The 55,350-nt window shown below is 63.1% G+C and carries 45 protein-coding genes and 1 tRNA gene; 29 read left to right on the top strand and 17 right to left on the bottom strand.

Translation table 11 applies throughout. From position 1 onward, the window contains the following. From ACK1U9_RS08760 to ACK1U9_RS08785, 6 genes are all read right to left on the bottom strand, one after another. The coding region (locus tag ACK1U9_RS08760) for an ABC transporter permease (protein WP_449109833.1) at window positions 1-785 on the bottom strand (785 nt) is incomplete at its 3' end. Window positions 786-796: 11 nt separating this feature from the next. Continuing rightward, a complete protein-coding gene (locus tag ACK1U9_RS08765; protein WP_013970602.1) occupies window positions 797-2,044 on the bottom strand; it encodes an ABC transporter permease in 1,248 nt (415 codons plus the stop codon). Between the two features lie 313 nt (window positions 2,045-2,357). After that, entirely contained in the window at window positions 2,358-3,392 is a 1,035-nt protein-coding gene (locus ACK1U9_RS08770) for an extracellular solute-binding protein (RefSeq protein ID WP_153671261.1), read from the bottom strand. A gap of 40 nt (window positions 3,393-3,432) precedes the next feature. Beyond that, a complete protein-coding gene (locus tag ACK1U9_RS08775; protein ID WP_012270208.1) occupies window positions 3,433-4,557 on the bottom strand; it encodes an ABC transporter ATP-binding protein in 1,125 nt (374 codons plus the stop codon). A gap of 294 nt (window positions 4,558-4,851) precedes the next feature. Next, window positions 4,852-5,484 (bottom strand): response regulator, encoded by a 633-nt coding sequence (locus ACK1U9_RS08780; RefSeq protein WP_178081771.1) that lies wholly within the window; start codon window positions 5,482-5,484, stop codon window positions 4,852-4,854. A 7-nt stretch (window positions 5,485-5,491) separates the two neighbouring features. Continuing rightward, on the bottom strand, window positions 5,492-7,879 hold the full coding sequence (locus tag ACK1U9_RS08785; protein WP_108481026.1) for a PAS domain-containing sensor histidine kinase: 2,388 nt from the start codon (window positions 7,877-7,879) through the stop codon (window positions 5,492-5,494). Window positions 7,880-7,973: 94 nt separating this feature from the next. Between ACK1U9_RS08785 and ACK1U9_RS08790 the strand changes: the two genes are divergently transcribed. Next, on the top strand, window positions 7,974-8,969 hold the full coding sequence (locus ACK1U9_RS08790) for an alpha/beta hydrolase family protein (protein ID WP_046614412.1): 996 nt from the start codon (window positions 7,974-7,976) through the stop codon (window positions 8,967-8,969). A 107-nt stretch (window positions 8,970-9,076) separates the two neighbouring features. Here the strand turns inward: ACK1U9_RS08790 and ACK1U9_RS08795 are convergent, their stop codons facing one another. Genes ACK1U9_RS08795 through ACK1U9_RS08805 form a run of 3 tightly spaced genes read right to left on the bottom strand, consistent with a single transcriptional unit; the run spans window position 9,077 to window position 11,533 of the window. Beyond that, the gene (locus ACK1U9_RS08795; protein ID WP_046614413.1) at window positions 9,077-9,844 is read right to left on the bottom strand and encodes a TerB family tellurite resistance protein; all 768 of its coding nucleotides are present in this window, start codon (window positions 9,842-9,844) and stop codon (window positions 9,077-9,079) included. 1 nt (window position 9,845) lies between these two features. Beyond that, window positions 9,846-10,517: an N-acetylmuramate alpha-1-phosphate uridylyltransferase MurU gene (murU, locus tag ACK1U9_RS08800; protein WP_046614414.1), complete on the bottom strand. Its 672-nt coding sequence runs from the start codon at window positions 10,515-10,517 to the stop codon at window positions 9,846-9,848. After that, a complete protein-coding gene (locus ACK1U9_RS08805; RefSeq protein ID WP_085600118.1) occupies window positions 10,514-11,533 on the bottom strand; it encodes an aminoglycoside phosphotransferase family protein in 1,020 nt (339 codons plus the stop codon). The genes murU and ACK1U9_RS08805 overlap by 4 nt, the downstream gene beginning before the upstream one ends. Before the next feature lie 130 nt (window positions 11,534-11,663). Here ACK1U9_RS08805 and ACK1U9_RS08810 point away from each other — a divergent pair, with 130 nt between their 5' ends. The 11 genes from ACK1U9_RS08810 (at window position 11,664) to ACK1U9_RS08860 (ending at window position 25,686) form a co-directional block, all read left to right on the top strand. Next, complete coding sequence (locus ACK1U9_RS08810; protein ID WP_108481025.1) at window positions 11,664-14,465, top strand: LPS-assembly protein LptD; 2,802 nt, start codon at window positions 11,664-11,666, stop codon at window positions 14,463-14,465. Continuing rightward, window positions 14,446-15,765, top strand: a complete 1,320-nt coding sequence (locus ACK1U9_RS08815) for a peptidylprolyl isomerase (protein ID WP_015268722.1) — start codon at window positions 14,446-14,448, stop codon at window positions 15,763-15,765. Before ACK1U9_RS08810 ends, ACK1U9_RS08815 begins: the two co-directional genes overlap by 20 nt. Beyond that, the gene (gene pdxA / locus ACK1U9_RS08820; RefSeq protein WP_108481024.1) at window positions 15,762-16,751 is read left to right on the top strand and encodes a 4-hydroxythreonine-4-phosphate dehydrogenase PdxA; all 990 of its coding nucleotides are present in this window, start codon (window positions 15,762-15,764) and stop codon (window positions 16,749-16,751) included. The genes ACK1U9_RS08815 and pdxA overlap by 4 nt, the downstream gene beginning before the upstream one ends. Continuing rightward, a complete protein-coding gene (gene rsmA, locus ACK1U9_RS08825) occupies window positions 16,748-17,551 on the top strand; it encodes a 16S rRNA (adenine(1518)-N(6)/adenine(1519)-N(6))-dimethyltransferase RsmA (RefSeq protein WP_108481023.1) in 804 nt (267 codons plus the stop codon). Before pdxA ends, rsmA begins: the two co-directional genes overlap by 4 nt. Before the next feature lie 205 nt (window positions 17,552-17,756). Then, complete coding sequence (gene apaG / locus ACK1U9_RS08830; protein ID WP_012270198.1) at window positions 17,757-18,137, top strand: Co2+/Mg2+ efflux protein ApaG; 381 nt, start codon at window positions 17,757-17,759, stop codon at window positions 18,135-18,137. Beyond that, window positions 18,137-19,012: a symmetrical bis(5'-nucleosyl)-tetraphosphatase gene (locus ACK1U9_RS08835; RefSeq protein ID WP_085600110.1), complete on the top strand. Its 876-nt coding sequence runs from the start codon at window positions 18,137-18,139 to the stop codon at window positions 19,010-19,012. The genes apaG and ACK1U9_RS08835 overlap by 1 nt, the downstream gene beginning before the upstream one ends. A 5-nt stretch (window positions 19,013-19,017) precedes the next feature. Next, window positions 19,018-19,350: a thiosulfate sulfurtransferase GlpE gene (gene glpE, locus ACK1U9_RS08840; protein WP_046614420.1), complete on the top strand. Its 333-nt coding sequence runs from the start codon at window positions 19,018-19,020 to the stop codon at window positions 19,348-19,350. Window positions 19,351-19,633: 283 nt separating this feature from the next. After that, window positions 19,634-21,556: a PrkA family serine protein kinase gene (locus ACK1U9_RS08845; RefSeq protein WP_046614421.1), complete on the top strand. Its 1,923-nt coding sequence runs from the start codon at window positions 19,634-19,636 to the stop codon at window positions 21,554-21,556. A gap of 128 nt (window positions 21,557-21,684) precedes the next feature. Beyond that, entirely contained in the window at window positions 21,685-22,959 is a 1,275-nt protein-coding gene (locus ACK1U9_RS08850; RefSeq protein ID WP_046614422.1) for a YeaH/YhbH family protein, read from the top strand. Continuing rightward, window positions 22,956-24,524, top strand: coding sequence for a SpoVR family protein (locus tag ACK1U9_RS08855; RefSeq protein ID WP_025337455.1), 1,569 nt, complete (start codon window positions 22,956-22,958; stop codon window positions 24,522-24,524). The genes ACK1U9_RS08850 and ACK1U9_RS08855 overlap by 4 nt, the downstream gene beginning before the upstream one ends. 55 nt (window positions 24,525-24,579) lie before the next feature. After that, window positions 24,580-25,686: a multifunctional CCA addition/repair protein gene (locus ACK1U9_RS08860; protein ID WP_108480292.1), complete on the top strand. Its 1,107-nt coding sequence runs from the start codon at window positions 24,580-24,582 to the stop codon at window positions 25,684-25,686. A 163-nt stretch (window positions 25,687-25,849) separates the two neighbouring features. Here the strand turns inward: ACK1U9_RS08860 and folK are convergent, their stop codons facing one another. Together folK and folB are read right to left on the bottom strand one after the other, a co-directional pair. Beyond that, window positions 25,850-26,359 carry a 2-amino-4-hydroxy-6-hydroxymethyldihydropteridine diphosphokinase gene (gene folK / locus ACK1U9_RS08865; RefSeq protein ID WP_108480293.1) on the bottom strand — a complete coding sequence of 170 codons (510 nt, stop codon included), beginning with the start codon at window positions 26,357-26,359 and terminating at the stop codon, window positions 25,850-25,852. Then, window positions 26,350-26,706: a dihydroneopterin aldolase gene (gene folB / locus ACK1U9_RS08870; protein ID WP_004375185.1), complete on the bottom strand. Its 357-nt coding sequence runs from the start codon at window positions 26,704-26,706 to the stop codon at window positions 26,350-26,352. Before folB ends, folK begins: the two co-directional genes overlap by 10 nt. A gap of 74 nt (window positions 26,707-26,780) precedes the next feature. On the opposite strand from folB, the gene plsY reads away from it, so the two are divergent. Further along, window positions 26,781-27,350, top strand: coding sequence for a glycerol-3-phosphate 1-O-acyltransferase PlsY (gene plsY / locus ACK1U9_RS08875; protein WP_013970581.1), 570 nt, complete (start codon window positions 26,781-26,783; stop codon window positions 27,348-27,350). A 3-nt stretch (window positions 27,351-27,353) separates the two neighbouring features. On the opposite strand, the gene tsaD is transcribed toward plsY, so the two are convergent. Continuing rightward, on the bottom strand, window positions 27,354-28,379 hold the full coding sequence (gene tsaD / locus ACK1U9_RS08880) for a tRNA (adenosine(37)-N6)-threonylcarbamoyltransferase complex transferase subunit TsaD (protein ID WP_025337452.1): 1,026 nt from the start codon (window positions 28,377-28,379) through the stop codon (window positions 27,354-27,356). Between the two features lie 204 nt (window positions 28,380-28,583). Here tsaD and rpsU point away from each other — a divergent pair, with 204 nt between their 5' ends. The 6 genes from rpsU (at window position 28,584) to ACK1U9_RS08910 (ending at window position 37,822) form a co-directional block, all read left to right on the top strand. Continuing rightward, entirely contained in the window at window positions 28,584-28,799 is a 216-nt protein-coding gene (rpsU, locus tag ACK1U9_RS08885) for a 30S ribosomal protein S21 (RefSeq protein WP_003255575.1), read from the top strand. A 302-nt stretch (window positions 28,800-29,101) separates the two neighbouring features. Next, complete coding sequence (gene dnaG / locus ACK1U9_RS08890; RefSeq protein WP_046614425.1) at window positions 29,102-31,084, top strand: DNA primase; 1,983 nt, start codon at window positions 29,102-29,104, stop codon at window positions 31,082-31,084. 67 nt (window positions 31,085-31,151) lie between these two features. Further along, complete coding sequence (gene rpoD / locus ACK1U9_RS08895; RefSeq protein ID WP_046614426.1) at window positions 31,152-33,002, top strand: RNA polymerase sigma factor RpoD; 1,851 nt, start codon at window positions 31,152-31,154, stop codon at window positions 33,000-33,002. 313 nt (window positions 33,003-33,315) lie between these two features. Further along, window positions 33,316-37,059 carry a bifunctional diguanylate cyclase/phosphodiesterase gene (locus ACK1U9_RS08900; protein ID WP_108480294.1) on the top strand — a complete coding sequence of 1,248 codons (3,744 nt, stop codon included), beginning with the start codon at window positions 33,316-33,318 and terminating at the stop codon, window positions 37,057-37,059. A gap of 16 nt (window positions 37,060-37,075) precedes the next feature. After that, window positions 37,076-37,152: transfer RNA gene (locus ACK1U9_RS08905), tRNA-Ile, on the top strand. Window positions 37,153-37,360: 208 nt separating this feature from the next. After that, complete coding sequence (locus ACK1U9_RS08910) at window positions 37,361-37,822, top strand: Lrp/AsnC family transcriptional regulator (protein WP_015268712.1); 462 nt, start codon at window positions 37,361-37,363, stop codon at window positions 37,820-37,822. A gap of 13 nt (window positions 37,823-37,835) precedes the next feature. On the opposite strand, the gene ACK1U9_RS08915 is transcribed toward ACK1U9_RS08910, so the two are convergent. Beyond that, window positions 37,836-38,126: a hypothetical protein gene (locus tag ACK1U9_RS08915; protein ID WP_108480295.1), complete on the bottom strand. Its 291-nt coding sequence runs from the start codon at window positions 38,124-38,126 to the stop codon at window positions 37,836-37,838. 612 nt (window positions 38,127-38,738) lie between these two features. Here ACK1U9_RS08915 and ACK1U9_RS08920 point away from each other — a divergent pair. From ACK1U9_RS08920 to ACK1U9_RS08960, 9 genes are all read left to right on the top strand, one after another. Then, the gene (locus tag ACK1U9_RS08920) at window positions 38,739-40,421 is read left to right on the top strand and encodes a flavin monoamine oxidase family protein (RefSeq protein ID WP_108480297.1); all 1,683 of its coding nucleotides are present in this window, start codon (window positions 38,739-38,741) and stop codon (window positions 40,419-40,421) included. 14 nt (window positions 40,422-40,435) lie between these two features. Next, on the top strand, window positions 40,436-41,230 hold the full coding sequence (locus tag ACK1U9_RS08925) for a carbon-nitrogen hydrolase family protein (protein ID WP_085600086.1): 795 nt from the start codon (window positions 40,436-40,438) through the stop codon (window positions 41,228-41,230). A gap of 144 nt (window positions 41,231-41,374) precedes the next feature. Then, window positions 41,375-43,675, top strand: coding sequence for a pyrroloquinoline quinone biosynthesis protein PqqF (gene pqqF / locus ACK1U9_RS08930; protein ID WP_108480298.1), 2,301 nt, complete (start codon window positions 41,375-41,377; stop codon window positions 43,673-43,675). A gap of 157 nt (window positions 43,676-43,832) precedes the next feature. Next, entirely contained in the window at window positions 43,833-43,904 is a 72-nt protein-coding gene (gene pqqA, locus ACK1U9_RS08935) for a pyrroloquinoline quinone precursor peptide PqqA (RefSeq protein WP_003243383.1), read from the top strand. A gap of 78 nt (window positions 43,905-43,982) precedes the next feature. Beyond that, a complete protein-coding gene (pqqB, locus tag ACK1U9_RS08940; RefSeq protein WP_046614432.1) occupies window positions 43,983-44,894 on the top strand; it encodes a pyrroloquinoline quinone biosynthesis protein PqqB in 912 nt (303 codons plus the stop codon). Between the two features lie 156 nt (window positions 44,895-45,050). Continuing rightward, a complete protein-coding gene (gene pqqC / locus ACK1U9_RS08945) occupies window positions 45,051-45,806 on the top strand; it encodes a pyrroloquinoline-quinone synthase PqqC (RefSeq protein ID WP_003255592.1) in 756 nt (251 codons plus the stop codon). Further along, window positions 45,803-46,078 carry a pyrroloquinoline quinone biosynthesis peptide chaperone PqqD gene (gene pqqD / locus ACK1U9_RS08950; RefSeq protein ID WP_085600078.1) on the top strand — a complete coding sequence of 92 codons (276 nt, stop codon included), beginning with the start codon at window positions 45,803-45,805 and terminating at the stop codon, window positions 46,076-46,078. Before pqqC ends, pqqD begins: the two co-directional genes overlap by 4 nt. Then, complete coding sequence (gene pqqE / locus ACK1U9_RS08955) at window positions 46,050-47,210, top strand: pyrroloquinoline quinone biosynthesis protein PqqE (RefSeq protein ID WP_108480299.1); 1,161 nt, start codon at window positions 46,050-46,052, stop codon at window positions 47,208-47,210. Before pqqD ends, pqqE begins: the two co-directional genes overlap by 29 nt. Continuing rightward, window positions 47,176-48,996: a S9 family peptidase gene (locus ACK1U9_RS08960; protein WP_108480300.1), complete on the top strand. Its 1,821-nt coding sequence runs from the start codon at window positions 47,176-47,178 to the stop codon at window positions 48,994-48,996. The genes pqqE and ACK1U9_RS08960 overlap by 35 nt, the downstream gene beginning before the upstream one ends. Before the next feature lie 32 nt (window positions 48,997-49,028). Here ACK1U9_RS08960 and ACK1U9_RS08965 read toward each other — a convergent pair whose 3' ends face one another. Together ACK1U9_RS08965 and ACK1U9_RS08970 are read right to left on the bottom strand one after the other, a co-directional pair. Continuing rightward, window positions 49,029-49,187 carry a YqaE/Pmp3 family membrane protein gene (locus tag ACK1U9_RS08965; protein ID WP_009681539.1) on the bottom strand — a complete coding sequence of 53 codons (159 nt, stop codon included), beginning with the start codon at window positions 49,185-49,187 and terminating at the stop codon, window positions 49,029-49,031. 152 nt (window positions 49,188-49,339) lie between these two features. Then, window positions 49,340-50,620, bottom strand: a complete 1,281-nt coding sequence (locus tag ACK1U9_RS08970; RefSeq protein WP_046614436.1) for an aspartate aminotransferase family protein — start codon at window positions 50,618-50,620, stop codon at window positions 49,340-49,342. A gap of 209 nt (window positions 50,621-50,829) precedes the next feature. Between ACK1U9_RS08970 and ACK1U9_RS08975 the strand changes: the two genes are divergently transcribed. Further along, complete coding sequence (locus tag ACK1U9_RS08975; protein ID WP_046614437.1) at window positions 50,830-51,753, top strand: LysR family transcriptional regulator; 924 nt, start codon at window positions 50,830-50,832, stop codon at window positions 51,751-51,753. 253 nt (window positions 51,754-52,006) lie between these two features. On the opposite strand, the gene ACK1U9_RS08980 is transcribed toward ACK1U9_RS08975, so the two are convergent. After that, on the bottom strand, window positions 52,007-53,785 hold the full coding sequence (locus ACK1U9_RS08980; protein WP_046614438.1) for an acyl-CoA dehydrogenase C-terminal domain-containing protein: 1,779 nt from the start codon (window positions 53,783-53,785) through the stop codon (window positions 52,007-52,009). Between the two features lie 123 nt (window positions 53,786-53,908). Then, the gene (locus tag ACK1U9_RS08985) at window positions 53,909-55,192 is read right to left on the bottom strand and encodes a GGDEF domain-containing protein (RefSeq protein ID WP_046614439.1); all 1,284 of its coding nucleotides are present in this window, start codon (window positions 55,190-55,192) and stop codon (window positions 53,909-53,911) included. Window positions 55,193-55,350: the final 158 nt, after the last annotated feature.

Consider the following 55,350-nt stretch of genomic DNA (forward strand, 5'->3'; position numbering starts at 1 on the left):
AACCACTCCAGGGTAAGCAGCAACACCACCGAGAAAGCAATCAGCAAGGTCGCCGCCGCGGCAATGGTCGGGCTCAGGTTCTCGCGAATACCACTGAACATCTGTCGCGGCAGGGTCGCCTGCTCCGGGCCGGCCAGGAACAGGGTCACCACTACTTCGTCAAACGACGTCGCAAAGGCGAACAACGCCCCCGAAATCACCCCGGGCGCGATCAGCGGCAGGGTCACCCGGCGGAAAGTCAGCAGCGGCGAGGCGCCCAGGCTGGCTGCCGCGCGCACCAGGTTGTAGTTGAAGCCCTGCAAGGTTGCCGACACGGTAATGATGACGAACGGAACGCCCAGTACCGCATGCACCAGAATCAGCGAGGTGAAGCTGTTGCCCATGCCCAGCGGGGCGAAGAACAGGTAGCTGGCAACACCGATGATCACCACCGGCACCACCATCGGCGAAATCACAAGCGCCATCACCAGCGACTTGCCCGGAAAGTCGCCACGGGTCAGGCCGATGGCCGCCAGGGTGCCGAACACCATGGCCAGCACTGTGGCCGCCGGCGCGACGATGATGCTGTTCTTCAAGGCCCGCATCCACTCGGCCGAGCCGAAGAAGTCCTGGTACCACTGCAGCGAGAAGCCCTGCAGCGGGTACACCAGAAAACTGCCACTGTTGAACGACAGCGGCACGATCACCAGTACCGGCAGTATCAGGAACAGCAGGATCAAGCCGCATAGAATGCGCAGGCTGTAGAACCACACCCGCTCCACGGGCGACATGTAAGGGCTCAGCATGACAAGGCTCCTCAGCTCAGGCGCAGGCGGCTGGCGCCGACCAGCCAGCTATAGATCAGGTACAACAGCACGGTCGCCAGCAGCAACAGCCCGCCCAGCGCGGTGGCCATGCCCCAGTTGATGCTGGTGTTGGTGTAGAAGGCCACGAAGTAGCTGACCATCTGGTCATTCGGGCTGCCCAGCAGTGCCGGGGTGATGTAGTAGCCGATGGCCAGGATGAACACCAGCAGGCAACCAGCGCCAACTCCGGCGTACGTCTGCGGGAAGTAGACCCGCCAGAAACTGGCGAACGGGTGGCAGCCCAGCGAGATCGCCGCACGCATGTAGCTTGGCGAAATGCCCTTCATCACGCTGTACAGCGGCAGGATCATGAACGGCAGCAGGATGTGCACCATCGAGATGTACACGCCGGTGCGGTTGAACACCAGTTCCAGCGGCTGGTCGATGATGCCCATGGCCATCAGCGCGCTGTTGATCAGGCCACCCGACTGCAGCAGCACGATCCACGCCGCCACCCGCACCAGGATCGAGGTCCAGAACGGCAGCAGCACCAGGATCATCAGCAGGTTGCTCTGCCGGGTCGGCAGGTTGGCCAGCAGGTAGGCCAGCGGGTAGGCCAGCACCAGGCAGATGGCGGTAATCACCACACCCATCCACAGGGTACGGGCGAAGATATCCAGGTAGATGGCCTGGTCCGGGGTGGCCTTGGCCAGTTCGCCAAGGTCATCGATACGATGGTCGAGCGAAGCCAGCAGGTAGAACGAGGTGACCGTACTGGTGTTGCGGCGGATCGCCTGCCAGTAGGCCGGGTCGCCCCAACGCTCGTCGAGGGCCTGCAAGGCATCTTTATAGGAAGCGGGTTCGCTCTTGAACGGCAGCGCTCGCGCGGTCTTGGCCAACAGGCTGCGGTAACCGGCAAGCTCCATGTTCAGGCGCTTGGACAGATCGCCCAGGGTCTGGTTCTTGCGCGACTCGGCCAGGTCCTGGCTCAACGCCTTGTACACGTCCTCGCCCGGCAGGCTCTTGCCATCCCACTGGGTGATGACGCCCACGGTGCGTGGCAGGCCGCCTACCACTTCCGGGTTGCCGACGCTCTTGTACAGCAGCGCCGCGATCGGCACCAGGAACACCAGCAGGAGAAACAGCGCCAGCGGCGCGATCAACGCCTGCGCCTTCCAGCGGTTGACCCGCTCGGCGTGCTTGAGGCGCTGCTTGAGACTTGGACCTGCGCCTTCTTTGAGGGGCACTGCAATGGCCATGGCGAACTCCGCGATACGAACTGAAAATGGGGCTGCTGCGCAGCCCATCGCCGGCAAGCCAGCTCCCAGAGGTACTGCACTGGCTTCGAGGCTTCTGATCCCTGTGGGAGCTACCTCCTACAGATACTGCACTGGCTTCGGGGCTTGTGATCCCTGTGAGAGCTTTCCCCACAGGTACTGCACTGGCCTCGGGGCTTCTGATCCCTGTGGGAGCTGCCCCTACAGGTACTGCGCTGATCTCGGGGATAGCGCGGCCCCTGTGGGAGCTGGCTTGCCGGCGATGGGCCGCAAAGCGGCCCCCTACGCTGGTCGTTTACTTCTTCGCCGCCCAGGCGTTGAAGCGTTGCTCCAGCTGCTCGCTGTTGTCAGCCCAGAAGGCCACGTCGATCTGCACCTGGTTGGCGATGTTTTCAGGCGTGGTCGGCATGTCCTTCTTCACCGCGTCCGACAGCAGGCTCACGGCCTTGGAATTGGCCGGGCCGTAGGCGATGTTCTCGGAGTAGGTCTTCTGCTGCTCGGGCTGCACGCTGAAGGCGATGAATTTCTTCGCTTCCTCGACATCCTTGGCGCCTTTCGGGATGGCCCAGGCGTCGAAGTCGTAGATGCCGCCGTTCCACACCACTTTCAGGTTGCTCTCTTTCTGCACCGCAGCAATGCGGCCGTTGTAGGCAGAGCTCATGACTACGTCACCCGAGGCCAGATACTGCGGCGGCTGGGCGCCGGCTTCCCACCACTGGATGCTTGGCTTGAGTTCGTCGAGTTTCTTGAAGGCGCGGTCCACGCCCTCTTTGGTGCCCAGCACCTGGTACACGTCCTTCGGCGCCACACCGTCGGCCATCAGGGCGAATTCCAGGGTGTACTTGGCGCCCTTGCGCAGGCCGCGCTTGCCGGGGAATTTCTTGGTGTCCCAGAAATCGGCCCAGCTGGTCGGTGCGGTCTTCAGCTTGTCGGCGTTGTAGGCCAGCACCGTGGACCATACGAAGAAGCCCACACCGCAAGGCTGGATGGCGCCCGGCACGTAGTCACTCTCGTTGCCGAACAGCGCCGGGTCGAGCTCTTCGAACATGCCCTCGTCACAACCGCGGGCCAGCTCGGGTGACTCCACTTCCACCAGGTTCCACGACACGCTCTTGGTGTCGACCATGGCTTTGACCTTGGCCATTTCGCCGTTGTACTCGCCAGCGACGATCTTGCCCTTGCCGGCCTTCTCCCAGGGCTCGTAGAACGCCTTGACCTGGGCCGCCTTGTTGGCACCGCCGAACGAAACCACGGTGAGGTCTGCGGCCATGGCCTGGCCAGCGGCGAACAGCCCCAGGGCCAGGGCGGTCAGTTTCAACTGCTTGCGCATTATTATTCTCTCCACAGTACAGGGTTGGTGAAGCTATCCATCAATGGGCTTCGGCAATCGGATCGAGCGCGCGGGCGTGCTCCACCTCCCAGCCCAGCGGTACCACATCGCCCACGGCCAGCGCCGGGTCGAGCTCGGCAATCGGCTGCTTCACGAAGAAGTCGCCCTTGCCGCAAACTTCCAGGCGCACCCGCACGTGGTCGCCCAGGTAAATGAATTCGGCCACCCGGCCCGAGAAGCGGTTCACGCAGCTTTCGCTGTGACCGTTCAGGCGCACGCGCTCCGGGCGGATGGACAGGGTCACCGGCTCGCCGGCCTGGCCGACATTTACCGCCAGCGCCTCGACCCGCTCGCCACGCGGCAACTGCACTTGGCAGCGTTTGCCATCGCTGGCGAGCAAGGTGCCGTTGATGCGGTTGTTCTCGCCGATGAAGTTGGCGACGAAGGTGTTGCAGGGTTCTTCGTACAGCGTGCGCGGGTCGGCGATCTGCTGGATTTCGCCCTGGTGGAATACGGCTACCCGGTCTGACATGGTCAGCGCTTCACCCTGGTCGTGGGTCACGTACACCACGGTCACGCCCAGGCGCTGGTGGATGTGCTTGATCTCCATCTGCATGTGCTCGCGCAGCTGCTTGTCCAGCGCGCCCAGCGGTTCGTCCATCAGCACCAGCTGCGGCTCGAACACCAGCGCGCGGGCCAGGGCCACACGCTGCTGCTGGCCTCCGGACAGCTGGCCGGGGTAACGCTTGGCGAAGGCATCGAGCTGGACCATGTTCAGCACCCGCTTGACCCGCTCGCTGATGTCGGTCTTGCTCAGGTTGCGCACGGTCAGCGGGAAGGCCAGGTTCTCGGCCACGGTCATGTGAGGGAACAGCGCGTAGTTCTGGAACACCATGCCGATGTCGCGCTTGTGCGGCGGCACGTTGTTGATCGAGCGCCCGGCCAGCTGGATTTCACCGGCGGTGGGGGTTTCGAAGCCGGCCAGCATCATCAGGCTGGTGGTCTTGCCCGAGCCGGATGGGCCAAGCAGGGTGAGGAACTCGCCCTTGCGAATATCCAGGTTGAGGTCTTTGACGATCAGCGACTCGCCGTCGTAGCTCTTCTGCACACCACGGAAGCTGACCAGCGTTTCGCTGGTTGCAGCGTTCGACTTCGCCTCGCTCATGCCTGCACCTTCTTGTTGGATGACTGCGTAGGCAAAGACTAGACAAGCGGCAAGCGCCGGAAAATCGGGGGTGGTGAGAGAATGCCATCATCCGGATGGAAGATTTGCTGTAGGGATTCCCCTACAAAGATGGCGGGTTTGGAATGCTCATCCGAGCCACCAGCCAAACCTGTGGGAGCGGGCATGCCCGCGAAGGAGCCGGTTCAGCCATAGAGATCGGCAGGTCAGGCCCTTTCGCGGGCACGCCCGCTCCCACAGGGATCTCGGCAAGTTCCGAGAACAGGCATGTCGCATTCAGAGCAACTTGTGCTCCATTGCGTACTTCACCAGCTCAGCCAGCGAGTTCACTTTCAGCTTCTGCATCAGGCGTGCCTTGTGCGTGCTGATGGTCTTGCTCGACAGCGCCAGTTGCTGGGCGATGTCGTTGACGTTGGCGCCCTGTGCCAGCCGTTCGAATACCGAAAACTCCCGCTCCGACAGCAGCGTGTGCAACGGCCGCGACTCGGTCAGGCCCACTTCGAAGACCATGCGGTCGGCCAGCGCCGGGTCGATATAGCGCCCGCCAGCGGCAACCCGGCGAATCGCGGTCAGCAACAGCGCCGGGTCGCTGTCCTTGGTGGCATAGCCCGCCGCCCCGGCCTTCAGCGCCCGAGCCGCCATTTGCGCTTCATCGTGCATCGACAGCATCAGGATCGCCGGGGCGTCGTGCAACGCTCGGATCCGCGGAATCGCCTCCAGGCCATTCACACCCGGCATCGAGATATCCAGCAGTACCACCTCGCACGGCGTGTGGCGCAGGGTTTCCAGCAACTGCTCACCGTTACCGGCCTCCCCCGCCACCTGCATGTCCTTGGCCAGGCCGATCAACTGCTTGATGCCTTCACGGACAATGGTGTGGTCTTCGGCCACCAGCACTCGAATCACGATCGCTCTCCTACTCCAACGGTATGGCCACGCTCAGGCTGGTGCCTTCGCCCGGTTCACTGTCCAGTGCCATGCTGCCGCCCAGCATCAGCACCCGCTCACGCACCCCTACCAGGCCGAACGAGGTGGGCCGTGGCTGGTCGCGGCAAAAGCCCTGGCCGTCATCGCTGACAGTCATGCGCAATTGCCCGTGCTCACGCACCAGTTCGATCTCCACGCTGTGCGCCTGGGCATGGCGCATCACGTTGGTCAGCGCCTCCTGGAGGATACGGAACAGCCCGATGGCCTTGGCATCGCTCAATGCTGGCAGATTATCCGGTACTTGCACCAGGCAGGGGATTTGCGTGCGTGCTTCAAAGCGCCGCGCCTGCCATTCGATGGCCGAGGCGATGCCGGCATCGAGAATCGGCGGGCGCAAGGCGGTGGCCACGTCACGCACCAGCTGGAACAGTTGGGCGATCAGGCGCTTCATGGTGGTCAGGCGCTCGTTAAGGCCCGGGTCCAGCTCGGCGAAGGCCAGCTCGCACATCGACACCTCCAGCTTGAGCACGGTCAGCATCTGCCCCAGTTCATCATGCACTTCCCGGGCAATGCGGGCCTTTTCTTCCTCACGCACGCTTTCCAGATGGGCCGACAGTTCGCGCAGCTGCTCCTGGGACCTGGCCAGCGCCAACTCTGCCCGCTTGCCCTGGGTGATGTCCCACACCACGCCGTCCCACACCACCTGGCCGTTGCCAAGGCGTCGGGTGCTGGCCTTGATGTCGGCCCAGCGCTGCTCACCCTGCCGGGTGAGGATGCGCCCCTGCCAGGACCAATCCTGGTCGCTGGCCAGGGCCAGGTCCTGCACTCGGTGGTAGTCGGCGCGGTCCTCGGGATGTACCAGGTTGCGCAGGCCCATCTGCGGGTGCTGGATCTCGCTGGGCGAATAGCCCACCAAGGCCTCACTGCCCTCGCTGATGTAGGGGAATTCCAAGTCACCCTCGGCCGGGTCTCGCTCCAGGCGGAACACCAACCCCGGCACGTTGCCGGCGATGCCCTTGAGGCGCGCCTCGCTTTCGCGCAGAGCCGCCAGGGCGCGGTGGCGCTCGGTGACATCGGCGAGGTACACCACCAGGTACTCGGAGTCACGAAAACGCAGAAAACTCAGCGACAGCTCGACCGGCAGCAGGCTGTGGTCTGCCCGCCGGCACTGCGTCTCGAACTGGCCGACACCGCCCGCACCGGTGCGCGCGCCCTTCCAAAGCTCCAGCCAGCGGTCCATGGTCAGGCTGGGTTCAAAGTCGCTCAGCGGCCGCTCCAGCAGCGCGCCTTCGCCATAGCCCAGCATGCGCTCGGCGGCATGGTTGGCGTAGCGTACGTGGCTGTCCCAGTTGACCCAGAGGATGCCCACTGTGCTCTGGTCGATGGCGAACTGACTCAGGCGCAATGCTTCTTCACGCACTTGCCGCTCCACCAGGCTTTCTCGGGTGGCCAGCAGGCTACGCTCCAGCTGACGCTGCTGCCGACGCTGCCACACCAGAGTAGCCAGCGCGCACAACAGCAGCATGCCGGACAACAAGGCCAGGTTCTGCCAGAAACCCGTCGATTCACTCAGACGAGGGTACTTTGGCTGCAGCCAACGCTGGTGCAGTTGCTCCAGTTCCTTGGCCGGCAACGCCTGCAGGCCACGCTCGAGCACATCGGCCAGCAGCGGCCAGTCGCGCCGCGAACCGATGCGCAACAGTTGCGGCAGGCCGATATCGCCGACCACGGCCAACTCACCGAACTCGCTTTCGCGCGACAGGCGGCTGAGCTGGGCTTCGTCCAGCACTGCGAAACTGGCCTGGCCACCCACCACCAGTTGCAGGGCCTCGCGCTCGTTGGGCACCCCTTGCAGGTTGAGGTTGCTGTAATTGCCACGCAGGTAGTCCGCCAGCTGGCTGGGCATGCGCACCGCCACCCGCTGCTCGGCCTCGAGCGTTTCCAGTTCCACGGCCATGGTCCCGGTACGCGGCCCCACCACCAGTTGCGGCACGCGCATGTAAGGGTCGCTGAACAGCCACAGACGCAGGCTGGCGGGGGTCTGGGTAAGCCCCGGGGCAAAGTCGATTTCGCCGGCCTGAAGGGCATGCTCGAGGCTGGCCTGGTCGGCGAAGTTGCGCCAGGTAAGGTCCAGCCGCAGGGCCTGTGCCAGGCTGCTCACCAGTTCCACGTTGGCTCCGTACAGTTGCTGCAGGCGCCGGTCGAACTGAGCGTAGGGCGCCTGCAACACCAGGCCGACACGCAGGCTGCGGTGTGTATCCAGCCATTGCTGCTGGGCCGGTTCCAAGGCAACCGTGGGCACCGTCTCGGGCCTGGCCAATGCAATCAAGGGCAGCCACAAGCAGCCGATAACAAACAGGCGACGCACTCGCTTCATCTACACGCTCGTCTTGGCAAGGCAGCCATGCAGCATGGCCGTCACGGGCAAATACTATTAGGCTGCCGGTATCATTCTGGCCCTGGGTTGACTCATGTCCACACTTTATCGCACGACGCTGGCAATGTGCTGCCTAGCCTCGCTCCTTCCACTCGGCGCCCTGGCCGCCGATGCCGAAAAACCATCCACTACCGAAGCACCCGCTGCCCAAGCCCCTCGCCCGCCGCTGCTGGAACGCAGCCAGGAGGACGCCCAGGCGCTCGAGCGGCTGGTACCCAAGGCCGAACAGCAGACCCTGCAGGCTGGTGCCGACAGCTTCCTGGCCCTGTGGAAACCAGCCAACGACAGCGACCCGGAGGGAGCGGTCATCATCGTCCCGGGGGCTGGCGAAACGGCTGACTGGCCGAATGCGGTCGGCCCGCTGCGGCAGAAGTTCCCCGATATCGGCTGGCACAGCCTTAGCATCAGCCTGCCCGATCTGCTCGCCGACAGCCCACAGGCGCGGGTCGAGGCCAAGCCGGCTGCCGAGCCGCAGCCAGAAAAGGGCGAAAGCGCCCCGGCCAAGGACGTGCCGGACGATGCCAATGCCAACGTCGCCCAGGCGACCGCAGCCGATGCCGACACCGCGGAAAGCACCGACGCCAAACAGGCCAGCGAGCAAACAGACCCGGCCGATGCCGAGCGCATTTTCGCCCGCCTGGATGCTGCGGTGGCCTTTGCCCAGCAGCACAACGCCCGCAGCATCGTGCTGATCGGCCATGGCAGCGGTGCGTATTGGGCGGCCCGCTACCTGAGCGAGAAACAGCCACCGCAGGTGCAGAAACTGGTGATGGTTGCCGCTCAGACACCGGCGCGGGTAGAGCATGACCTGGAAAGCCTGGCGCCAACCTTGAAAGTGCCGACTGCCGACATCTACTACGTCACCCGCAGCGGTGACCGCAATGCAGCCGCGCAGCGCCTGCAGGCCAGCAAGCGGCAGAAGGACAGCCAGTATCGGCAGTTGTCGCTGATTGCCATGCCGGGGAACAAGGTGGCCGAGCAGGAGCAACTGTTCCGCCGGGTGCGGGGGTGGATGAACCCGCAGGGGTAAGGTTCGCCATAATGGCCCATCGCCGGCAAGCCGGCTCCCACAGGTACCCCACAGAGTTAAGGGTCAGTGCAATACCAGTGGGAGCTGGCTTGCCGGCGATAGGGCCATCAAAGGCCCCGCCGCTTACGGATCATTGCATAGGCCTGATGCAACTCCCGGGTACGCTCGGTCGCTTCACGCACCTGCGCCTCACTGGCACCAGTGCCCGCCAGCTTGTCCGGGTGGTGCCGACTGACCAGCCGACGATACGCCTGCTTGACCTTGTCGCCATCGGTATCCGCCTCGACCGCCAGCAAGCGCAATGCCGCCGCGTAGGTCATGGCGATCCCTTCCGGCCCCGCCGCCTTGCGTGGTTCGTACTCCAGCGACATGGCCTGCACCTGCCGCCGGCTCAGGCCCAGTTTCTGCCCCCAGTCCAGCAGCAGCTCACGCTCCTTGTTGCCCATCTTGCCGTCGGCCCAGACCATGCGCCAACAGGCACGCAGGGTGCCTTCGGCCGCATGCGGCTGCTGGCGAATGCGGCGCAGGTGCCCACCCAGCCGGTCCTTGCCCGCCTTGCCACGGTTGAACGCGGCAATCGCGCGCAGTCGGGCAGCTTCGGCCAGGTCCAGACGCACCATCTCCTGGCGCGCCTGCTGGATATGCTGTTCGACCACCCGGCCATCGCACTTGGCCAGGCGCCCGAGCATCACGAACAGCAACTCGTCGTCCTGCAAGGCTGGGCGCCCCCCCAGGCGTTCGCGCATGTCCTCCCAACCTTGCAAACGCAGGCGGCGGTCCATGGCCTGGCCGAGCAACGCGCCGAGCAAGGCCCCGGGGATGCTGGCAACGGCAAAGCCGGCACCGGCACCAATCACCGTGCTTGGCCACCACATGTCAGGCGCGCTCGCCAATCAGGCGCTCGGCCTCGGCCAAGCGTTCGAGCGTGCCGACATCCACCCAGTGCCCACGGTAGTGCTCGCCACTGACCTGGCCGGCAGCCATGGCCTGGCGAAGCAACGGCGCCAGCTTGAAGGCGCCAGGCTGGCAGCCTTCGAACAGCGCCGGGTGCAGCACCGAAAGGCCGCTGAAAGTCAGCGTGCCAGGCGCATCGTCACCATCGACCACCCGCTCGCCCACCAGGCGGAAGTCGCCGCGGCCGTGATGGCCAGGGTTATCGACCAGCACCAGGTGGGCCAGGCCTTGCAGGGGAGCCTGCAGGCGCGCGAAGTCGTAGTCGGTCCAGACATCGCCGTTTACCAGCAAGAACGGCGCGTCACCCAGCAATGGCAGGGCTTTGTAGATACCACCGCCGGTTTCCAGCGGCTCGCCTTCGGGCGAATAGCGGATGCTCAGGCCGAAACGGCTGCCGTCACCCAGGTGGTCCTCGATCTGCTGGCCGAGCCAGGCATGGTTGATCACCACCTCGGTGACGCCCGCCGCAGCCAGGGCCCGCAGGTGGTATTCGATCAGTGGCTGGCCGGCGACCGGGACCAGCGGTTTGGGGGTGTGCAGGGTCAGCGGGCGCATGCGCTCGCCTTTGCCCGCTGCCAGGATCATTGCCTTCATGCACGCGCTCCGGCCTGCAACTCGGCAATCAGCTCGCCCAACTCCGCCAATTCGGGTCGGCGGCTGATCACTTCTTCTATATAGGCGAAGAAGCGCGGCACGTCGCCCAGGTAACGAGGCTTGCCGTCGCGGTGGCAGATTCGGGCGAAGATGCCGATTACCTTCAGGTGGCGCTGCACACCCATAAGGTCGCTGGCACGCTGGAATGCCTCGAACTCGGCCTGCACCGGGATGCCGGCAGCCTGCGCCTTCTGCCAGTAGTCGCGCAGCCACCCTTCGACCCGCGCCTGCGGCCAGCTGAGGAAGGCGTCCTTGAACAGACAGGTGATGTCGTAGGTGACCGGACCGTATACGGCATCCTGGAAGTCCAGCACGCCGGGGTTGGGCGTGCTCTGCATCAGGTTGCGCGGCATGTAGTCGCGGTGCACCAGCACCTTGGGCTGGGCCAGCGCGCTGTCGATCAGCAGTTGGCTGATACGCTGCCAGATGGTTTTCTGGGCATCGCTGAAGGCCAGGCCAAGCTCACGGCCCACGTACCACTCCGGGAACAGTTCGACTTCACGGCGCAGCAGTGCGTCGTCGTAGCTGGGCAACGGCGCATCCATCGGCAGGCGCTGGAACGCCAGCAGCGCGTCGATGGCATCGGCGAACAGGCCGTCGGCGTTGTCCGCATCAATGATATCAAGGTATGTCTGGTGGCCCAGGTCACCCAGCAGCAGGAAGCCACGCTCCAGGTCCTGGGCATGGATCAGCGGCACGTGTACGCCGGCGCTGGCAAGCAGGTGGTCGATGGCGACGAACGGTCGGCAGTTCTCCTGGGGCGGTGGTGCATCCATGATCACGAAGCTGTGACCAGCGCCCTGCCAGCGGAAGTAACGACGGAAGCTGGCGTCGCTGCTGGCCGCGGTCAGGCTGCCTGCGGGCACATCGCCCCAGGCGTTTTTCCGGAAAAGATCATTGAGCTGCTCATCGAGCCAGACCGTCAGTTGTTGCAGGCGTACATCGTGTTCAGGCATTACAAGGGTCTCCGACGGCCCTAGCCGTCAAGCGGGTCATGCTTTATTATCCAGCATCTTTTTCAGACCATCGAGAGGCGTGCGGCCCCACACGCGGGCAGATGGCACGCAGGAAGCCCGGACTAATAAGATGGCATTGAAATCCCCCGCGTTTCGTAGAAAGTTTCCGTTGCTGGTAACCGGCGGTCTGCTGGCCCTGCAACCTCTGGCCACGTCTTACGTGGTGGCAGCCGAACAATTCGACTGCCAAGTGTCCGCCTCCGGTGGTTGGGACTGCAAGCCCAAGACCCCAGCCAACAACCTGCCACCGCGCCCGGTGCACGAGGGTGCTGCCGTCAGCACCGGCACCGAAGCCGCGAGCGAAGGCGAAACCGCGGACCGGCCGATGCTGGTCACCGAGGCCAAGGGCCGTGGCCTGAAGTCGCGTAGCGAAGACTACAGCCACCTGGACTGGGTTCCGCGTGAAAAGCTCACTGCCGCACAGCTGGCCGAAACCGGCCCGTACTGCGGTGGCGCCTACATCGAGCCAACCCGCCCGGGCATGGCCGACACCACGCCGAAGGACGAGTCGCCGACCTACATCAACGCCAAGGTATCCAAGTACCAGCAGGAGCAGCAGATCGCTACCCTCGCCGGTGACGTGGTGATGCGCCAGGGCAGCATGCAGGCCGAGGCCGACGAGGCCAACCTCTACCAGACCGAAAACCGTGGCGAGCTCAAGGGCAACGTCAAGATCCGTGACAACGGTTCGCTGGTGGTCGGTGACGAGGCACAGATCCAGCTCGACACGGGCGAAGCCCAGGTCGACAACGCCGAATACGTGATGCACAAGTCGCACATTCGCGGCAGTGCCCTGTACGCCAAGCGTGGCGAGAACGCCATCATCCGCCTCAAGGACGGTACGTACACCACCTGCGAACCGGGCAGCAACGCCTGGCAGCTGAAGGGCAACAACATCACCCTGAACCCGGCCACCGGTTTCGGTACCGCGACCAACGTTACGCTGCGGGTCAAGGATTTCCCGGTGTTCTACACACCGTACATCTACTTCCCGATCGACGACCGTCGCCAGTCCGGCTTCCTGCCGCCATCGTTCAGCAGCACCAGCGACACCGGCTTCATGCTGGTCACGCCGTACTACTTCAACCTGGCGCCGAACTACGACGCCACGTTGTACCCGCGCTACATGACCAAGCGCGGCCTGCTGATGGAAGGCGAGTTCCGCTACCTGACGCCTTCCAGCGAAGGCCAGTTCGGTGGCGCGTACCTCAACGACAAGAACGACGACCGCAAAGACCAGACTGACTACAAAGAGCAGCGCTGGATGGTCAACTGGCAGCACAAGGGCGGGCTGGACGAGCGCCTGATGACCGAGGTGGACTACACCGACATCAGCGACCCGTTCTACTTCCAGGACCTGGAATCCGACCAGATCGGTATTGAAACCCAGGACCTGCTGAACCAGCAGGGGGCACTGACCTACCGTGGCGACAGCTACACCGCGCGGTTGAATGTGCATGCCTACGAGATGGCGACCATCTCGAAGATCACTCCGTACGATCGTCTGCCGCAGATTACCTTCAATGGCAAGCTGCCATACGAGCCGGGCGGGTTCAACATTGCCTACGAAACCGAGGCAGTCCGTTTCGATCGTGACCTGAAAGACGACTTCGTATTGAACGAAGATGGCCTTCCCGACACTTCGGCGGGTGCGCCTGGTCGCCGCCTGGACCAGAACGTCAGCGGCATCGCTCGTGCCAACGGCAACCGTTTCAACGTTGCACCATCGATCAGCCTGCCGATGGAAGCCAGTTACGGCTTCCTGACCCCCAAGCTGAAGTACGCATACACCCACTACGATCTGGACTTGGACAGCCAGGGTAAAACCCAGGCTATCGCGCAATCGGCCAACCCGGCCTACGGCAGCTACAACAGCTCGCTGAACCGCGACGTACCGATCTTCAGCGTGGACAGCGGCCTGTACTTCGACCGCAAAACATCGCTGTTCGGCACCAACTACAAACAAACCCTCGAACCGCGTATGTACTACCTCTACGTCCCATACAAGGACCAGAAGGACATCCCGCTGTTCGACTCCGGTGAAACCCTGTTCAGCTACGATTCGCTATTCCGCGACAATCGCTTCAGCGGCACCGACCGTATCGGTGACGAGAACAAGCTGTCGCTGGGCGTGACCACCCGCTGGATCGAAGAAAACGGCTTCGAACGCCAGAACTTCAGCATCGGTCAGGCCTTCTACTTCAAGGACCGCAAAGTTCAGCTCCCTGGTATCGATTACCGTACCCGCAGCGACTCGCAGTCCGATGTGTCGCCATACGCATTGGTGTACAACTACTACTTCAACCGCGACTGGCGCTTCAATTCGGACTTCAACTGGGACCCGGACAGCCGCAGCACCCGCTCGGGCAGCGCGATGTTCCACTACCAGCCTGAAGACAACCCGAACAAAGTGGTCAACCTCGGTTATCGCTACCGTAACGACACCATCTCCTACGACTCCACGACCGGTACCTGGAAAGTGGGCGGTGGCGACTACGGCGTCCCAGGCAGCGAGAACTACATCAAGGACTACTACAAGATCCAGCAGCATGACTTCTCGGTCATCTGGCCGATCGTTCCGCAGTGGAGCGTCATCGCTCGCTGGCAGCATGACTACAACCGCAACCGCACCCTGGAAGCCATGGGCGGTTTCGAGTACGACAACTGCTGCTGGAAGCTGCGCCTGATCAACCGTTACTGGATCGATTACGACGACTTCAGCCAAGCCCTCCCGGCGAACGAAAAAGGCGACCACGGCATCTTCCTTCAGATCGTCCTGAAAGGCCTCGGTGGTGTAGTCGGCAACAAGGTCGAGTCTTTCCTCGACGAAGGCATTCAAGGTTATCGTGAACGTGAAGACCAAGCTTATTGATCGACTGCGCCCGGCGTTGCTGGGCGTTGCATTGCTGAGTGGCGCGGTGCATGCCGCGGTGCAACCTCTTGATCGCGTGGTGGCCATCGTCGACAACGACGTGGTCATGCAAAGCCAGCTGGACCAACGTGTCCGCGAGGTACAGCAAACCATCGCCAAGCGCGGCGGCGGCATGCCGCCTGCCGGTGCGCTGGACCAGCAGGTACTGGAGCGCCTGATCGTCGAAAATCTGCAGTTGCAGATCGGCGAACGCTCCGGCATCCGCATCACCGACGAAGAGCTGAACCAGGCCATGGGCACCATTGCCCAGCGCAACGGCATGTCGCTTGACCAGTTCCGCGCCGCTCTGGCTCGTGACGGCATGTCGTTCGACGACGCCCGCGAGCAGGTCAAGCGCGAGATGATCATCAGCCGCGTGCGCCAGCGCCGCGTGGCCGAGCGCATCCAGGTGTCCGAGCAGGAGGTGAAGAACTTCCTCAACTCCGACCTTGGCAAGATGCAGATGTCGGAAGAGTACCGCCTGGCCAACATCCTGATCCCGACCCCGGAAGCGGCCAACTCTGAAGCCATCCAGGCCGCCGCGCGCCAGGTTGGCGATGTGTACCAGCAGCTCAAGCAGGGTGCGGACTTCGGCCAGATGGCCATTGCCCGCTCCGCCAGCGAAAACGCCCTGGAAGGCGGCGAAATGGGCTGGCGTAAAGCCGGCCAGCTGCCACCGGACTTCGCCAAGATGCTCAGCAGCATGCCGGTTGGTGAAATTACCCAGCCTATCCGCATCCCCAACGGTTTCATCATCCTCAAACTCGAGGAGAAGCGTGGCGGCAGCGAGAACGTGCTGCGTGACGAAGTGCACGTTCGCCACATCCTGATCAAGCCTAGCGAGATCCGCAGCGAGGCTGCCACCGAGCAACTGGCCGAGCGCCTGTACGAGCGCATCAAGAACGGCGAAGACTTCGGCGAACTGGCCAAGAGCTTCTCGGAAGACCCGGGTTCGGCGCTTAACGGCGGCGACCTCAACTGGGTTGACCCGAACAGCCTGGTACCGGAGTTCCGCGAGCAGATGGCCAACGCCGCCCAAGGCGAAGTCACCCGTCCGTTCAAGACCCAGTACGGCTGGCATGTCCTGGAAGTGCTGGGCCGTCGCGCCACCGACAGCACCGAACAGGCTCGTGAGCAACAGGCCATGAACGTACTGCGCAACCGCAAGTACGACGAAGAGCTGCAGACCTGGCTGCGCCAGATCCGCGACGAGGCCTACGTTGAAATCAAGCTGCCTGGCGCTGACCAGGCCGCCCAGTGAAGCCCCTGCGCTTCGCCGTCACCCCCGGCGAGCCGGCCGGCATAGGCCCCGACCTGTGCCTGCTGCTCGCCGCAGACGCCCAGCCCCACCCCCTGATCGCCATCACCAGCCGTGACCTGCTCGCCGAGCGGGCCACGCAGCTGGGGCTGGCCGTCAACCTGCTGCCGGTAGCGCCGGGCCTATGGCCCGAGCAGCCGGCACCAGCGGGTAGCCTGTACGTCTGGGATACCCCCCTGCCAGCCCCGGTAGTACCGGGCCAGCTCGACAAGGCGAATGCCGCGTTCGTGCTGGAAACCCTGACCCGTGCCGGGCAAGGCTGCCTGGACGGGCACTTCGCCGGGATGATCACCGCCCCTGTACATAAGGGCGTGATCAACGAAAGCGGTATCGCCTTCTCCGGGCATACCGAATTCCTTGCCGAGCTGACCCACACCGCGCAAGTGGTGATGATGCTGGCCACCCATGGCTTGCGCGTGGCCCTGGTGACCACGCACCTGCCGCTGCGCGACATTGCCGACGCCATCACTGCCGAGCGCGTCGAGCGTGTAACCCGTATCCTGCATGCCGACATGCGCGACAAGTTCGGCATTGCCAACCCGCGCATCCTGGTATGCGGCCTCAACCCGCACGCGGGCGAGGGCGGCCACCTGGGCCGCGAGGAAATCGACATCATCGAGCCGACCCTGGCCCGCCTGCGCACCGAAGGCATGGACCTGCGCGGACCGCTGCCGGCCGATACCCTGTTTACCCCCAAATATCTGGAGCACTGCGATGCGGTGCTGGCGATGTACCACGACCAGGGCCTGCCCGTACTCAAGTACAAAGGCTTCGGCGCTGCAGTCAACGTGACTTTGGGCCTGCCGATCATCCGCACGTCGGTCGACCACGGCACCGCCCTGGACCTGGCCGGCACCGGCAAGGTCGACACCGGCAGCCTGCGGGTCGCGCTGGAAACCGCCTACCAGATGGCCGAGAACCGACCATGAACGAGCAATACCAACACCGGGCGCGCAAGCGCTTCGGCCAGAACTTCCTGCACGACGCCGGCATCATCGACCGCATCCTGCGTGCCATCAACGCCAAGGCCGGCGAACATCTGCTGGAAATCGGCCCCGGCCAGGGCGCCCTGACCGAAGGCCTGCTGGGCAGCGGAGCACAGCTGGACGTGGTGGAACTGGACAAGGACCTGGTGCCGATCCTGCAGCACAAGTTCGCCGGCCGCAGCAATTTCCGCCTGCACCAGGGCGACGCCCTGAAGTTCGACTTCAACCAGCTGGGCGTGCCACCGCGCAGCCTCAAGGTGGTGGGCAACCTGCCCTACAACATCTCCACCCCACTGATCTTCCACCTGCTCAGCCATGCCGGGCTGATCCGCGACATGCATTTCATGTTGCAGAAGGAAGTGGTCGAGCGCATGGCCGCCGGCCCTGGCGGTGGTGACTGGGGGCGTCTGTCGATCATGGTGCAGTACCACTGCCGGGTCGAGCACCTGTTCAACGTTGGCCCTGGCGCCTTCAACCCGCCGCCGAAAGTGGACTCGGCCATCGTCCGCCTGGTGCCGCACGAAGTGCTGCCGTACCCAGCCAAGGACGCAAAGCTGCTGGAGCAGGTGGTACGCGAAGCGTTCAACCAGCGCCGCAAGACCCTGCGCAACACCATGAAAGGCCTGCTCGACAGCGCCGCCATCGAAGCTGCCGGCGTGGACGGCAGCCTGCGCCCTGAACAGCTGGACCTGGCCGCCTTCGTGCGCCTGGCTGACCAGTTGGCCGATCAGCCCAAAGCCTGACTCAACCTGATCCGGCCTCTTCGCGGGCACGCCCGCTCCCACAGGTAAATCACCTCCTTCAAATAGGGTGAGATCCTGTGGGAGCGGGTTTACCCGCGAAAGGGCCGGGACAGGCAACACAAATCCCCAAGCCCCTCACCGCTGGCCCTCCCCCCTCCCAATGGCCTAGACTGCATTATTGCGTCAGTTCGCCCAAGGCCCTTGCATGTCCGACCCCCGCTATCAGATCGACGTCAGCGTCGTGACCCGCTACCTGAAAGAACAATCCGACCCCGAAAACAGTCGTTTCGCTTTCGCCTACACCATCACCGTGCAGAACAACGGCTCGCTCAAAGCCAAGCTGCTGTCGCGCCACTGGCTGATCACCAATGGTGACGGCGAGGTTGAGGAGGTGCGTGGTGCCGGCGTGGTAGGCCAGCAGCCCAATATCGACCCGGGCCAGAGCCATACCTACAGCAGCGGCGCGGTCATCAGCACCCGCGTGGGCACCATGCAAGGCAGTTACCAGATGTTCGCCGAAGACGGCAAACGCTTCGATGCCGAGATCGCTCCCTTCCGCCTGGCGGTGCCAGGGGCGCTGCACTGATGGCTACCTACGCCGTCGGTGACCTGCAGGGCTGCCTGCAGCCACTCAAGTGCCTGCTCGAACGGGTCAACTTCAACCCCGCCGTCGACCGCCTGTGGCTGGTCGGCGACCTGGTCAACCGCGGCCCCGAGTCACTGGAAACCCTGCGCTTCCTTTATTCGATCCGTCAGTCGCTGGTGTGCGTGCTGGGTAACCATGACCTGCACCTGCTGGCCGCCTGGCACAACGTCGAACGCTTGAAGAAAAGCGACACCCTGCGCGAGATCATCGAAGCGCCGGACGCCGACCAGCTGTTCGACTGGCTGCGCCAGCAAAAGCTGCTGCATTACGACGAACCCCGTGGCATTGCCCTGGTTCACGCCGGCATTCCACCGCAATGGACCTTGGGCAAAGCCCTGGACCTGGCCGCAGAGGTCGAGGAAGTGCTGCGCGACGACGAGCGCCTGAAACTGTACCTGGACGGCATGTACGGCAACGAGCCGAACAAGTGGAGCAAGAACCTCAGCGGCATCGAACGCCTGCGGGTCATCACCAACTACCTCACGCGCATGCGTTTCTGCACAGCCGAAGGCAAGCTCGACCTCAAGAGCAAGGAAGGCCTGGATACCGCCCCCAAAGGCTACAAGCCCTGGTACGCGCACAAAGGCCGCCGCTCACGCCACGTGAAGATCATCTTCGGCCACTGGGCCGCCCTGCAGGGGCAGGTCGACGAGCCCGGCATCATCGCCCTGGACACCGGTTGCGTGTGGGGCGGCGCCATGACTCTGTACAACGTCGACAGCGGCGAATACCACCGCTGTGACTGCGCCGACGACGGCACCCTGCGCCAATCGGCACAACCCACTACACTCAACGACCACACCCGAAGGAAGTAGTACCCATGAGCGAATTCAAGCGCATCCCTCCCGAGCAGGCCTTGGAGCTTCGCAAGAAAGAAGGTGCGGTCGTCGTCGATATTCGCGACCCACAAGCTTTCGCTGCCGGCCACATCACCGGCGCCAAGCATCTGGATAACCATTCTGTCGCCGAGTTCATCCGCAATGCCGACCTCGACGCTCCAACCCTGGTGGTGTGCTACCACGGCAATTCCAGCCAGAGTGCTGCGGCCTATCTGGTGAACCAAGGCTTCTCGGACGTATACAGCGTCGACGGCGGCTTTGAGCTGTGGCGCGCCACCTACCCGGCCGAGACCGCCCAGGGCGCTGCCGAATAATTTTTTCATTTTTACTGCAGCCCGCGCCCCATGCGGGCTTGCGGCTTATCTGACGAACGGTCGTTCGCAACTTCTCCGCCCCTCACCCTTGACCTTGCGGATAACCAACTATTCTTAAGCGCAGGCCATCCAGAAAAAGGGGAGAGCCGGTACACCGGCGTGCGGGTCATCGGTAGCGTTACAAGGTGTTCTGGGGGGTATACAGCAATCGGCAACCCCGGTTGCATGCCAGCATCAGCTGACTGATCCGGCGTCGTCTCCACGTATCGAGCGAGGTGACGTCATGAGTATTTTTAGCCACTTCCAACAACGTTTCGAGTCTACGCGCCAGGAAGAACTCTCGCTGCAGGAGTACCTCGAGCTGTGCAAAGAGGATCGCAGTGCCTACGCATCGGCGGCCGAACGGCTGTTGCTGGCCATCGGTGAGCCGGAGCTGATCGACACCTCAACCAATTCCAGACTGTCGCGAATCTTTTCCAACAAGGTTATCCGCCGCTATCCGGCCTTTGCCGACTTCCATGGCATGGAAGAGTGCATCGACCAGATCGTGTCCTACTTCCGCCACGCCGCCCAAGGCCTGGAGGAAAAGAAACAGATCCTCTATCTGCTGGGCCCGGTGGGCGGCGGTAAATCGTCGCTGGCCGAAAAACTCAAGCAGCTGATGGAAAAGGTACCGTTCTACGCCATCAAGGGCTCGCCGGTATTCGAGTCGCCACTGGGGCTGTTCAACGCCACCGAAGACGGGGCCATTCTCGAGGAAGAGTACGGCATCCCGCGGCGCTACCTGAACACCATCATGTCGCCCTGGGCTACCAAGCGCCTGCAGGAATTCGGCGGCGACATCAGCAAGTTCAAGGTGGTGAAGCTGTACCCGTCGATCCTCAACCAGGTCGCCATCGCCAAGACCGAACCCGGCGACGAGAACAACCAGGACATTTCGGCCCTGGTCGGCAAGGTGGATATCCGCAAACTCGAGGAATTCCCGCAGAACGACGCCGATGCCTATGCCTATTCGGGCGCGCTGTGCCGGGCCAACCAGGGCCTGATGGAATTCGTCGAGATGTTCAAGGCACCGATCAAGGTCCTGCACCCGCTGCTCACCGCCACCCAGGAGGGCAACTACAACAGTACCGAAGGCCTCGGCGCCATCCCCTACTCCGGGATTCTGCTGGCCCACTCCAACGAATCGGAGTGGCACACCTTCCGCAACAACAAGAACAACGAGGCGTTCATCGACCGGATCTACATCGTCAAGGTGCCGTACTGCCTGCGCGTCAGCGACGAAATCAAGATCTACGACAAGCTGCTGATCAACAGCTCGCTGGCCAAGGCCCACTGTGCTCCAGACACGCTGAAGATGCTCGCCCAGTTCACCGTACTGTCGCGCCTGAAAGAGCCGGAAAACTCCAACATCTATTCGAAGATGCGGGTGTACGATGGGGAAAACCTCAAGGACACCGATCCGAAGGCCAAGTCGATCCAGGAATACCGAGATGCCGCCGGCGTCGATGAGGGCATGAACGGCCTGTCGACCCGCTTCGCGTTCAAGATCCTGTCCAAGGTGTTCAACTTCGACCCACATGAAGTGGCAGCCAACCCGGTTCACCTGCTGTATGTGCTGGAGCAGCAGATCGAGCAGGAACAGTTCCCGGCCGAAGTGCGGGAACGCTACCTGCGCTACCTGAAGGAGTACCTGGCCCCGCGCTACATCGAGTTCATCGGCAAGGAAATCCAGACTGCCTACCTCGAGTCCTACAGCGAATACGGCCAGAACATCTTCGACCGCTACGTGCTGTACGCAGACTTCTGGATCCAGGACCAGGAATACCGCGATCCGGAAACCGGCGAAATCCTCAACCGTATCGCCCTCAATGAAGAACTGGAGAAGATCGAGAAGCCGGCCGGCATCAGCAACCCGAAAGATTTCCGCAACGAAATCGTCAACTTCGTATTGCGCGCCCGTGCCAACAACAATGGCAAGAATCCGAGCTGGCTGAGCTACGAAAAGCTGCGGGTGGTGATCGAGAAGAAAATGTTCTCCAACACCGAAGACCTGCTACCGGTCATCAGCTTCAACGCCAAGGCAAGCAAGGAGGACCAACAGAAACACAACGACTTCGTCACGCGTATGGTGGAGCGTGGTTACACCGACAAACAGGTTCGTCTGCTGTCGGAATGGTACCTGCGGGTCAGGAAATCGCAATAAAGCGACAAGCTACCCACCGCACGCCCAAGGCTGCTGCCAGCCTTGGGCGGCGGAAGCTGCTTTGCTGCCATTACGTGCAGCAGCTCGTAGCTTGAAGCGTGCAGCTGTTCCCAGCTACCGGAGGGGCCATGAGCTACGTTATAGATCGACGCCTGAACGGCAAGAACAAGAGCACGGTCAACCGCCAGCGCTTCCTGCGGCGGTACCGCGAACATATCAAGAAGGCCGTCGAAGAGGCGGTAAGCCGCCGTTCCATCATGGACATGGAACATGGCGAGCAGATCAGCATTCCAGGGCGCGATATCGACGAACCGGTGCTGCACCATGGTCGCGGGGGCAAACAGACCATCGTGCACCCAGGCAACAAGGAGTTCACCGCCGGTGAACACATCCCCAGGCCGCAAGGCGGCGGAGGCGGTGGCAGCGGCCGCGGCAAGGCCGGCAACTCCGGCGAGGGCATGGACGACTTCGTCTTCCAGATTACCCAGGAAGAATTCCTGGAGTTCATGTTCGAGGACCTCGAACTGCCCAACCTGGTCAAACGTCACCTGACCGGGGCCGATACCTTCAAGACCGTGCGCGCCGGTATCGCCAACGAAGGCAACCCGTCACGCATCAACATCGTGCGCACCCTGCGTTCAGCCCATGCCCGGCGCATCGCCCTGACCGGCAGCAGCCGCGCACTGCTGCGCGAGGCACAGAAGGAACTCGCCCGCCTGAAGGTCGAGGAACCAGACAACTTCACCGATATCCAGGAAGTCGAACACGAGATCGAACGCCTGAAGGCACGCATCAACCGCCTGCCCTTCCTCGACACCTTCGACCTCAAGTACAACCTGCTGGTCAAGCAGCCCAACCCCAGCTCCAAGGCGGTGATGTTCTGCCTGATGGACGTATCTGGCTCGATGACCCAGGCCACCAAGGATATCGCCAAGCGTTTTTTCATCCTGCTGTACCTCTTCCTCAAGCGTAACTACGAGCGCATCGAAGTGGTGTTCATCCGCCACCACACCAGCGCCCGTGAAGTCGATGAGGAAGAATTCTTCTATTCGCGGGAGACCGGCGGCACCATCGTTTCCAGCGCGCTCAAGCTGATGCAGGAGGTCATGGCCGAACGCTACCCGGCCAGCGACTGGAACATCTACGCCGCCCAAGCCTCCGACGGCGACAACTGGAACGACGACTCGCCGATCTGCCGCGACATCCTGGCCAAGCAGATCATGCCGCATGTGCAGTACTACACTTACGTTGAAATCACCCCTCGTGAACACCAGGCGCTGTGGTACGAATACGAGCGCATCGGCGAAGCCTTTCCCGACACGTTCGCCCAGCAGCAGTTGGTATCGGCCGGCGATATCTACCCGGTCTTCCGTGAACTCTTCCAGCGCAGGTTAGCCACATGACCGCCAGAGCACAGAGACGCCAACCAATTTCCACCGGGTCCGAGTGGACGTTCGAACTGATCCAGACCTACGACCGGGAAATCAGCCGCCTGGCCGAGCGTTACGCCCTGGACACCTACCCCAACCAGATCGAGGTGATCACCGCCGAGCAGATGATGGACGCCTACGCCTCGGTCGGCATGCCGCTGGGTTACCACCACTGGTCCTACGGCAAGCAGTTCCTCAGCACGGAGAAATCCTACAGCCGTGGCCAGATGGGCCTGGCCTACGAGATCGTGATCAACTCGGACCCGTGCATCGCCTACCTGATGGAAGAAAACACCATGTGCATGCAGGCACTGGTGATTGCCCATGCCTGCTACGGCCATAACAGTTTCTTCAAGGGCAACTATCTGTTCCGCACCTGGACCGACGCCAGCTCGATCATCGACTACCTTGTCTTCGCCAAGCAGTACATCGCCCAATGTGAAGAGCGCCATGGCATCGATGCAGTGGAAGACCTGATCGACTCCTGCCATGCCCTGATGAATTACGGCGTCGACCGTTACAAGCGGCCTTATCCGATTTCCGCCGAAGAGGAGCGGCGGCGGCAGAAGGAGCGCGAGGAGCACTTGCAGCGGCAAATCAATGACCTGTGGCGCACCATTCCGAAAAGCGCTGACAAGGGTAACGAGCGCGATGATGCGCGCTTCCCTGCCGAACCGCAGGAAAACATCCTGTATTTCATCGAAAAGAACGCCCCACTGCTGGAACCTTGGCAGCGTGAAGTGGTGCGCATCGTGCGCAAGATCGCACAGTATTTCTACCCACAGCGCCAAACCCAAGTGATGAACGAAGGCTGGGCGACGTTCTGGCACTACACACTGATGAACGACCTGTATGACGAGGGGCTGATCACCGAAGGCTTCATGATGGAGTTCCTGCAGTCACACACCAGCGTGGTGTTCCAGCCCGGCTTCGACAGCCCCTATTACAACGGCATCAACCCCTACGCACTGGGCTTTGCGATGTACACCGACATCCGCCGCATGTGCGAGAACCCGACCGAAGAAGATCGCCGCTGGTTCCCCGACATTGCTGGCAGTGACTGGCTTTCTACCATCAAGTTCGCCATGAGCAGCTTCAAGGACGAGAGCTTCATCCTGCAGTACCTGTCGCCGAAGGTCATGCGCGATCTGAAGCTGTTCAGCATCCTCGATGACGACCAGCGCGACGACCTGTATGTACCTGCCATCCACGACGAGGCCGGCTACAGGACGATTCGCGAACTGCTGGCGGCGCAGTACAACCTGGGCAACCGTGAACCGAACGTGCAGATCTGGAGCGTCGACCGCCGCGGCGACCGCTCGCTGACCTTGCGTCACCAGCAACACAACCGCAAACCGCTGGGCGATTCTACCGATGAAGTGCTCAAGCACCTGCACCGCCTGTGGGGCTTCGACATCCATCTGGAAACCGTTCAGGGCGAGCAGGTGATGAAGACCCATCACATGCCACCACGCGGCGAGCACGGTGAAAGCGCCGACTACGGCCGCATGGATCTGGCTGTCATCCACCACCTCTAGTGCCACGCCATGAGTGCCGACAGGGTATCCTGTCGGCAGTTATGGAGAGCTGCACATGCACATCTACAAAGTTGGCGGCGCCGTGCGCGACCGCCTGCTCGGTCGCCCTGTCAGTGATATCGACTGGCTGGTGGTCGGCGCCACGGTCGAGGAAATGCACGCCAAGGGCTTTCGCCCGGTCGGCGCTGATTTCCCGGTGTTCCTGCACCCGAAAACCGGCGAGGAATATGCCCTTGCCCGCACCGAGCGAAAGAGCGGGCGCGGCTATGGCGGATTTACCTTCCACGCCAGCCCCGATGTGACCCTGGAGGAAGACCTGATCCGCCGTGACCTGACCATCAATGCGATGGCCGAGGACGAGATGGGTACGGTGTACGACCCCTATCATGGCCAGGACGATCTCGATCAGCGCCTTTTGCGCCATGTTTCGCCGGCATTCGCCGAAGATCCATTGCGCGTGCTGCGTGTTGCGCGCTTTGCTGCACGTTACGCGCCGCTGGGTTTTCGGGTTGCCGATGAGACACTGGAACTGATGCGCCAGATCAGTGCTTCTGGCGAACTGCAGGCGCTGACCGCCGAGCGCAGTTGGAAGGAAATCGAGCGGGCGCTGATGGAGGCGCAGCCGCAGGTGTTCTTCCAGGTGCTGCATGCTTGTGGGGCACTGCGGGAGCTGCTGCCAGAGTTTGATGACACCCCCAAGGCCCTGGCGGCGCTGGAACAGGCGGCCATGCACGAACAGACCCTGCAGGTACGCTGGGCCTGCCTGCTGCAGTCGCTGACACCGGCCGCTATCAAAGCCGTCAACCAGCGCCTGAAGGCGCCACGGGAATGCCAGGAGCTGGCGTTGTTGACGGGTGAATGCCTGAAGCTGGGCAACCAGGCGCAGGAGCTGCCTGCCACGGCACTGCTGGAGCTGTTGCAGAAGTTCGATGTGTACCGACGGCCACAACGGTTCGAAGACTTCCTGATCGCTTGCGAGATGACAGCGCTAGGCGAGGGCAAAGCGGGTTATCCACAGGCCGACTACCTGCGAGGGGCTGCGGCGGCGGCGCGGGCGGTGGATGTGAAACCGTTGGTGCTGACAGGGCTGACCGGCCAGGCCCTGGGAGAGGCGCTCAAAGGTGAGCGGCTGAAAGCGCTCGAGGCTTACAAGCTCGGTTGAAGATACCCGCCCCTTCGCGGCTGAAACCACTCCCACAGGGACTGCGTGAGCCTGAGCGGACATGCCCGCGAAGAATTCAACTTTTCCTGCATGGATCGCATGATGCCCAATGTTGTGCGCCCCCTGTGGGAGCGGCTTTAGCCGCGAAAGGGCCGGTGCAGGCTTACGCGGGAGTCAGCTGCAACCCACGCCACTCAAAGGCAACCGGAGCCAACACCTGCTCGATCCGCGCCTCCTGCCACAACTGCGCCATTGTCTTGCCTACCCCCGGATGCACCAGCTCCGGCGCCAGCAGCGACAGCGGCCAAAGCACAAAGGCGTTCTTCAGGATCTCGGCCCGAGGCAACACCAACCCATCGAACGTGCCGTGCAGGCCGTCATACATCAGCACGTCGATATCCAGCGGTAGGCCCTTGCGGTCCGGGGCATAGCGGCCATTATCGGCCTCGATGAACTTCAGCCGGCGGTCCAGTTCGATCAATGGCAACTCAGTCTGCCCGGTCACCACGAAGTTGATGAACGGCCCACTCTTGATTCCCACCGCCTGGCTTTCGAACGCCGGCGAACAGCGCATGTCGGTCAGGATGCCTGCCAACGCATCGAGCCCGGCGCACAAATGCACCTCGCGGTCGATATTGCTGCCAAGGCCCAGGTAAACCGTGCTCAGAGACATCCGCGCTCGATCTCCACGCCAACACCACCACGGGCCGCCGGCACCGCACCCGGCTTGGTCAGTTTCAACCGCACCCATGGAATGTGGAACTCTTCCATCAACGTCGCCACCAGGCGCTCGGCGAAGGTTTCCACCAACTCGAAACGGGCCTGTTCGGCAAACGCCTGGATGCGCGCCGACACACTGGCATAGTCCAGCGCCAGGTTCAGGTCGTCACCGGCCGCAGCCGGGCGGTTGTCCCAGGCGAAGCTCAGGTCCAGGCGCAAGCACTGGCGAATATCCCGCTCCCAGTCATAGGCACCGATGACGGTATCGACTTCCAGGCCTTCGATGAACACTCTGTCCAAGCACTTCTCTCCACAGCACGACAAGGGCGACTGGCGCCGTTAGAATCAGGGCGTCCTCGCCCGGAATAGTTAGCATGTTTTGGTTACTGGCGTTGCTCGCCTACCTGCTCGGCTCGCTGTCCTTCGCCATCGTCCTAAGCCGCCTCACGGGCAGCCCGGACCCGCGTTCCAGCGGTTCAGGCAATGCCGGCGCCACCAACATGCTACGCCTGGCAGGCCGCAAGCTGGCGATCCTGACCCTGCTTGGCGACCTGTGCAAGGGCCTGTTGCCGGTATTGCTTGCCCGCGGTGCCGGGCTGGACCTGCACGCACAGGCCTGGGTAGGCGTGTGCGCAGTGCTGGGCCACCTGTTCCCGCTGTACTTCCGCTTCCAGGGCGGCAAGGGCGTGGCAACCGCCGCCGGCATGCTCATGGCCTTGTACTTCCCGGCCGCGCTACTGGCCATCGGCGCCTGGCTGCTGACCTTCTACCTCACCCGCACCAGCTCGCTGGCGGCGCTGATCGCCACACCGCTGACCTTGCCATTGCTGGCCTGGCGCGAGCCAGAGGCCCTGCTGCCGATCACCGTGCTGACGGCGATGATCGTATGGCGTCACCGCAGCAACCTGCGCGACCTGTTCGCCGGCCGCGAACGGCACTTCTAACGCTTAAACCGGCGGCAACTGCTCCATCGGCCAGCGTGCCTGCACGCTGATCGCCAGGTCCTGCTTTTGCCCGGCCAACAACCGCTGGCAGCCGGCATAGGCGATCATCGCGCCGTTGTCGGTACAGAACTGCGGGCGCGCGTAGTACACGTTGCCCTTGATGCTGCCGAGCATGTCTTCGAGGGACGCACGCAGGGCCTTGTTGGCGCTGACGCCACCGGCAATGACCAGGCGCTTGAGGCCAGTCTGCTTCAACGCCCGCTTGCACTTGATGGTCAGAGTCTCCACCACCGCCTGCTGGAATGCCAGGGACAGGTCGCAACGGGTTTGCTCACTGTCGTCGCCGGCATCGCGGCACTGCTGCCAGGTGTTCAGGGCAAAGGTTTTCAGGCCGCTGAAGCTGAACTCCAGCCCCGGGCGATCGGTCATCGGCCGCGGGAACACGAAGCGGCCAGGCACGCCGCGCTCGGCCAGGCGGGCGATTTCCGGGCCACCGGGGTAGTTCAGGCCGATCAGCTTGGCGGTCTTGTCGAACGCTTCGCCGGCGGCGTCGTCCAGGCTCTCGCCCAGCAGTTCGTACTGGCCGATGCCATCAACCCGCACCAGCTGGGTGTGACCGCCGGAAACCAACAAAGCGACGAACGGAAACTCCGGTGGGTTTTCTTCCAGCATGGGGGCCAGCAGGTGGCCTTCCATGTGGTGTACGCCAATTGCCGGGATGTCCCAGGCAAAGGCCAGCGCCTGGGCGCAGGAGGCCCCCACCAGCAGGGCCCCTACCAGGCCTGGGCCCGCGGTATAGGCGATGGCATCGATCTCGGTAGCCACGCAACCGGCCTCGTCAAGCACCTGGCGGATGAGTGGCAGCATGCGCTTGACGTGGTCACGCGAGGCAAGCTCTGGCACCACGCCGCCGAACACGCGGTGCAGGTCGATCTGGCTGAACAGCGCGTCGGCCAACAAACCGCGTTCGCTGTCGTATAATGCGACGCCAGTTTCGTCGCAGGATGTTTCCAATCCCAGTACTAGCATGGGTTCGTCCCTTGTGGGGGCTGAATTCGAAGCCGCGCATGATAGTCCCCGTGTCGGATGCCGACCAGCGGTTTTCGATCAGAGGCTTTGCATTCCGGCTTGCTAAGGGTTAACATCCGCAACCCTTGAAAACCGACGTTCTCCAGCACACCTTTGTTTTGCCAGGAGCACGTCTACCCCGGTAATGAATTAAGGTAGCCCTGGATGCCAGCCGTCAAAGTTAAAGAGAACGAACCCTTCGACGTAGCTCTGCGTCGTTTCAAGCGCTCCTGCGAAAAAGCCGGTGTACTGGCTGAAGTTCGTAGCCGCGAGTTTTACGAGAAGCCGACCGCCGAGCGTAAGCGCAAAGCAGCTGCTGCTGTTAAGCGTCACGCCAAGAAAGTTCAGCGCGAACAGCGCCGCGCCGTTCGTCTGTACTAATACAGACGTTCTACGCAAAGCTTCTGCCTGCCCGGCTAACCGCCGGGCGATGGCAGTGGTCGATTCAAACTTGAGCAGCTAGCTCAAGGCCCTGCACAAGCTTCATGCGAACTGCACATGGGCAACCTGCCTGAAACGTCAGAGCTGGTCCCCCTTGCTGTATGACCAGACGTGCACGTCCGACTGACGGGCCCTCAGGGGCTGGCGACGAGCACACATTCCCTCGCACTTTCCCAAGCGGCACTCGCCCCATTCGGCGCGTGAGCGATTAGACTTGCCAGCTGCCAGATGACGAGACTGCCATGGCCGGGCTGATTCCCCAGAGTTTCATTGACGACCTTATCAACCGCCTCGACATTGTCGACGTGGTGAGTTCGCGCGTCCAGCTGAAAAAAACCGGCAAGAACTATTCCGCCTGCTGCCCGTTCCACAAGGAGAAGACCCCTTCCTTCACGGTCAGCCCCGACAAGCAGTTCTACTACTGCTTCGGCTGCGGTGCCGGCGGCAACGCCCTGGGCTTCGTCATGGACCACGACAACCTGGACTTCCCCCAGGCCGTCGAGGAGCTGGCCCGCGCCGCCGGCATGGAAGTGCCCCGCGAGCAAGGCCGCCGCGACCACAAGCCACGCCAGCCAACCGACTCGCCGCTGTACCCGCTGCTGGAAGCGGCCTCCGAGTTCTATCGTCAAGCCCTGCGCAGCCACCCGACCCGCAAGGCGGCGGTGGACTACCTCAAGGGCCGTGGCCTGTCCGGGGAAATCGCCCGTGACTTTGGCCTGGGCTTCGCCCCGCCAGGCTGGGACAACCTGCTCAAACACCTGGGTGCCGATACCCTGCAGCAGAAGGTGATGATCGATGCCGGCCTGCTGATCGAGAACGCCGAAAGCGGCAAGCGCTACGACCGCTTCCGCGACCGGGTGATGTTCCCGATCCGCGACAGCCGCGGGCGCATCATCGCCTTCGGTGGCCGGGTGCTCGGCGACGACAAGCCCAAGTACTTGAACTCCCCGGAAACGCCGGTGTTCCACAAGGGCCAGGAACTGTACGGTCTGTACGAGGCACGCAAGCACAACCGCAACCTTGACGAAATCATCGTCGTCGAGGGCTACATGGACGTCATTGCCCTGGCCCAGCAGGGCCTGCGCAACGCCGTGGCCACGCTCGGCACCGCCACCAGCGAAGAACACCTCAAGCGCCTGTTCCGCGTGGTACCCAGCGTGCTGTTCTGCTTCGATGGCGACCAGGCCGGGCGCAAGGCCGCCTGGCGCGCCCTGGAATCAACCCTGTCGAACCTGCAGGACGGCCGCCGCGCGCGCTTCCTGTTCCTGCCCGAAGGCGAAGACCCGGACAGCCTGGTACGCGCCGAAGGCACCGATGCATTCATGGCCCGCATCAACCAGCACGCCCAGCCGCTGGCCGATTACTTCTTCGAGCAACTAGGCGTCGAAGCCGACCCACGCTCGCTGGAAGGCAAGGCGCACATGGCGACCCTGGCCGCACCACTGATCGAAAAGATTCCCGGCGCCAACCTGCGCCAACTGATGCGCAACCGCCTGAAGGAAATCACCGGCCTCGACCCGCAGCAGGTCGAGCAACTGGCGCAACACGCCCCGGCCGCCAGCAGCGTGCCGGGCTACGACCCTGGCTACGATTACGACGCCATGGCCAGCTACACCCCCGACTACGGCGACATGCCGCAGCACGACTTCGCCCCCGTTCATCAGGAACAGGAGTGGAAGCCGAACAAGGCCACTGGCAAGAAGCAGTGGAGCGACAAACCCTGGGACAAGAACCGCAAGGGTGGCAAGCCATGGCAGCAACGTGACGAAGCGCCACCACGGGTACCGGCCCCGGTCGAGCCACCCACCCTGGCCGCCCTGCGCACGCTGCTGCACCACCCGCTGCTGGCCGGCAAGGTGGAAGATGCCAGCCACTTCGCCGACGAAGAACACCTGTACAGCCAGCTGCTGGTGGCACTGATCGAAGCCGCGCAGAAAAATCCTGGGCTAAGCTCAATGCAGTTGATCGCACGTTGGCACGGCACCGAACAAGGGCGCCTGCTGCGGGCCTTGGCGGAAAAGGAATGGCTGATCGTGGCCGACAACCTTGAACAACAGTTTTTCGACACTATAACTAGCTTGTCCGCCCGCCAACGCGAGCGCAGCCTGGAACAACTGCTCAGGAAATCACGTCAAAGCGAATTGACCAGCGAGGAAAAAACCCAGCTCCTCGCCCTGCTGAGCCGGAATGTTCCCGCACAAACGCCGACCTCATCTGGCGCGTGAGGCCCATGCTCGGGTATAATCCTCGGCTTGTTTTTTGCCCGCCAAGACCTTCAGTGGATAGGGTGTTATGTCCGGAAAAGCGCAACAGCAGTCTCGTATCAAAGAGTTGATCACCCGCGGTCGTGAGCAGGGCTACCTGACTTACGCGGAGGTCAACGACCACCTGCCTGAGGATATTTCAGATCCGGAACAGGTGGAAGACATCATCCGCATGATCAACGACATGGGGATCAACGTATTCGAGAGTGCTCCGGATGCGGATGCCCTTCTGTTGGCGGAAGCCGACACCGACGAAGCCGCGGCCGAAGAAGCCGCTGCTGCGTTGGCGGCAGTTGAAACCGATATCGGCCGCACGACCGACCCGGTGCGCATGTACATGCGCGAAATGGGTACCGTCGAGCTGCTGACCCGCGAAGGCGAGATCGAAATCGCCAAGCGTATCGAGGAAGGCATCCGTGAAGTCATGGGCGCCATCGCTCACTTCCCGGGCACTGTCGACTACATTCTCGGCGAATATGACCGCGTCACCAGCGAAGGTGGCCGTCTGTCGGACGTTCTCAGCGGTTACATCGACCCTGACGACAATATCGCCGCGCCGACCGAAGAAGTGCCGATCCCGGGCACCAAGGCCGCCGCCGCGAAGGAAGAATCCGACGACGACGAGGAAGAATCCGAAAGTGGTGACGACGAGGAAGAGGCCGAGAGCGGCCCGGACCCGGAAGTCGCTCGCCAGCGTTTCGGTGCGGTCAACGACCAGCTCCAGGCCACCAACAAGGTCCTGAAGAAGAACGGTCGCGCCCACAAGGAAAGCATCGAAGCCCTGCAGGCTCTGGCCGACCTGTTCATGCCGATCAAGCTGGTACCGAAGCAGTTCGAGGTACTGGTAGAGCGTGTTCGTGACGCCTTGAACCGCCTGCGCCAGCAGGAACGCGCCATCATGCAGCTGTGCGTGCGTGACGCCCGCATGCCGCGTGCCGACTTCCTGCGCATGTTCCCGAGCAACGAAACCGACCAGACCTGGAGCGGTGACCTGGCCAAGCGCAACACCAAGTGGGCTGCCGCCCTGGGTGAAAAGGACGCTGCCATCGTCGCTTGCCAGCAGAAGCTGATCGACCTTGAGACCGAAACCGGCCTGACCGTTGCCGAGATCAAGGAAATCAACCGTCGCATGTCGATCGGTGAAGCCAAGGCCCGCCGCGCCAAGAAAGAAATGGTCGAGGCGAACCTGCGTCTGGTTATCTCCATCGCCAAGAAGTACACCAACCGTGGCCTGCAGTTCCTCGACCTGATCCAGGAAGGCAACATCGGCTTGATGAAAGCGGTGGACAAGTTCGAATACCGTCGCGGTTACAAGTTCTCGACCTACGCCACGTGGTGGATCCGCCAGGCGATCACCCGTTCGATCGCCGACCAGGCGCGCACCATCCGTATTCCGGTGCACATGATCGAGACGATCAACAAGCTCAACCGTATTTCCCGCCAGATGCTGCAGGAAATGGGTCGCGAACCGACCCCGGAAGAGCTGGGCGAGCGCATGGAAATGCCTGAGGACAAGATCCGCAAGGTACTGAAGATCGCCAAAGAGCCGATCTCCATGGAAACCCCGATCGGTGACGACGAAGATTCGCACCTGGGCGACTTCATCGAGGACTCGACCATGCAGTCCCCGATCGACGTGGCCACGGTCGAAAGCCTCAAGGAAGCCACCCGTGATGTGCTATCGGGCCTGACCGCACGCGAAGCCAAGGTGCTGCGCATGCGATTCGGTATCGACATGAACACCGACCACACCCTCGAAGAGGTGGGCAAGCAGTTCGACGTGACCCGTGAGCGGATCCGTCAGATCGAAGCGAAGGCGTTGCGCAAACTGCGCCACCCGACTCGCAGCGAGCATCTGCGCTCCTTCCTCGACGAGTGATGACAAAACCCCGGCCCAGGCCGGGGTTTTTCTTTTCCGCCTGTTGCGCAAAATCTGAATTCTGGCGAGATCTCGGCAGGAGCAGCCTTGTGCTGCGAAGAGTCCATTGCAACAGAAGATGATTCTTTAGCCTAACTGGCGACTTCGCAGCACAAGGCTGCTCCTACAGGGGCCGCGCTTGCCATGAACGCGATGCAGGCCGCACCACACCCGCAAGGCCCTGTTGTCTCTGACAAAGACCCTGTCCTTCACCGCACACCGGCAGCAATGCCCGTCTACACTCGACTTCAGACCCCCTGAATGCGAGGCCGCTATGCACCCGATGCCGGCCATCCTGTTGCTGCTCCTGATTTTATGGAACACAACGGCCGGCGCCCTGACCCTGACAAACGAGGAGAAAGCCTGGTTGGCTGCCCACCCGCAGCTGAGCCTGGGTGTAGACGCCTCTTGGCCACCGTTCGAGTTTCGCGACCAGGAGGGCCGGTACCAGGGCTTGGCCGCCGATTACATCGCCACCATCCAGCAACGCCTGGGTGTGACGCTCAAACCGGTCGAACCCAGCAGCTGGACCGAGGTACTGACGCAGGCACGCGAAAGCCGCATCGACCTGCTGCCCGGCATCATGTCCACCCCCGAGCGCCAAGCCTACCTGGCCTTCACCCGGCCATACCTCGACTTCCCCATCGTCATCCTCGCCCACAAAGGCGGCGCACAACCGCGCAATCTGAACGACCTTTACGGCCTGAAGGTTGCCGTGGTCGAAAACTACGCCCCGCACGAACTGCTGCGCACCCACCATCCAGACCTCAACCTGGTGGCCCTGCCCAACGTCAGTTCCACTCTGCAGGCGCTGGCCACTGACGAAGTGGACGCCGTGGTCGGTGACCTCGCGTCAAGCATCTGGAGCCTGCGCCAGCTCAAGCTCGATGGCCTGTACGTCAGCGGCGAAACACCCTACCGCTACCAACTGGCCATGGCCGCCCCGCGCGACAAGAAGGAACTGGTCGGCATTCTCGACAAAGTGATGGCAGACATGAGCAGCGCCGAAGTCAGCCAGATCCAGCAACGCTGGGTGGGCAATGTGGTCGACCAACGGATGTTCTGGTCAGACCTGCTGGTGTATGGCCTGCCGGCGGTGCTGGTATTGATGGCCGTGCTGGCAGTGGTCATCCGCATCAACCGCCGGCTCAGTTCGGAAATTTCTCGGCGCATAGCCCTGGAACAGGAACTGCGCAGCAGCGAGTACCACTATCGCAGCCTGGTGGAGAGCCTGTCCGCCATCGCCTGGGAGGCCGACGCCAACGACTTCACCTACAGCTACGTCTCGCCCCACGCCGAAGGCCTGCTCGGCTACCCATTGGCCGACTGGCTCAAGCCCGGCTTCTGGCGCAGCATCCTGCACCCGGAGGATGCCCTCTGGGCCCAGGCCTACTGCGACAGCGAAACTGCCGCCGGCCGCGATCACAGCCTCGACTATCGGGTGATCAGGGCCGATGGCCAGCCACTGTGGGTACGCAACATCGTCAGCATGATCGAGCATGGCCATCTGCCTGTGATGCGCGGCCTGATGATCGACATCAGCGAAACCAAGCGCACCGAGGATGCCCTGCGCTTGTCCGAGCAGAAGTTCGCCTCGGTGTTCCAGCAGTGCCCCGACATCCTGCTGATCGCCCGCCACAGCGACGGCTGCCTGCTGGAGGTGAACGAAGCCTTCGAAGAACAGATCGGCCTCACCCCGGGCCAGGTAATTGGCCGCACCGCCACCGAACTGAACCTGTGGGGCGTCGAAGGCGCCGGCCCGCGGCTGCTCGAACGCCTGCACCAAGGTGGTATACGCAACCTGGAAATGAGCTTCCGCCGCAGCAACGGCCAACTGTTCACCGGCCTGACCTCGGCCGAAACCTTCGAACTCGACGGCAACCTCGCGCTGGTGGTGGCGGTACGCGATATCAGCCAGCTCAAGGAAACCCAGGAACAGCTGCAAACCTCGGAAGAGAAATTCGCCAAGGCCTTCCATGCCTCGCCCGATGGCCTGCTGCTGTCGCGCCAGAGCGACGGCTTGCTGCTCGAAGTGAACGAAGGCTTCTGCCGCCTGACCGGCTATGACCTCAGCCCGAACATCGACCAGACCTCACTGGACCTGGGCATCTGGGTCGACCTCAACGAGCGCAAGCGCCTGGTCGAACAGCTCAACCGTGACGGCTTCGTACGCGACTTCACTTGCCACCTGCGTCGCAGCGATGGGCAGATTCGCCTCTGCGAGCTTTCTGCACGGCCGCTGCCGATTGCCGGCGACGACTGCATGCTGACCATCGCCCGCGACATCACCGAGCGCCACCTGATGCAGGAAAAACTGCAACTGGCCGCCACCGTGTTCGAGAATACCGCCGAAGGCGTGTTGATCACCGACATCGACCAGCGTATCAGTGCCGTCAACCGCGCTTTCAGCGAAATTACCGGCTACAGCGAGATCGAAGCCCTCGGCCAGACCCCGCGCCTGCTCGCCTCCGGCCAGCACGACAGCGCGTTCTATGCGGCCATGTGGCACCAGCTTACCGATGAAGGCCACTGGCAAGGCGAGATCTACAACAAGCGCAAGAACGGCGAGCTGTACCCCGGCTGGCTGACCATCAGCGCCGTGCGCAACAGAGAACGCGAGATTACCCACTTCGTCGCCGTGTTCGCCGACATCTCCAGCCTCAAGCACGCACAGGCCAAGCTCGACTACCAGGCCCACCACGACCCGCTGACCGGCCTACCCAATCGTGCCCTGTTCGAGAACCGCCTGCAGGCCGCGCTCACCTGCTCGCAGGTATCCAACCGCAAGGGCGCGGTACTGTTCCTCGACCTCGACCGTTTCAAGCATATCAACGACAGCCTCGGCCATCCGGTCGGCGACCTGCTGCTCAAGGGCATCGCCCAACGCCTGAAGGAGCAGGTGCGTGATGTCGATACCGTGGCCCGCCTGGGTGGCGATGAGTTCATCATCCTGCTGCCCGGCTTGCACAAACCCAGTGACGCCAGCGCCATCGCCAACAAGCTGCTGACCTGCTTCAACGCGCCGTTCCAGGCCGGCGAGCACGAGTTCTTCACCAGCGCCAGCATCGGCATCAGCCTTTATCCACAGGACGGCACCGACGTTGCCACACTGATTCGCAACGCCGACGCCGCCATGTACCGCTCCAAGGCCAAGGGCCGCAACCGCGTGGAAGCCTACACCCTCGACCTCACCGCCCAGGCCAGCGAACGCATCGCCCTGGAGCACGAATTGCGCCGCGCCATCGAACGCAACGAACTGAGCCTGTGCTTCCAGCCCAAGCTAAGCCTCAAGACCCAGAGCCTGGTTGGCGCCGAAGCGCTGATTCGCTGGAGCCACCCGATATTTGGTGAAGTGCCGCCAGAGCACTTCATCCACCTGGCGGAAGAGAACGGCACCATCCTCCAGATCGGCGACTGGGTATTGGAGCAGGCCTGCCGGCAGATGCAGGCCTGGAAGCTGCACTACGAACCATTCGGCCCATTGTCGATCAACCTCGCCGGCGCCCAGCTGCGCCAACCTCACCTCGCCCGGCGCATCGAACAGTTACTGAAGCACTACCAGCTCAAGGCCGGCGACCTGCAGCTGGAAATCACCGAAAACTTCATCATGAGCCAGGCAGAGGAAGCCCTGGCCGTGCTGTACAAGTTGAAAAAACTGGGCGTGCAGCTGGCCATCGACGACTTCGGCACCGGTTATTCATCGCTGAGCTACCTCAAGCGCCTGCCGCTGGACATCCTCAAGATCGACAAATCGTTCATCCGCGGCCTGCCCGATGACCCCCACGACGCCGCCATCGCCCGCGCGATCATTGCCCTGGGCCGCAGCATGCAGTTGACCATCATTGCCGAGGGTGTGGAGAACCAGGCCCAGCAACGGTTCCTGGCGGCTGAAGGCTGCGAGCAGATCCAAGGCTACATCGTCAGCCTGCCCCTGCCCCCGGACGAGTTCGCAGCGACGTTTCTTCGTATAGCACTATCGGATCTTTCAGATGGCACAGGTGCGAAACCCTCGTTATAATCCGGCCACTTACTGAGGGCCTATAGCTCAGTCGGTTAGAGCAGAGGACTCATAATCCTTTGGTCCACGGTTCGAGTCCGTGTGGGCCCACCAGATAACTCAAAGGCCTACGTTGCAGAACGTAGGCCTTTTTCTTTTCGGCAGTTCTGCCGGATGAAAAAGCTACGGCCGATGTTTACATCCTGGGCCAGGCCGACACGGCCGCTCCTACAACGGGGGCGCGTCAGCATGGCCAACTGTCTACCCTTGCCCTGCTTACCGCAGGCTGGCTAGGCTAGCGGGCCAACCGTAGAGACTCGCCATGTCGGATTCCCGCTCCATCACGCTGGATGAAATCGATCGCCAGCTGATCGCACTGCTGCAGATAAACGCCCGCGAAAGCGTCGCCACCCTCGCCCGTCAGTTGGGCATCGCCCGCACCACCGTCAACTCGCGCCTGGAGCGGCTGGAGAAGAACAAGGTCATCTCCGGCTATGGCGTACGCCTGGGCCAGCGAGTGATGGGTGGGGGGCTGCAGGCGTATGTGGGGATCAAGGTGCAGCCGCGCTCGGGCAAGGAGGTGGTGCGCCGCCTGAGTGCGATGGGCCAGGTGCAGCAGCTGTGCGCAGTGAGCGGCGAGTTCGACTATGTGGCCTGGCTGCGTACGGATTCGCCCGAGCAACTGGACCAGCTGCTCGACCAGATCGGCAGTGTCGACGGGGTGGAGAAGACCACCACGTCGATCATTCTCAGCAGCAAGGTGGACCGCGGGCAGCCGCTCTGAACTCGGCTGGCGGTCAGGCTTCCTGGCCATCGAGCAGGCCTTCCAGAATTGCCGAAAGGCTTTCGGCGGAATGCTGCATCGACCAGACGATGTCACGGCTGCGCTCGGGGGCGTGGTGCTGGGCGTAGTCAGTGGCGATCTGATTGAGACCACGGGCCAGCAGGCAGGCGTGGACCAGGGCGTCTGCGGCATCGATGCCGGGGCGTATGGCGAATAATGACGGGTGGCTGGATTCGCAGTTGCAGAAGGTTTTTTCTGCGGTGGGTTTCAGTTTTTCGGGTTGGTCGGGTAAGCGTTTGGTCATGGTATAGCCTCCAAATCACAAGGGTGATCGGCGGCCAATCGCATCCTTCTCACGGGAATTGGGTGGCAGCCATGCACGAGGTGAGAACCGGCGAACTTGGAGGCGTGTACCCGGCCAGGCAAAGCCTGCCCGCGCACAGCTGCCATAGCAGTGCGCCTCCAGAAAGATCAGCGGGTTCTCACGCCCGATCGCCGAATTTGCAGCGACCCAGTGAAGTTAACGATGAAGCCTTTCCCACGCTGCCAGACCGAGGCTATAGCGGGCGTAGGGTAATTCTCTGTTTCACGACATGGGTGTAGGCCCTGTCTGATCAACCGCATGGCAAGCACGACACGGGACCCTGTGGGAGCGGGTTTACCCGCGAATGCTGCAGTGAATCCACCGACGCATTCGCGGGTGAACCCGCTCCCACAGGGGCCGGTTCCATCCCTGGACTACTCAATCTCCTGTTTAGTCGTAATGCACATAAGATGCTTCATTTCGACGAGACAACATCCATTCAGACAACACTCTGCGCCTTAATAACGAACATCACACCCCCTAAAATGGCCCCCAGGCATCTCCTATACTCAGGCTCCGCCCGCTGCGCAGCCTATCTGGCAAGGTCACTTCATGAACAAGAAAAACCGCCACCCAGCCGATGGTAAAAAACCCGTCACCATCTTCGGCCCGGACTTCCCCTTCGCCTTCGACGACTGGCTGGAACACCCCGCAGGCCTGGGTAGCATCCCGGCCGAGCGCCATGGTGAGGAAGTGGCAATCGTGGGCGCCGGTATCGCCGGCCTGGTAGCGGCCTACGAGCTGATGAAGCTGGGCCTCAAGCCGGTGGTGTACGAAGCCTCCAAGCTGGGCGGCCGGCTACGCTCGCAAGCCTTCAACGGCACCGACGGGATCATCGCCGAACTGGGTGGCATGCGCTTCCCGGTGTCATCCACTGCCTTCTACCACTACGTGGACAAGCTGGGCCTGGAGACCAAACCGTTCCCCAACCCACTGACCCCGGCCTCGGGCAGCACGGTGATCGACCTGGAAGGCCAGACCTACTACGCCGAAAAACCCACCGACCTGCCCAAACTGTTCCACGAAGTGGCCGATGCCTGGGCCGATGCGCTGGAAAGCGGTGCGCAGTTCGCTGACATCCAGCAAGCCATCCGTGACCGTGACGTGCCGCGCCTGAAAGAACTGTGGAACAGGCTGGTACCGCTTTGGGACGACCGCACGTTCTACGACTTCGTCGCCACCTCGCGCTCGTTCGCCAAGTTGAGCTTCCAGCACCGCGAAGTGTTCGGCCAGGTCGGCTTCGGCACCGGCGGCTGGGACTCGGACTTCCCCAACTCGATGCTGGAAATCTTCCGCGTGGTAATGACCAACTGCGACGACCACCAACACCTGGTGGTCGGCGGTGTGGAGCAGGTACCGCAGGGCATCTGGCGCCATGTACCGGAACGCTGCGTGCATTGGCCGGAAGGCACCAGCCTGAGCGGGCTGCATGGCGGCGCGCCGCGTACCGGGGTCAAGCGCATCGCCCGCGCCGCCGATGGCCGCCTGGCGGTCACCGACAACTGGGGCGACACCCGTCACTACAGTGCCGTGCTCGCCACCTGCCAGACCTGGCTGCTGACCACCCAGATCGACTGCGAGGAATCGCTGTTCTCGCAAAAGATGTGGATGGCCCTGGACCGCACCCGCTACATGCAGTCGTCGAAGACCTTCGTCATGGTCGACCGGCCGTTCTGGAAGGACAAGGACCCGGAAACCGGTCGCGACCTGATGAGCATGACCCTCACCGATCGCCTCACCCGTGGCACCTACCTGTTCGACAACGGCAACGACAAGCCGGGGGTGATCTGCCTGTCGTACTCGTGGATGAGCGATGCGCTGAAGATGCTGCCGCATCCGGTGGAAAAACGCGTGCAACTGGCCCTGGACGCACTGAAGAAGATCTACCCGAAGACCGACATCGCCGGGCACATCATCGGCGACCCGATCACCGTTTCCTGGGAGGCCGACCCGCACTTCCTTGGTGCCTTCAAGGGCGCGCTGCCTGGGCACTACCGCTACAACCAGCGCATGTACGCGCACTTCATGCAGCAGGACATGCCTGCCGAGCAGCGCGGCATGTTCATCGCCGGTGACGATGTGTCGTGGACGCCGGCCTGGGTGGAAGGCGCGGTACAGACATCGCTGAATGCGGTGTGGGGTATCATGAATCACTTCGGCGGCCGCACCCACCCGGACAACCCCGGCCCAGGCGACGTGTTCGACGAAATCGGCCCGATCGCCCTGCCGGACTGAGACAAGGAGGCAGCATGCGCATCGCTCTGTTTCAGGGCGCACCCAAGCCACTGGACGTGCCCGGCAACCTGCAACGGTTGCGCCACCAGGCGCAACTGGCGGCCGAACGTGGCGCCAGTTTGCTGGTGTGCCCGGAGATGTTCCTGACCGGCTACAACATCGGCCTGCCCCAGGTCGAGCGCCTGGCCGAGGCCGTCGATGGTCCGGCGGCCATGGCGGTGGTGGAGATCGCCCAGGCGCACCGTATCGCTATCGTCTACGGCTACCCGGAGCGTGGCGATGATGGAGCCATCTACAACAGTGTGCAGCTGATCGATGCGCATGGCCGCAGCCTTGGCAACTATCGCAAGACCCACCTGTTCGGCGAGCTGGACCGCTCGATGTTCAGCGCAGGTGCCGATCACTTCCCGGTGGTGGAGCTGGATGGCTGGAAAGTCGGCCTGCTGATCTGCTACGACATCGAGTTCCCGGAGAATGCCCGGCGCCTGGCGCTGGACGGTGCCGAGCTGATCCTGGTACCGACGGCGAACATGTCGCCGTACGACTTCATCTGCCAGGTGACCGTGAGGGCGCGGGCGCAGGAGAACCAGTGCTACCTGGTGTATGCCAACTATTGCGGCTCGGAAGGCGAGATCCAGTATTGCGGGCAGAGCAGCATCATCGGCCCGGATGGCAGCCTGCTGGCGATGGCCGGGCGGGACGAGTGCCAGTTGCTGGCAGAGCTGGAGCATGAGCGGGTGGTGCAGGGGCGCGGGGCGTTTCCTTACCTCACCGATTTGCGCCAGGAGTTGCATCTGCGTAAGGGCTGATGGCCCTTTCGCGGGCACGCCCGCTCCCACAGGGTCTGCGCTGCCTTTCATACCTGCGCCATTCCTGTGGAAGCGGGCGCGCCCGCGAAGAGGCCGGGCCTGCAAACAAATGGGTTAGCATGGACAGCAGTTACCGGAGCCCCCATGCCTGACGCCACCCGCCACCTCACCCTCGCCAACGGCCTGCAGCTGACCCTGCGCCACGCCCCGCGCCTGAAGCGCTCGGCCGCCGCCCTACGGGTGCACGCGGGCAGTCACGACGCGCCGACCAAATGGCCCGGCCTGGCACACTTCCTGGAGCACCTGTTCTTCCTCGGCACCTCGCGTTTCCCGCTGGACGACGGCCTGATGCGCTACGTGCAGGCCCTCGGCGGCCAGGTCAATGCCAGCACCCGCGAACGCACCACCGACTTCTTCTTCGAGGTCCCGCCCAGCGCCCTGGCCGGGGGGCTGGAGCGCCTGTGCCAGATGTTGGCCGAGCCAGACCTGGGCATCGAGCGCCAACGCCGCGAACGCGAAGTAATCCATGCCGAGTTCATTGCCTGGTCACGCAGCCCTCAGGCCCAGCAGCAGTTCGCCTTGCTGCAAGCCGCGGCGCCCGGCCATCCATTGGCCGCTTTTCATGCTGGTAACCGGCATACCCTGGCCTTGCAGAATCCCGCCTTCCAGCAAGCGCTCTGTGGCTTTCACCAGCGTTTCTACCAAGGCGGCCAGGTCGCCCTGAGCCTGTGCGGCCCGCAATCGCTGGATGAGCTGGAATTGCTGGGCCGGCAGCATGCCAAGCTGTTCGCAACGGGTGAACTGGTGCCACAAGCTCTGCCGCCGCCCTTATCGACGACCGACACGCACCTGCTGTTCAGCCACGAAAACCTGCCGGCAGGTGCCGAGCAGGCCCTTGAGTTGCTGATCGCCTGCCTCGGCGATAGCCGCCCGGGCACCTGGCTGGATGCGCTTCGCCAGCGCGGCTGGCTGCAGGGCTTCAAGGCCGAGGCACTGTATGCCTTCGCCGGGCAGTTGCTGTGGCACATTGATCTGAAGCTGAGCGAGGATGCCTGCCCGGAGGAAGCCGATGCCCTGTTGCATGGCTGGTTCGGCTTCATCCGCCAGGCCGCCCCTGAGCAATTGAGTGCCGAATTCGAGCTGCTGCAGCGAAGCCGCGAACGCAGTGCCAGCGCGCTTGAACTGGCCCGCCGGGACAGCGCCGGCCAGCCGTTCAGCGGTTTGGACACACAAGGCTTGCACGCCCTTCGTGCCCTGCTGGAAGGCCTGCCGGGCCGAGAACATGGGCACTGGCAACTGCCCGGCGTCGATCCCTTGCTCCTGGCCGACTTGCCTGATGCCAGTCCACACCCACTACCAGCAGCACTGAAAGTCAGCGATCAGCTGCCTGGCACTCGTCAGTACGCAGCGCTGTACCTGCGCTGGCATGTCCCTTCACCGTTGCGCCAGCGTCTGCACGCGCTGCTCGAACGTGCCCTGCACCCCATGCAGGAGCGCTGCGAGCGCGTATCGGTGCAGTTGCAGTTCAGTGCCGCTGGCGAATACTGGCAACTGCGCTGCGCCGGGCTACCGGCAGCGGTGCTGCGCACTGTGGAACAGGCCTTGGCATTGATGCGCAAGCCCCCGGCAGGCAGCTGGCTGCCCTGCTCGACGCAGCCTCCGGCGCTGATCCCCATCCGGGCCCTGCTCAAGCAGCTGCCCGACGCCGTGCTGGGCGCCGCGCCTGCACCTGCTCCGGCCTGCACCCTGGCACAGACGCATCTCGACAGCCTGTGGCAGCACGCACGCTGGCACGGCCTGGCTGCCGGCTTCGACGATACCGCCCTGGACGCATTGGGCACCGCGCTGCAGCAGTGCCCTGGCCAAGGCTCGGCGCCTGGCCCTCTGCCCGCCTGGGCCAACCACCGTTGGCAACATGCCGAAGTACTCGGTAGTGAGCATGCCCTGCTGCTGTTCTGCCCACTGCCAGCGCCCATGGAAGCCGCTGGCCGCCTACTCGCGCAGTTGCTGCAAGGGCCGGTTTACCAACGGCTGCGGGTAGAATTGCAACTCGGCTATGCGGTATTCAGTACCTTTCGTCAGGTCGAGGGTGTCGGCGGCCTGCTGTTCGGGGTCCAGTCGCCTCACGCCAGCCAGGTACAGATCCTCGACCACCTGCTCACCTTGCTGCGCCAGGGCGTTACCCTCGCCCCTGTCGCTCGCCAGGCTCTGGCCGGGCAATTCGATGAACCGGCGATGGGTAATGCCGAAGTCGCCGAATGGGCGTGGCAGACATACCTGGCTACACAACCCGGCAGGCTGGATACGCTGCGCAGGTCTATCCTGACTACGCGGCAGACGGATCTGGACCACCTGCTGAGCCACCTGCTCGGTACAGGTTCCACTTGGCTATGCTTGGCCAACGCCGCCGCACCAGATGCTTCCTGGCTGGGCTCAACCCCATGATTGTTACGAAAACCGCAATGGAGTTTTCAAATAATTAACCTTTCGGTACAAATTTTTCTTGTAAGATAGCGCAATCCCAGCCAAGGGAACCTCCAGCCAATGGCGGTACCCAAGTAGTAGCTGACAAACCCACCCCTCATCCGGAAGGAGTAATTCCATGTGGACCAAACCTGCATACACTGATCTGCGCATCGGCTTCGAAGTCACCATGTACTTCGCCAACCGCTAAGCCCGGCTTACGGTTCAACGCCTCGGCCTGCCGGGGCGTTTTCGTTTTTTCGCTACGGTTTCTGCAGAGAGAGTGGCCATGTACATCCAGGTTCTCGGTTCCGCCGCCGGTGGCGGGTTTCCACAGTGGAACTGCAACTGCGACAACTGCAAGGGCTTGCGTGACGGCACCCTGCGTGCCACGCCACGCACGCAGTCGTCCATCGCCCTGTCCGACGACGGCGTGCACTGGGTGCTGTGCAATGCCTCGCCCGATATCCGCGCCCAGCTCCAGGCCTTTGCGCCGATGCAGCCGGCCCGTGCCCTGCGCGACACCGGCATCAACGCCATCATCCTGCTGGACAGCCAGATCGACCACACCACCGGCCTGCTCAGCCTGCGCGAAGGCTGCCCGCACCAGGTGTGGTGCACCGACATGGTCCACCAGGACCTGACCACCGGCTTCCCGCTGTTCAACATGCTCAGCCACTGGAACGGCGGCCTGCAGTGGAACCGCATCGAGCTGGAAGGCAGCTTCGTGATCGAGGCCTGCCCCAACCTGCGCTTCACCCCGTTCCCCTTGCGCAGCGCCGCGCCGCCCTACTCGCCGCACCGCTTCGACCCGCACCCGGGCGACAACCTTGGCCTGCTGGTCGAGGACACCCGCACCGGCGGCAAGCTGTTCTACGCCCCGGGCCTGGGCCAGGTGGACGACAAGCTGCTGACGATGATGCACGGCGCCGACTGCCTGCTGGTCGATGGCACCTTGTGGGAAGATGATGAAATGCAGCGCCGTGGCGTGGGCACCCGTACCGGCCGCGAGATGGGCCACCTGGCGCAGAACGGCCCCGGCGGCATGCTGGAGGTGCTGGATGGCTTCCCACGCCAGCGCAAGGTACTTATCCACATCAACAACACCAACCCGATCCTCGACGAAGACTCGCCCGAGCGTGCCGAAGTGCTGCGCCGGGGTGTGGAAGTGGCCTTCGATGGCATGAGTATCGAGTTGTAAAAAGGTCTGCGAGTTGACACAACCCCCTGTGGGAGCGGGCATGCCCGCGAAAAATCCGACACGGTGTATGGCACCGGCTTCGCCGGTGTTCGCGGGCACGCCCGCTCCCACAGGGGGCGAGGTGAGCCGAGACTCAGCTATACAGGAGCCAGCCGAATGAGCGACGCACTGCCAATGTCCCCTGCCGAATTCGAGCAGGCCCTGCGCGCCAAGGGCGCCTACTATCACATTCATCACCCGTACCACGTGGCGATGTACCAGGGGCGCGCCACCCGCGAACAAATCCAGGGCTGGGTGGCCAACCGCTTCTACTACCAGGTCAACATCCCGATGAAGGATGCCGCGATCCTGGCCAACTGCCCGGACCGCGAAGTGCGCCGCGAATGGATCCAGCGCCTGCTCGACCACGATGGTGCACCCGGCGAGGACGGTGGTATCGAGGCCTGGCTGCGCCTGGGCCAGGCCGTGGGCCTGGACCCTGACCAGCTGCGCTCTCAGGAACTGGTACTGCCCGGTGTGCGCTTTGCCGTGGACGCCTACGTCAACTTCGCCCGCCGGGCCAGTTGGCAGGAAGCGGCCAGCAGCTCGCTGACCGAGCTGTTCGCCCCGCAGATCCACCAGTCGCGCCTGGACAGCTGGCCGCAGCACTACCCGTGGATCGACCCGGCCGGCTACGAATACTTCCGCACCCGCCTGGGCCAGGCCCGGCGTGACGTGGAGCACGGCCTGGCGATTACCTTGCAGCACTACACCACCCGCGCGGGCCAGGAGCGTATGCTGGAGATACTGCAGTTCAAGCTGGATATTCTCTGGAGCATGCTCGACGCCATGAGCATGGCCTACGAGCTGAACCGCCCGCCCTATCACTCCGTCACCCAGGAACGTGTGTGGCACAAAGGGATCACCCTATGAGTTTCGACCGTAATCAAGTGCCGAACTGGCGCCCCGGCTACCGCTTCCAGTACGAACCGGCGCAAAAGGGCCATGTGCTGCTGTACCCAGAGGGCATGATCAAGCTCAACGACAGCGCGGCCCTGATCGGTGGCCTGATCGACGGCCAACGCGACGTTGCTGCGATCATCAGCGAACTCGAAAAACAGTTCCCCGGTGTCCCGGAAGTGGCCGATGACATCGAGCAGTTCATGGAGGTGGCCCGTGCCGAACACTGGATCGTCCTCGCCTGAGTTACCGCCCACGCCCGCAGTCGGCCTGCCGCTGTGGCTGCTGGCCGAGCTGACCTACCGCTGCCCACTGCAGTGCCCGTACTGCTCCAACCCGCTGGACTTCGCAGCCCAGGGCCAGGAGCTGAGCACCGCGCAGTGGTTCAAGGTGATGGCCGAAGCTCGGGAAATGGGTGCCGCGCAAATCGGCTTTTCCGGCGGAGAACCGCTGGTACGCCAGGACCTCGCCGAACTGATCGGCGAGGCCCGTCGGCTGGGCTACTACACCAACCTGATCACCTCGGGCATCGGCCTGACCGAAGCGCGTATCGCCGAGTTCAGGAAGGCCGGCCTGGACCACATCCAGATCAGCTTCCAGGCCAGCGACGAGCAGGTCAACAACCTGCTGGCCGGCTCGAAGAAGGCCTTTGCGCAAAAGCTGGAAATGGCCCGTGCGGTGAAGGCCCATGGCTACCCGATGGTGCTCAACTTCGTCACCCACCGGCACAACATCGACAAGATCGACCGCATCATCGAGCTGTGCATCGCACTGGAAGCCGACTTCGTCGAGCTTGCCACCTGCCAGTTCTACGGCTGGGCCCACCTCAACCGGCTGGGCCTGCTGCCGACCCGCGCGCAGCTGGAACGGGCCGAACGCATCACCAACGAGTACCGGGACAGACTCAAGGCCGAGGGCAACCCGTGCAAGCTGATCTTCGTCACCCCGGACTACTACGAGGAGCGCCCCAAGGCCTGCATGAATGGCTGGGGCAGCCTGTTCCTCACCATCACCCCGGACGGCACCGCCCTGCCCTGCCACGGCGCGCGCCAGCTGCCGGTGCAGTTCCCCAATGTGCGCGACCACGACCTGCACCACATCTGGTACCACTCGTTCGGCTTCAACCGCTTCCGCGGCTATGAGTGGATGCCCGAACCCTGCCGTTCCTGCGACGAGAAGGAAAAGGACTTCGGCGGCTGCCGCTGCCAGGCCTTCATGCTCACCGGCGATGCCAGCAACGCCGATCCGGTGTGCGCCAAGTCGGCCGACCACGGCATCATCCTCAAGGCCCGCGACGAGGCTGAAAGCGCCCAGCTCACCATTGAAGAGATGACCTTCCGCAATGAACGAAACTCCCGTGTCATCGTCCGCGGCTGAGTTCAGCGCGGCCCAGGCAGTTGCCGCCGGCACCGACTTCGCCGAACTCAAGGTCAGTGCTGCGGGGCTGTTCTGGAACGAGTTTCGCCCGGCCGACGGTGCCTGTCGCATCTGGCACTGGCAGCACCAGCAGGCCCGCTGCCTGACACCTGATGGCTTCAGCGTGCGTAGCCGGGTGTACGAATACGGCGGTGGCAGTTTCTGCCTGGGTGGTGACGGGCTGCTGTTCGTCAACGAAAAGGACCAGCAGGTCTATACCCAGGCCCTGGAAGGCGCAGCACCGCGCGCCCTGACCGATGATGCCAGCTGCCGCTACGGCGATGTGCAGTGGCACGACGGCCTGGTGCTGGCGGTCGAGGAGCAGCATGGCGAACGGGTCGAGCATCGCTTGGTCGCCCTGGGTGAACAAACCCGCGAAGTGCTCGCCGAAGGGGCCGACTTCTATGCATCGCCTACGGTGAGTGCCGACGGCCAGCGCCTGGCGTGGGTCGAATGGGACCGCCCGGCACAACCTTGGACCTTCACCAGGCTGATGTGCCGCACACGTGATGCAAGTGGATGGGGGCCCGCGCAATGTGTGGCCGGCGCTGACGAATCGCTGCAGCAGCCGCGCTTCGATAGCGAAGGCCGACTCTACTGTCTGTCCGACCGCAATGGCTTCTGGCAACCCTGGGGCGAGATCAATGGCTGCTGGCAGGCCCTGCCTGCCGAGCCCGCGGACCACGCTGCGGCACCTTGGCAACTGGGCGCCAGTACCTGGTTGGCGCTGGGGCCGCAAAGCTATCTGGCCAGCTGGTTCGAAGACGGCTTCGGGCAACTGGGGCTGCGCACTGCCGATGGCCGCCTGGAGCGTTTCGCCAGCGCCTACACGCGTTTTCGCAGCCTGGCCATGGATGCCGAACACCTGTACGCGATTGCCGCCTCGCCGATCAGCCCTCCGGCGGTCATCGCCATCGCCCGCGGCAACCACGAGGTCAGCGTATTGGCTGGTGGCGCCGAAGTGCTGCCGGCAAGGCATATCAGCCTGCCGCAGTCGATCCACTACGGCAGTGACGGTCACCGCGCCCACGGTTTCTTCTACCCGGCCGCCCGCTCGCAAGGGGCCGCGCCGCTGGTGGTATTCATCCATGGCGGCCCGACTTCAGCCTGTTATCCCGTGCTCGACCCACGCATCCAGTACTGGACCCAACGCGGCTTCGCCGTCGCCGACCTCAACTACCGAGGCAGCACCGGCTATGGTCGTGAATACCGCCAGGCCCTGCACCTGCGCTGGGGTGAAAGCGATGTGGCCGATGCTTGCGCAGCGGTGGATTACCTGGCCGAACAGGGGTTGATCGACCGCCACAAGGCGTTCATCCGTGGCGGCAGCGCGGGCGGCTACACCACCCTATGTGCCCTGGCGTTCAATAATGTTTTCCGTGCCGGCGCCAGCCTGTACGGGGTCAGCGACCCGGTTGCCTTGGGCCGGGCCACCCACAAGTTCGAAGGGGACTACCTGGACTGGCTGATCGGCGACCCGCTGCAGGACACCGAGCGCTATCGCCAGCGTACACCGCTGCTGCATGCTGGGCAGATCAAGGTGCCGGTGATTTTCTTCCAGGGCGAACTGGATGCGGTGGTGGTGCCGGAGCAGACGCGGTCGATGCTGGCGGCGTTGCAGGCTAACGGGATCGAGGCTGAAGGGCACTTCTATGCTGGGGAGCGGCACGGGTTCCGCAAGGCGGAGAACCTGGCGCATGCGCTGGAAGAAGAATGGAAATTCTATTGCCGGGTGTTGGGGGGCTGAGATTCTGGGGCTGCTTTGCGGCCCCAGATGGCTTAACGCTTGGCGATGATATACACCGCATGCACGATCCCCGGAATGTACCCCAGCAAGGTCAGCAGGATATTCAGCCAGAACGCCCCGCCAAACCCCACCTGCAGGAACACGCCCAGCGGCGGCAGAATGATGGCGATGATGATGCGTATGAAGTCCATGCGAGTCTCTCCTGAAGGGGTTACATCAGAGACTAGCCGTCCGCCACAGAGGTTCAACCGGCAAAAAAAACGCCCCGGGCCGAATGAAACAGGCCAAGGGCGATGCGCAGGAACGCCAGACGGTTCGTAGAATTCTCGATGTCACCAGGCCGCTAGGCTGGCATTTCGCGGCGGGCCTGCTGCTGGGCATGCAGGCGGGCGAAGGCGCGAGCCAGGCGCAGCAGCATTTCGTCGATGTTGCCCTTGCTCACGGTGAGCGCTGGCGAAAAACGCACCACATCCGCCTGCGGTGCGTTGAGCAGCAAGCCTTCGTGCAGTGCTGCCGCCACCAGTTCGCGGGCGAGGTTTTCTTTCATCTGCAGGGCCCAGAGCAGGCCTTGCCCACGCACTTCGCCCTGGCCATAGCGCCCGGCCAGCCGGTTCAGGCCTTCACGCAGGTGGCGGCCGTTGTCCTGCACCTGGGCGAAAAAGCCAGGCTCCAGCACGGTATCCAGCACGGCCAAGCCGGCGGCGCACATCAGCGCGTTGCCATGGTGGCTGCCTTCCAGTTCGCCAGGCTCGGCGCAGCATGCCGTGCCCCGGGCCAACAAGGCCGCCAGCGGTACGCCACCGCCCAGGCCCTTGCCCAGAGTGATGATGTCGGCGCGCACGCCGTAGGTTTCCTCGGCCAGCAGCGCGCCACAACGGCCGATGCCTGTCTGCACCTCGTCGAGGATCAGCAGGATGCCCAGTTCGCGGCACAGCGTTTCCACACCCTTGAGGTATTCCTGCGTGGCCGGGATGACACCCGCCTCGCCCTGGATCGGCTCGAGCATGATCGCCACGGTGCGCGAGTCCACCTCGGCGTGCAGCGCCGCCAGGTCGTTGAACGGCACCTTGCTGAAGCCCGGCAGGCCGGGCTCGCAGCGGTTGCATGGCAGCGGGTCGGACGCCGACAACGCGCCCAGGCTGCGGCCATGACAGGCCTGGGTGGCGGTGATGATGTGATAGGCGCCGTTGCGGTGCATCTGGCCCCACTTGCGCGCCAGCTTGATCGCGCCTTCGCAGGCTTCGGCACCGCTGTTGAGCAGGTAGGCCTGGTCGCTGCCGGTGCTCTGGCACAGGCGGTTGACCAGCCCCAGCAGGCCACGGCTGTGGAAGCCCGAGCCCGGGTTGATCAGCGCCTGGGCCTGATTGCCCAGCGCCTTCACCAGAACACTGGGGCTGTGGCCCAGGCTGTTGACTGCACCACCCTGAGTGAAGTCCAGGTAGGCATGCCCTTCGTTGTCCCACAACCAGGAGCCCTGGCCACGCACGAACACCTGTGCTGCACGTTCGGTGCTGGGCATCAGGCGCTCACGCGACAACTGCGGCGCTTCCGGCACGATCACCGGCGCACGCTTGGGCTCGGCGACGGCGGCAGGGGCCGGGCGGCGCAGGTTGAACAGGTTCATCAGGGCTCCAACCAATCACGACAGGCGCGGCCACGGTGCGGTCTGGGTGCCGCTACTCGGTATTTTGCCTTTCCTATCAAAAGTGTTTTTCATTCGGGGTAACAATCGTTTGATTGATCGCTGTAACCCGTTGGAATACGGCGATAGACTAGGCCTCGCGAGGGTTTTCGACCATTTCGTTTTTCCAGCATTTTCGATAAGTGTTGCTTATGGATTTCCGCCAACTGCGTTATTTCGTCGCGGTGTATGAAGAAGGCCACGTGGGCCGCGCCGCCGAGCGCCTGTCACTGTCGCAGCCAGCGCTTTCCCAGCAGATCCGTCAGCTGGAGCACAGCCTCGACCTGAGCCTGTTCGAGCGCAGCAACAAGCGGCTGCTGCCAACTCTGGCCGCCCATACCCTGTACAACCACGCCCTGCCGCTGCTCGATGGGCTGCAGCGAGCCCACGAAGCGATGCGCAACTTCAAGGGCCAGTCGCTACGTACCTTGGCCATTGGCGTGCTGCAGACCGTGCGGCCAAGCCTGGTGCCGCAGCTGCTCGAACGGCTGCGCAGGGCACAGCCACACCTTGTGGTGCAGATCTACGAATTGTCGGGGCTGGAGATCGAACGGCGCCTGCTCAACGGCAGCCTGGATATCGGTATCAGCTACCTACCGCCACGCCAGCCAGGGCTGCATGGCCTGCTGCTGTACGAAGATGAGCTGCAGCTGGTCATCCCGTCCACCCACCCGCTGAAGGATTTCAAGAAGGTGTCCATTCGCCAGGCCGCCGAGCTGCCCATGTTGATGCTGGGCGAGGAATTCCAGATTCGCCAGATCTGGCAGGCGCAACTGGCCAGCCAAGGCCGTCGGCCGCAGGTGCAGGCAGAGATGAACAACATGGCGGGGATTCTCGACAGCCTGGCCCATACCGCACTGGCCACCATCCTGCCGGGGCGGGCCAAGGAAGCCGCCGAGGATGATCAGGGGCTGCTGTGGAAGCCGTTGAGCGAGCCACGGGTACCACTGAAGGTTGGCTTGGTGTTTCGCGATGCCCAGCGCCAGCAAGCCTCTGTGGAGCTGCTGCGCACGCTGCTGGAGGAAGAGACGGACGCCCGCCTGTTGGGCTCATCACCGCTGGATGTGCTGGGCTGAAAAAACACGCGCACAAAGAAAACCCCGCCTAAGCGGGGTTTTCCAGACTGTTTCCCTGTGACATCCGTATCGCCCCGCCATCCTGGCAGGTGTTCCTTCGTCGTCATCCGTGATCTGTCCTTTGCGCTTCCTGCGCAACGTCCATGTGATAGAGAATAGCCGTGGATCCAATCTGAGAACAGTGGTGAAACGTCACCACGTCGTGTAGGAAAAAGCTTACACGGCAGGGCCGCATTGCAGCCCCCAAAGTCTCTCAGAACTGCTCGGCATCCAGCAGGTACAACGACTCACTCCCTGCCTTCACCGAAGCCACCAGCGAATCCACCCGCGGCAGCAACCGCGCAAAGAAGAACCGCGCCGTACCCAGCTTGCCCGCATAGAACGCTTCATCCCCCTCACCCGCCTGCGCCGCCTGCGCCATCAATGCCCACATGTAGGCATAGGCGACATAACCAAACGCATGCAGGTACTCGACCGAAGCCGCGCCAATCTCGTTCGGGTTGCCCTTGGCCTGCTCAAGGACCCACTCGGTCAGCCCGTCGAGTTGATCGAGATAGTTTTCCAACGGCTTGGAAAATTCTTTCAGTTCGCTACCCGCACCAGCAATGAACTGGCGAATCTCGTCGGAGAACAGCCGGTAGTACGCCCCACCACTGGCCACCACCTTGCGCCCCATCAGGTCGAGGGCCTGGATACCGTTGGTGCCTTCGTAGATCTGTGTAATGCGCACATCGCGCACCAATTGCTCCTGCCCCCACTCGCGAATGTAGCCATGCCCGCCGAACACCTGCTGGCCGTGCACCGCGCACTCAAGGCCCAGGTCGGTGAGGAAGGCCTTGGCCACCGGCGTCAGCAGTGCCACCAGCTCTTCACTGCGCTTGCGCACGGCGGCGTCTTCGCTGTATTTGGCGCTGTCCAGCTGCATGGCCACATAGCTGGAGAAAGCCCGGCCACCCTCGATCAGCGCCTTCATGGTCAGCAGCATGCGGCGCACATCCGGGTGGACAATGATCGGGTCAGCGGCCTTGTCCTTGGCTTGTGGCCCGGTCGGGGCGCGGCTCTGCAGGCGGTCGCGGGCGTACTCCACGGCGTTCTGGTAGGAGCGCTCGGCCGAAGCCAGGCCCTGGATACCAACGCCCAGGCGCTCGTAGTTCATCATGGTGAACATGGCCGCCAGGCCCTTGTTCGGCTCACCGACGATATAGCCGACCGCTTCGTCGAAGTTCATCACGCAAGTGGCCGAGGCCTGGATACCCATCTTGTGCTCGATCGAACCACAGGTGGCCGCGTTGCGCGCCCCCAGGCTGCCGTCTTCATTGACCAGGAACTTCGGCACCAGGAACAGCGAAATGCCTTTCGGCCCCGCCGGTGCATCCGGCAGCTTGGCCAGCACCAGGTGGATGATGTTCTCGGTCAGGTCGTGCTCGCCGCCGGTGATGAAGATCTTGGTGCCGCTGACCTTGTAGCTGCCGTCGGCCTGGGGCTCGGCCTTGGTGCGGATGATGCCCAGGTCGGTACCGGCGTGCGGCTCGGTGAGGCACATGGAACCGGCCCACACGCCGGCGTACATGTTCGGCAGGTACTTTTCCTTCAGCGCTTCACTGGCGTGGGCATTGATCGACAGGCAGGCGCCGGCAGTCAGCATCGGGTACAGGCCGAAGGACAAGCTGGAGGCGTTGACCATTTCCTCGACCTGGGCCGAGATGACCTTGGGCATGCCCATGCCGCCGAACAGCGGGTCGCCGCCCACGCCCACCCAACCGCCTTCGGCGTAGGTGTTGTAGGCCTCGGTGAAACCGGCCGGTGTACGCACCGCGCCGTTGTCCCAGTGGCAGCCCTCTTCATCTGCGGCGCGGCTGAGCGGTGCAATGGATCTGGCAGTGACCTTGCCGGCTTCCTCCAGCACCGCCATGGCCGTGTCGGCATCGACAACCTCGGCCAACCCGGGCAACTGCGCCCACTGCTCAGCCACGTTGAAGACTTCATTCAGTACGAAGCGCATGTCGCGCAGGGGCGCTTTATATTCAGCCATGACAACCTCTCGCTAGTCGGGTCGGGGCGGTCTCGGGGAACCGCGACACTGGGTTACAGGCAGTGTAACCGAACAACTTTTACGAGACATAGGGTCATCAACAGACCGCATAGTCAATTTTGGTCACGCTGTACGCACTGCCCCTCGCTGTGCTTGTTGCCCATGTACCATGACACAATTGCGCCCTGCGCCCTTGGCGCTGTACAGCGCCTGGTCGGCGGATTTCAGCACCGCTTCGGGGTCACGATGATCGGCCTGGCGCTCGGCCACGCCGATGCTTATGGTGACCGACACCGTACCTCCGCTGCTGCCCGCCCGTCGCTGGCGCCCGGCGGTATCGTCCTGCGGGCGGTTGTGCTGGTCTCGCAGGTGCATCACGTAGTTGGCGATCATTTCGCGCACGGCTTCCACATGCGGCACGCACTCCTCGGCAGTCTTGCCGGCAAACACCAGGGCGAATTCCTCGCCGCCATACCGGTAGGCGCGGCCACCCCCGGTGACCTTGGACAGGCGGCTGGCAACCAGGCGCAGCACCTGGTCGCCAACGTCGTGGCCGTGGGTGTCGTTGAATTTCTTGAAGTGATCGACATCGGTCATGGCGATCACATAGTTGCGCCCCAGGCGCTGCATACGCTCGTTCAGCGCACGGCGCCCAGGCAGGCCGGTCAGCTCGTCGCGGAAGGCCATCTGGTAGGCCTCGTGCGCCACCGCTGCGGCGATCATCAGCATTACCTGGCTGCACATGATGTTCAGGGTGAACGGCAGGATGAAGGTTTGCGGCAGCATCCAGAAGATACCCAGCAGGCCCATCACCTGCGCAGCGTGCAGCGGCCGTGGCGCGCGCAGGTATTGCACCACCAGCAGGATGAACACGCCGAGGAACAGCGGGTAGACCATCTGGATCAGGCTCATCCACTTGCCATGCAAGGTTGGCCAGCGGATTTCCGCCAACCAGGTCAGCAGCGCTTCGGGGTAGCTTTGCTCCAGGGCCACTGCCACGCTGCCCACGGCAAACAGCACGGCGCCGCGGGCGACCAGGTCCTGCAGCAGGTGGGTACGCTCCTGCCAGGCACCATATAGCCCGAACAGGGCGGGCAGCAGCAGGCACACAAGATGGAAGATCACCGCCGCGTCCTCGCGAACGCGGCCATGGTCACGGTAGAAGTCGGTCTGAGTGTCGAGCAGGTAGTAGGCGATGTACACCGTGAGCATCAAGAATAGCTCGCGCTGGCGACGGTACACCGCACAGTAGGCGCCCCCCAGCAGCAAAACCAAGGTGGGCAGGACATTGAACAGCGACGTGAAAAAGACACTGAGGTCTCTCACATAGGCCGCGGCGAGGCCTGCCAGCAAAAGAATCAGCGAAGGCAGGAAGTGGCTCGCGCGAACAGCGTTAAAACGAAACAAGGGTAATCTCCAACCCGGCAGATCAATGGTGGCATTGTGCCCTTACTTCATCGGCAGTGCACATGAACAGTTGAATATGCGGATGGAATGAACAGGAAATTCCGGCGTGCACGCGATCCATGTGGGAGCGGCCTTGTGTCGCGAAAGGGCTGCACAGC

It is taken from the genome of Pseudomonas sp. XP1, from assembly GCF_053557675.1.

Excerpts from the sequence above, each read along its gene's own strand:
- ACK1U9_RS08920 (WP_108480297.1), top strand. The coding sequence starts at position 38,739 with ATGAACAAGAAAAACCGCCACCCAGCCGATGGTAAAAAACCCGTCACC.
- ACK1U9_RS08855 (WP_025337455.1), top strand. The coding sequence starts at position 22,956 with ATGACCGCCAGAGCACAGAGACGCCAACCAATTTCCACCGGGTCCGAG.
- glpE (WP_046614420.1), top strand. The coding sequence starts at position 19,018 with ATGAGCGAATTCAAGCGCATCCCTCCCGAGCAGGCCTTGGAGCTTCGC.
- ACK1U9_RS08960 (WP_108480300.1), top strand. The coding sequence starts at position 47,176 with ATGAACGAAACTCCCGTGTCATCGTCCGCGGCTGAGTTCAGCGCGGCC.
- ACK1U9_RS08850 (WP_046614422.1), top strand. The coding sequence starts at position 21,685 with ATGAGCTACGTTATAGATCGACGCCTGAACGGCAAGAACAAGAGCACG.
- ACK1U9_RS08810 (WP_108481025.1), top strand. The coding sequence starts at position 11,664 with ATGGCATTGAAATCCCCCGCGTTTCGTAGAAAGTTTCCGTTGCTGGTA.
- murU (WP_046614414.1), bottom strand. The coding sequence starts at position 10,517 with ATGAAGGCAATGATCCTGGCAGCGGGCAAAGGCGAGCGCATGCGCCCG.
- ACK1U9_RS08845 (WP_046614421.1), top strand. The coding sequence starts at position 19,634 with ATGAGTATTTTTAGCCACTTCCAACAACGTTTCGAGTCTACGCGCCAG.
- ACK1U9_RS08915 (WP_108480295.1), bottom strand. The coding sequence starts at position 38,126 with ATGACCAAACGCTTACCCGACCAACCCGAAAAACTGAAACCCACCGCA.
- ACK1U9_RS08835 (WP_085600110.1), top strand. The coding sequence starts at position 18,137 with ATGGCTACCTACGCCGTCGGTGACCTGCAGGGCTGCCTGCAGCCACTC.
- ACK1U9_RS08790 (WP_046614412.1), top strand. The coding sequence starts at position 7,974 with ATGTCCACACTTTATCGCACGACGCTGGCAATGTGCTGCCTAGCCTCG.
- rpoD (WP_046614426.1), top strand. The coding sequence starts at position 31,152 with ATGTCCGGAAAAGCGCAACAGCAGTCTCGTATCAAAGAGTTGATCACC.
- ACK1U9_RS08805 (WP_085600118.1), bottom strand. The coding sequence starts at position 11,533 with ATGCCTGAACACGATGTACGCCTGCAACAACTGACGGTCTGGCTCGAT.
- ACK1U9_RS08795 (WP_046614413.1), bottom strand. The coding sequence starts at position 9,844 with ATGTGGTGGCCAAGCACGGTGATTGGTGCCGGTGCCGGCTTTGCCGTT.
- ACK1U9_RS08900 (WP_108480294.1), top strand. The coding sequence starts at position 33,316 with ATGCACCCGATGCCGGCCATCCTGTTGCTGCTCCTGATTTTATGGAAC.
- folK (WP_108480293.1), bottom strand. The coding sequence starts at position 26,359 with ATGTCTCTGAGCACGGTTTACCTGGGCCTTGGCAGCAATATCGACCGC.
- rpsU (WP_003255575.1), top strand. The coding sequence starts at position 28,584 with ATGCCAGCCGTCAAAGTTAAAGAGAACGAACCCTTCGACGTAGCTCTG.
- rsmA (WP_108481023.1), top strand. The coding sequence starts at position 16,748 with ATGAACGAGCAATACCAACACCGGGCGCGCAAGCGCTTCGGCCAGAAC.
- ACK1U9_RS08785 (WP_108481026.1), bottom strand. The coding sequence starts at position 7,879 with ATGAAGCGAGTGCGTCGCCTGTTTGTTATCGGCTGCTTGTGGCTGCCC.
- ACK1U9_RS08910 (WP_015268712.1), top strand. The coding sequence starts at position 37,361 with ATGTCGGATTCCCGCTCCATCACGCTGGATGAAATCGATCGCCAGCTG.
- pqqB (WP_046614432.1), top strand. The coding sequence starts at position 43,983 with ATGTACATCCAGGTTCTCGGTTCCGCCGCCGGTGGCGGGTTTCCACAG.
- ACK1U9_RS08980 (WP_046614438.1), bottom strand. The coding sequence starts at position 53,785 with ATGGCTGAATATAAAGCGCCCCTGCGCGACATGCGCTTCGTACTGAAT.
- dnaG (WP_046614425.1), top strand. The coding sequence starts at position 29,102 with ATGGCCGGGCTGATTCCCCAGAGTTTCATTGACGACCTTATCAACCGC.
- ACK1U9_RS08770 (WP_153671261.1), bottom strand. The coding sequence starts at position 3,392 with ATGCGCAAGCAGTTGAAACTGACCGCCCTGGCCCTGGGGCTGTTCGCC.
- apaG (WP_012270198.1), top strand. The coding sequence starts at position 17,757 with ATGTCCGACCCCCGCTATCAGATCGACGTCAGCGTCGTGACCCGCTAC.
- tsaD (WP_025337452.1), bottom strand. The coding sequence starts at position 28,379 with ATGCTAGTACTGGGATTGGAAACATCCTGCGACGAAACTGGCGTCGCA.
- ACK1U9_RS08860 (WP_108480292.1), top strand. The coding sequence starts at position 24,580 with ATGCACATCTACAAAGTTGGCGGCGCCGTGCGCGACCGCCTGCTCGGT.
- pqqC (WP_003255592.1), top strand. The coding sequence starts at position 45,051 with ATGAGCGACGCACTGCCAATGTCCCCTGCCGAATTCGAGCAGGCCCTG.
- ACK1U9_RS08765 (WP_013970602.1), bottom strand. The coding sequence starts at position 2,044 with ATGGCCATTGCAGTGCCCCTCAAAGAAGGCGCAGGTCCAAGTCTCAAG.
- ACK1U9_RS08975 (WP_046614437.1), top strand. The coding sequence starts at position 50,830 with ATGGATTTCCGCCAACTGCGTTATTTCGTCGCGGTGTATGAAGAAGGC.
- plsY (WP_013970581.1), top strand. The coding sequence starts at position 26,781 with ATGTTTTGGTTACTGGCGTTGCTCGCCTACCTGCTCGGCTCGCTGTCC.
- ACK1U9_RS08970 (WP_046614436.1), bottom strand. The coding sequence starts at position 50,620 with ATGAACCTGTTCAACCTGCGCCGCCCGGCCCCTGCCGCCGTCGCCGAG.
- ACK1U9_RS08965 (WP_009681539.1), bottom strand. The coding sequence starts at position 49,187 with ATGGACTTCATACGCATCATCATCGCCATCATTCTGCCGCCGCTGGGC.
- pqqF (WP_108480298.1), top strand. The coding sequence starts at position 41,375 with ATGCCTGACGCCACCCGCCACCTCACCCTCGCCAACGGCCTGCAGCTG.
- ACK1U9_RS08775 (WP_012270208.1), bottom strand. The coding sequence starts at position 4,557 with ATGAGCGAGGCGAAGTCGAACGCTGCAACCAGCGAAACGCTGGTCAGC.
- pqqD (WP_085600078.1), top strand. The coding sequence starts at position 45,803 with ATGAGTTTCGACCGTAATCAAGTGCCGAACTGGCGCCCCGGCTACCGC.
- ACK1U9_RS08925 (WP_085600086.1), top strand. The coding sequence starts at position 40,436 with ATGCGCATCGCTCTGTTTCAGGGCGCACCCAAGCCACTGGACGTGCCC.